This window comes from Rubripirellula lacrimiformis (assembly GCF_007741535.1).
Lineage (GTDB): Bacteria > Planctomycetota > Planctomycetia > Pirellulales > Pirellulaceae > Rubripirellula > Rubripirellula lacrimiformis.
In genome coordinates, this window is sequence record NZ_CP036525.1 from 5594122 (window position 1) to 5651792 (window position 57671).

43 protein-coding genes and 1 CRISPR repeat array (2 of these 44 only partly in view) are annotated in these 57671 nt (G+C 57.2%); of the genes, 12 read left to right on the forward strand and 31 right to left on the reverse strand.

What is annotated here, in order from left to right; genetic code table 11:
- Together K227x_RS19565 and K227x_RS19570 are read left to right on the forward strand one after the other, a co-directional pair.
- Positions 1-1316, forward strand: partial view of a tetratricopeptide repeat protein gene (locus tag K227x_RS19565; RefSeq protein WP_315854319.1) — the 3' portion only. It extends 217 nt beyond the left edge of the window; 1316 of the gene's 1533 nt are visible here — the last part of the coding sequence; the start codon falls outside the window, past its left edge; it ends in the stop codon at positions 1314-1316.
- A gap of 287 nt (positions 1317-1603) precedes the next feature.
- Positions 1604-3043 (forward strand): IS4 family transposase, encoded by a 1440-nt coding sequence (locus K227x_RS19570; protein WP_145167793.1) that lies wholly within the window; start codon positions 1604-1606, stop codon positions 3041-3043.
- 502 nt (positions 3044-3545) lie between these two features.
- Here the strand turns inward: K227x_RS19570 and K227x_RS19575 are convergent.
- The 3 genes from K227x_RS19575 to K227x_RS19585 all read right to left on the reverse strand — a co-directional run bounded on the left by K227x_RS19575 (position 3546) and on the right by K227x_RS19585 (position 6806).
- The gene (locus K227x_RS19575) at positions 3546-4055 is read right to left on the reverse strand and encodes a putative molybdenum carrier protein (protein ID WP_145172145.1); all 510 of its coding nucleotides are present in this window, start codon (positions 4053-4055) and stop codon (positions 3546-3548) included.
- A gap of 65 nt (positions 4056-4120) precedes the next feature.
- Entirely contained in the window at positions 4121-4918 is a 798-nt protein-coding gene (locus tag K227x_RS19580; protein ID WP_145172147.1) for an RluA family pseudouridine synthase, read from the reverse strand.
- 103 nt (positions 4919-5021) lie between these two features.
- Positions 5022-6806: a SulP family inorganic anion transporter gene (locus K227x_RS19585; protein WP_145172149.1), complete on the reverse strand. Its 1785-nt coding sequence runs from the start codon at positions 6804-6806 to the stop codon at positions 5022-5024.
- A gap of 11 nt (positions 6807-6817) precedes the next feature.
- On the opposite strand from K227x_RS19585, the gene K227x_RS30715 reads away from it, so the two are divergent.
- On the forward strand, positions 6818-6985 hold the full coding sequence (locus K227x_RS30715; RefSeq protein ID WP_218933388.1) for a hypothetical protein: 168 nt from the start codon (positions 6818-6820) through the stop codon (positions 6983-6985).
- Positions 6986-8012: 1027 nt separating this feature from the next.
- On the opposite strand, the gene K227x_RS19590 is transcribed toward K227x_RS30715, so the two are convergent.
- The 9 genes from K227x_RS19590 to yajC all read right to left on the reverse strand — a co-directional run bounded on the left by K227x_RS19590 (position 8013) and on the right by yajC (position 21446).
- A complete protein-coding gene (locus K227x_RS19590; protein WP_145169287.1) occupies positions 8013-9341 on the reverse strand; it encodes an IS1182 family transposase in 1329 nt (442 codons plus the stop codon).
- A gap of 410 nt (positions 9342-9751) precedes the next feature.
- Positions 9752-11065 carry a (Fe-S)-binding protein gene (locus K227x_RS19595; RefSeq protein WP_145172151.1) on the reverse strand — a complete coding sequence of 438 codons (1314 nt, stop codon included), beginning with the start codon at positions 11063-11065 and terminating at the stop codon, positions 9752-9754.
- A gap of 83 nt (positions 11066-11148) precedes the next feature.
- Complete coding sequence (locus K227x_RS19600) at positions 11149-12225, reverse strand: FAD-binding protein (RefSeq protein WP_218933389.1); 1077 nt, start codon at positions 12223-12225, stop codon at positions 11149-11151.
- Positions 12218-13660, reverse strand: a complete 1443-nt coding sequence (locus K227x_RS19605) for an FAD-binding oxidoreductase (RefSeq protein ID WP_145178148.1) — start codon at positions 13658-13660, stop codon at positions 12218-12220. Before K227x_RS19605 ends, K227x_RS19600 begins: the two co-directional genes overlap by 8 nt.
- An 11-nt stretch (positions 13661-13671) precedes the next feature.
- On the reverse strand, positions 13672-14805 hold the full coding sequence (locus tag K227x_RS19610) for a pyridoxal-phosphate-dependent aminotransferase family protein (RefSeq protein ID WP_145172155.1): 1134 nt from the start codon (positions 14803-14805) through the stop codon (positions 13672-13674).
- Between the two features lie 118 nt (positions 14806-14923).
- Complete coding sequence (locus K227x_RS19615) at positions 14924-16702, reverse strand: L-lactate permease (RefSeq protein WP_246145949.1); 1779 nt, start codon at positions 16700-16702, stop codon at positions 14924-14926.
- On the reverse strand, positions 16651-17631 hold the full coding sequence (locus K227x_RS19620) for a 2-hydroxyacid dehydrogenase (RefSeq protein ID WP_145172159.1): 981 nt from the start codon (positions 17629-17631) through the stop codon (positions 16651-16653). The genes K227x_RS19615 and K227x_RS19620 overlap by 52 nt, the downstream gene beginning before the upstream one ends.
- A gap of 32 nt (positions 17632-17663) precedes the next feature.
- Positions 17664-20906 (reverse strand): protein translocase subunit SecD, encoded by a 3243-nt coding sequence (secD, locus tag K227x_RS19625; RefSeq protein ID WP_246145951.1) that lies wholly within the window; start codon positions 20904-20906, stop codon positions 17664-17666.
- Positions 20907-20996: 90 nt separating this feature from the next.
- Positions 20997-21446 (reverse strand): preprotein translocase subunit YajC, encoded by a 450-nt coding sequence (gene yajC / locus K227x_RS19630; RefSeq protein ID WP_145172161.1) that lies wholly within the window; start codon positions 21444-21446, stop codon positions 20997-20999.
- 399 nt (positions 21447-21845) lie between these two features.
- On the opposite strand from yajC, the gene K227x_RS19635 reads away from it, so the two are divergent.
- The 6 genes from K227x_RS19635 to K227x_RS19660 all read left to right on the forward strand — a co-directional run bounded on the left by K227x_RS19635 (position 21846) and on the right by K227x_RS19660 (position 28358).
- Complete coding sequence (locus K227x_RS19635; protein ID WP_145172163.1) at positions 21846-22913, forward strand: DegT/DnrJ/EryC1/StrS family aminotransferase; 1068 nt, start codon at positions 21846-21848, stop codon at positions 22911-22913.
- 42 nt (positions 22914-22955) lie between these two features.
- A complete protein-coding gene (locus K227x_RS19640) occupies positions 22956-23639 on the forward strand; it encodes a hypothetical protein (RefSeq protein WP_145172165.1) in 684 nt (227 codons plus the stop codon).
- Positions 23640-23791: 152 nt separating this feature from the next.
- Complete coding sequence (locus K227x_RS19645) at positions 23792-24895, forward strand: lactonase family protein (protein ID WP_246145955.1); 1104 nt, start codon at positions 23792-23794, stop codon at positions 24893-24895.
- A gap of 361 nt (positions 24896-25256) precedes the next feature.
- Positions 25257-26672, forward strand: a complete 1416-nt coding sequence (rimO, locus tag K227x_RS19650) for a 30S ribosomal protein S12 methylthiotransferase RimO (RefSeq protein WP_145172169.1) — start codon at positions 25257-25259, stop codon at positions 26670-26672.
- A 195-nt stretch (positions 26673-26867) separates the two neighbouring features.
- Positions 26868-27461: a CDP-diacylglycerol--glycerol-3-phosphate 3-phosphatidyltransferase gene (pgsA, locus tag K227x_RS19655; RefSeq protein WP_246145957.1), complete on the forward strand. Its 594-nt coding sequence runs from the start codon at positions 26868-26870 to the stop codon at positions 27459-27461.
- 15 nt (positions 27462-27476) lie between these two features.
- Positions 27477-28358 carry a CPBP family intramembrane glutamic endopeptidase gene (locus K227x_RS19660; protein WP_145172172.1) on the forward strand — a complete coding sequence of 294 codons (882 nt, stop codon included), beginning with the start codon at positions 27477-27479 and terminating at the stop codon, positions 28356-28358.
- A 355-nt stretch (positions 28359-28713) separates the two neighbouring features.
- Here K227x_RS19660 and csb2 read toward each other — a convergent pair whose 3' ends face one another.
- From csb2 to cas3g, 4 genes are read right to left on the reverse strand one after another with little or no spacing between them, the layout of a single operon-like run.
- Complete coding sequence (gene csb2 / locus K227x_RS19665) at positions 28714-30339, reverse strand: type I-G CRISPR-associated protein Csb2 (protein WP_145172174.1); 1626 nt, start codon at positions 30337-30339, stop codon at positions 28714-28716.
- A gap of 2 nt (positions 30340-30341) precedes the next feature.
- The gene (gene cas7g, locus K227x_RS19670; RefSeq protein WP_145172176.1) at positions 30342-31346 is read right to left on the reverse strand and encodes a type I-G CRISPR-associated RAMP protein Csb1/Cas7g; all 1005 of its coding nucleotides are present in this window, start codon (positions 31344-31346) and stop codon (positions 30342-30344) included.
- Positions 31339-33525, reverse strand: coding sequence for a type I-G CRISPR-associated protein Cas8g1/Csx17 (gene cas8g1, locus K227x_RS19675; protein WP_145172178.1), 2187 nt, complete (start codon positions 33523-33525; stop codon positions 31339-31341). The genes cas7g and cas8g1 overlap by 8 nt, the downstream gene beginning before the upstream one ends.
- Positions 33522-36191, reverse strand: a complete 2670-nt coding sequence (gene cas3g, locus K227x_RS19680) for a type I-G CRISPR-associated helicase/endonuclease Cas3g (protein ID WP_145172180.1) — start codon at positions 36189-36191, stop codon at positions 33522-33524. Before cas3g ends, cas8g1 begins: the two co-directional genes overlap by 4 nt.
- Positions 36192-37032: 841 nt before the next feature.
- On the opposite strand from cas3g, the gene K227x_RS19685 reads away from it, so the two are divergent.
- From K227x_RS19685 to cas4g/cas1g, 3 genes are all read left to right on the forward strand, one after another.
- Positions 37033-38217 (forward strand): ATP-binding protein, encoded by a 1185-nt coding sequence (locus K227x_RS19685; protein ID WP_145172182.1) that lies wholly within the window; start codon positions 37033-37035, stop codon positions 38215-38217.
- 359 nt (positions 38218-38576) lie between these two features.
- Positions 38577-38867, forward strand: coding sequence for a CRISPR-associated endonuclease Cas2 (cas2, locus tag K227x_RS19690; RefSeq protein ID WP_145172184.1), 291 nt, complete (start codon positions 38577-38579; stop codon positions 38865-38867).
- Between the two features lie 39 nt (positions 38868-38906).
- The gene (gene cas4g/cas1g, locus K227x_RS19695; protein ID WP_145172186.1) at positions 38907-40916 is read left to right on the forward strand and encodes a CRISPR-associated endonuclease Cas4g/Cas1g; all 2010 of its coding nucleotides are present in this window, start codon (positions 38907-38909) and stop codon (positions 40914-40916) included.
- Positions 40917-41089: 173 nt separating this feature from the next.
- A CRISPR array of direct repeats spans positions 41090-43154; the repeat unit is 36 nt; unit sequence CTTTCCACGAGTTCAAACTCGTGGCCTCATTGAAGC.
- Between the two features lie 91 nt (positions 43155-43245).
- Here the strand turns inward: cas4g/cas1g and K227x_RS19700 are convergent.
- The 15 genes from K227x_RS19700 to K227x_RS19770 form a co-directional block, all read right to left on the reverse strand.
- On the reverse strand, positions 43246-45042 hold the full coding sequence (locus K227x_RS19700) for a prolipoprotein diacylglyceryl transferase (protein WP_145172188.1): 1797 nt from the start codon (positions 45040-45042) through the stop codon (positions 43246-43248).
- A gap of 31 nt (positions 45043-45073) precedes the next feature.
- Positions 45074-46558 carry an IMP dehydrogenase gene (gene guaB / locus K227x_RS19705; protein WP_145172190.1) on the reverse strand — a complete coding sequence of 495 codons (1485 nt, stop codon included), beginning with the start codon at positions 46556-46558 and terminating at the stop codon, positions 45074-45076.
- 358 nt (positions 46559-46916) lie between these two features.
- The gene (locus tag K227x_RS19710; protein WP_145172192.1) at positions 46917-48338 is read right to left on the reverse strand and encodes an oxidoreductase; all 1422 of its coding nucleotides are present in this window, start codon (positions 48336-48338) and stop codon (positions 46917-46919) included.
- A gap of 423 nt (positions 48339-48761) precedes the next feature.
- Entirely contained in the window at positions 48762-50471 is a 1710-nt protein-coding gene (locus K227x_RS19715) for a Na(+)/H(+) antiporter subunit D (protein WP_145172193.1), read from the reverse strand.
- Complete coding sequence (locus K227x_RS19720; protein WP_145172196.1) at positions 50455-50718, reverse strand: hypothetical protein; 264 nt, start codon at positions 50716-50718, stop codon at positions 50455-50457. The genes K227x_RS19715 and K227x_RS19720 overlap by 17 nt, the downstream gene beginning before the upstream one ends.
- On the reverse strand, positions 50715-50924 hold the full coding sequence (locus K227x_RS19725; RefSeq protein ID WP_145172198.1) for a hypothetical protein: 210 nt from the start codon (positions 50922-50924) through the stop codon (positions 50715-50717). The genes K227x_RS19720 and K227x_RS19725 overlap by 4 nt, the downstream gene beginning before the upstream one ends.
- The gene (locus K227x_RS19730) at positions 50921-52453 is read right to left on the reverse strand and encodes a proton-conducting transporter transmembrane domain-containing protein (RefSeq protein ID WP_145178154.1); all 1533 of its coding nucleotides are present in this window, start codon (positions 52451-52453) and stop codon (positions 50921-50923) included. The genes K227x_RS19725 and K227x_RS19730 overlap by 4 nt, the downstream gene beginning before the upstream one ends.
- Positions 52453-53931, reverse strand: coding sequence for a monovalent cation/H+ antiporter subunit D family protein (locus K227x_RS19735; protein WP_218934081.1), 1479 nt, complete (start codon positions 53929-53931; stop codon positions 52453-52455). The genes K227x_RS19730 and K227x_RS19735 overlap by 1 nt, the downstream gene beginning before the upstream one ends.
- Positions 53931-54458: a sodium:proton antiporter gene (locus tag K227x_RS19740; RefSeq protein ID WP_145172201.1), complete on the reverse strand. Its 528-nt coding sequence runs from the start codon at positions 54456-54458 to the stop codon at positions 53931-53933. Before K227x_RS19740 ends, K227x_RS19735 begins: the two co-directional genes overlap by 1 nt.
- Complete coding sequence (locus K227x_RS19745) at positions 54455-54895, reverse strand: Na(+)/H(+) antiporter subunit B (protein WP_145172203.1); 441 nt, start codon at positions 54893-54895, stop codon at positions 54455-54457. The genes K227x_RS19740 and K227x_RS19745 overlap by 4 nt, the downstream gene beginning before the upstream one ends.
- Complete coding sequence (locus tag K227x_RS19750; protein ID WP_145172204.1) at positions 54892-55500, reverse strand: DUF4040 domain-containing protein; 609 nt, start codon at positions 55498-55500, stop codon at positions 54892-54894. Before K227x_RS19750 ends, K227x_RS19745 begins: the two co-directional genes overlap by 4 nt.
- A complete protein-coding gene (mnhG, locus tag K227x_RS19755; RefSeq protein WP_246145965.1) occupies positions 55497-55868 on the reverse strand; it encodes a monovalent cation/H(+) antiporter subunit G in 372 nt (123 codons plus the stop codon). The genes K227x_RS19750 and mnhG overlap by 4 nt, the downstream gene beginning before the upstream one ends.
- A gap of 3 nt (positions 55869-55871) precedes the next feature.
- The gene (locus K227x_RS19760) at positions 55872-56150 is read right to left on the reverse strand and encodes a monovalent cation/H+ antiporter complex subunit F (protein WP_145172206.1); all 279 of its coding nucleotides are present in this window, start codon (positions 56148-56150) and stop codon (positions 55872-55874) included.
- Complete coding sequence (locus K227x_RS19765) at positions 56147-56629, reverse strand: Na+/H+ antiporter subunit E (protein WP_145172208.1); 483 nt, start codon at positions 56627-56629, stop codon at positions 56147-56149. Before K227x_RS19765 ends, K227x_RS19760 begins: the two co-directional genes overlap by 4 nt.
- A gap of 300 nt (positions 56630-56929) precedes the next feature.
- Positions 56930-57671, reverse strand: the 3' end of a protein-coding gene (locus K227x_RS19770) for an O-antigen ligase family protein (protein WP_145172209.1). Its footprint extends 2096 nt past the window's final position; 742 of the gene's 2838 nt are visible here — the last part of the coding sequence; its start codon lies beyond the right edge, outside the window; it ends in the stop codon at positions 56930-56932.

Consider the following 57671-nt stretch of genomic DNA (forward strand, 5'->3'; position numbering starts at 1 on the left):
ACAGCGATGCGGACGCCTCCGTCACGCTAGGACTGGTCGCCGACGCCGGATCGCCGGCCGATAGCGTTGCGGGGAAACGAGTCGCCCTGGTGGGTCGATTCGGTGGCATGAATCAGCGTGAGGCGACGAATGTGCTGCGGTCCTACGACGCGGCCGTCGTCGACCTAGACGCCAATGCGATCGACTGGGTCGTGGTCGGTGCGGACGAATCCCCGCTGGCCGAGGCCGAATTGATCGGTGACTCGATTCGCGAATTGGCTGCATCGGGGCAGTTAGAAATCCTGCACGAAACGGATCTGTGGCAACGTCTGGGACTGGTCGAAATCGAACAAGCGATCCGTCGCTATTACACGCCCGCCATGTTGGCTCATCTGTTGGGAGTTTCCGTCCGCGTGATCCGACGCTGGCAGCGGCGCGGCCTGATCACGCCAGTACAAACATTGCATCGGTTGCCGTATTTCGATTTCCAAGAGGTCGCCACAGCGCGGCGATTGGCGTCATGGATCGCGTCGGGTGCCAGCCCGCAAGCGATCGAACAGCGATTGGTCGAATGGGTCGAAGTGCTGCCCGATATCCAGCGACCGCTGGATCAGCTATCGATTTTGGTCGAAGGCAAACACGTCCTGATGCGGCAGGGCGAAGGCTTGCTGGAACCAGGCGGACAATTGCGTTTCGATTTTGATGCGTTGGACGATGATGATGACGAATCGACCAGCTTTGACGTCGATGCACTGGATCACGCCGATGATGACGACGACGACCTGACCTTTCCACCGGCGACGATATCGATCTTCACCGACGTGGCCGACATCCCCGACGAATACTCGCTCCGCCATTCGACCGAAGCGCTAAATGACCCGTTGTTGGCGGCAGCGTTTGTTGCCGAGGACGACGGAGACTTTGCGGCCGCCGTCGACTACTGTCACGCCATCATCGCCCGCGACGGGCCGCGTGCGGATATCAGTTTCCAGATTGGCGAACTGCTGTATCGGTTGGGCGAAGTGGTGGCGGCTCGCGAGCGTTATTACAGCGCGATCGAAGTCGATCCTGATTTCGTCGAAGCACGTGCCAGCCTAGGAAACGTGTTGTCCGAAACCGGTCAGTACGAGTTAGCGGTTGCGGCGTTCCGCGGTGCCCTGTCCCTGCATACCGACTATGCCGACGTGCACTACAACTTGGCCCAGGTACTGGATCAACTGGAACGATCGGTGGAATCCAAGCATCACTGGAAACGGTTCTTGGAACTGGCTCCCGATAGCCCCTGGGCGGGCGAGGCGCAGCAGCGGATCGTGGCGATCGAAAAGAACGACGGCTAGGAACCATTGGGGATCCCCCCCGGTTGAACGTGAGAACCGTGACGAGTGGCGAGTTGATTTCGTTCGTCGTTTAGCCGCAAGCGGCCGGGGATCCAAGCACCCGTCGTGGGATTCGCCAGAATTCCTTCACTTACCCGCCCAAGTATCGCCCCCCTCACCCAACGCCGTTAAGGAAATTTTTCGAGTGAATTAGGTAACCAGGATAGCTTTTGGAGGGCCATAAATGAAATAAGCCAGGCTCCCCCCAAAATCCTCGACTACATCGTCGAAAGAAAAGGAGCCTGGCTATGAGTAACAGTGGCAAGGATGCTGCTTCGAAACAGAAGCAATCAATGACTCAAGGTGAACAGCTGGCCAAAGCGATTCGCTGGATCGCCAACGACCAATTATTCGCAAAGGTTCGTGTTCACGGCAATGCCAATTGGGTGCCGACTCACTTGATGCAGGTCGCAATTCTATGGGTTTGGAGTAGTCAATCATTGCTCGTCGAATCCACCAAAGACGCGATCAAAAGTGTCGAGAGCTTATTCGGTACGACCGGGATTCATTCGTATCAGACGCTGATCACTGCACTGCAGAAGTACACCGAGCAAATCCTTCCGCCACTGGTCCAACGAATGCATCATTTGATGGAGAAGACAGATCAAGCAAGTTTTCGCATCGGGATTTGGTTGGTGTTGGCCGTCGACGGTTCCCGCTTGGATGCTTGCCGAACCCTGGCCAACGAGAAGCGGTTCTGCAAGCCAAAGAACAAAAGGGGATCGAAGAAGAACAAGAAGAAGAACAAGCGTGGTCGACACGCCAACAAACGAAAACCGGTGAGCAAAAAGAAGAACTACAATCCGCAGCCCGTCGGTCCTCAAGTCTGGCTCACGCTACTGTGGCATGTCGGACAGCGATTGCCATGGGCATGGAAAATCGGACCGAGTTATTCCAGCGAACGAGCCCATCTGTTGGAAATGCTGAATGCTTTAGACCTACCGAAAAACACGCTCATCTGCGGTGATGCTGGTTTCGTCGGCTACGACTTTTGGAACGCGATCGACAGCCACGGCCATCACTTCCTGACGCGTGTCGGAAGCAATTGTCGCTTCCTGAAGCAACTTGGACGGGTTCGCGAACGTGATGGCATCGTGTACTGCTGGCCGAAAGAAAAACAGCAACGCAAGCAGCCGCCGTTGGTCCTTCGGCTACTTCGCTTTCACGACGGACGTGGCGAAGTCTATCTCGTCACCAACGAATTGAACTTACGCAAGTTAAGTGATTCGCGTGCTGGGGAAATTTATCGAAAACGCTGGGGAATCGAAGTGCAATTCCGATCCTTAAAGCAAACTTACGGTCGTTCGAAACTGCTCGGGCGAACGCCGGATGTCGTCGAGCACGAGTTAACCTGGTCGCTTGTCGGTCTTTGGATGGCGCAGTTACTGGCGCTTCGCGAACAAATCGATCGGATCGAACCGGCGGCTCAAACGAGCGTCGCGATGGTGTTACGAATATTGCAAAACATCCTGCACTGCCCCAACGAGATACCCGCGCGGGGCGAATCGCTTCGGAGTCTCTTGGCCGGTGCGTTGACGGATACATACGACCGCGCAAGTAAAAAGAAAAGTCGCAACTACCCACGCCGAAAAGAGGAACCCCGGACCGGCCCACCCACAATTGAACTCGCCACCGCAGAGCAACAGAAGCTTGCCAAAGCTGCACTGGACCTCTCAAATGCAGCATGAAAAATTTCCTTAACGGCGTTGCCCCTCACCCCAACCCTCTCCCCCCATTCCATCCAAGTCGAACTTGGATGAAACCGGGGGAGAGGGGGCTAAAAAAGGGACCAGCGTGCGGAGCCGATGTAGGCCGGATCAAGGAGCGCAGCGACGCGGATCCGGCAATCCCCCACGCCATGCATCGCCCCCCTCACCCCAACCCTCTCCCCCAATCCCATCCAAGTCGAACTTGGATGAAATCGGGGGAGAGGGGGCTAAAAAAGGGACCAGCGTGCGGAGCCGATGTAGGCCGGATCAAGGAGCGCAGCGACGCGGATCCGGCAATCCCCCACACCAAGCATCCCCCCCCTCACCACCAATTCCATCCAAGTCGAACTTGGATGAAACCGGGGGAGAGGGGGCTGAATTGGCAACCGGCGAATCAACGGAAACACTTCTGCCTACCTGCTTTACTTCCTTTGCACACGATGGTGGCAAACAGGTGGGCATGGTCTGGTGGGATTTCGTTTCACGATCCGCTGTCCAACAATTCGAACAGCGCCTTCATCGCGCGGTCGTAGATACCGGGGGCCGTTGTGTCGCGAGAACCGGCGACGTTCAGCACATCGGGCCGCTGGTGCTGCAGCCATGCTTTGGCTGGGGCCAACGAATCGGCATCCAATCGGATCACAAAGTGAGGCTTGTGTTGCCGCTTGCAAATCCGCTGGGTCAGCAGAGTGCCGCCCTTGAGTCGACGTTCGTAGATGATCAACGTGGCGTCGCTGTCGATGACATTCTGGGCTGTCCGCGGCGGATAGCGGGACGATGTGTGTTCGACCAGATCGTATCGGCTGGGCACCGTCCCATCCTCGGCCACGCGTCCGCGAGGGCACCATCCGCCATGCTGGATCCCCAATGCAATCGCCACGTCCAAGCCAGCGCGGTCGACTCCGGTTTGCCCGCCCGAAACGATTCGACGCGGTAGATAACGCTGTGGATTCGTCGGATCTGCGGGCGGCTGGGCAGTCGAATCGTTCACGATCAATCGATTCCACAAAAAGGACGGCTGGGCAGCGGGTGTTGCTGCGGCACTCCGATTGGGTCTTACGAGGAACCGCCGGGCTTGATCATCGGCGGAATCTCAAATGCCCGTGCGACGCGTTTCCACGCCGACGATGGCTTTCCAATGATCGGTGCCCATTCGCTCCAAGACGAGGGAATGTCCGCAACGAACTCCATCGGATCACGGAGGGTCGGATGAACAATTTGAAGCCGCCAACTGTGCAGAGCAACCCCTTTGGGCTGACCGCGAACGAATGCACCGTCAAATTGCCGCCGCGAACCGTATTTATTGTCCCCGAGCACGGGGTGCCCGCGATCGGCAAATTGGACTCGAATTTGGTGTTTCCGGCCGCTAATCAATTGGACGGCGATCACCGTCGCGTTTTCCGTCCGGCCCAGGACAAGAAACTGCAAAGATGCTTCCAGCGCGTCGGGTCCACCGACGACCACTCGCATGCGTTTGGCCGCGTCGTCTTTGCGAACATGATCGACCAGAACGCCTTCGTCGGGCGATCCGGCTTCGGATCGAAAGTCGCCTTCGACGACCGCCAGATAGATTTTGACCGCACCCTGACCGACCTTGTCGGCGAATTGCGGGGTCAATCGCGACGCCGCTTTGCTGGTTCTAGCCAGCACCAGGGCGCCGGTGGTCATCGAATCCAGTCTGCTAACAACGCCGACAAACACCTTGCCGGGCTTCTTGTATTTGACTCGCAAATAGTCGCACGCCATTGCGTGGACCGTCGGCAGCCCCGCTTCGGCCCCCATCGTCGCGATCCCCGCTGGCTTATCCACCACCAGCAAGTGGTTGTCTTCGTAAAGTACGTTCAAGCGGGACATGCACGGTATCGCAGTAGGAAGACGGGGGGGGGCGTGATACGCGTGCGATCGTCGGAACCGGCCTTGATCGACCGAGCCCGCGTCATGCACGGATAGTCACATTCTAAGCCAAACGGTCGCTGGCGATGTGGTAGTGCGGGTCTTCGGAAACGTTGACCTCGACCAAGTCGCCGGCTTTGTCCAACAGGTCGCGACACTCTTTGCTGAGGTGCGTCAGGTGCAATCGCTTGCCGGCCGCCTCGTACTTTTCAGCCAATCCATTGACGGCTTCAAGACCCGATTGATCGTAGACACGCGTGTAATAGAAATCGATCACTACATCGTCGGGGTCGTTGGCGACATCAAACATGTCCTTGAACGACTGAACCGATGCAAAGAACAGAGGCCCGTGCAGTTGGTAGATCTTGCTGCCGAATTCGTTGTGCTTCACGTCGGCACCCATGTGAGTGGCGTGCTGCCAAGCAAAGACCAAGGCCGAAACGATGACACCCAAGATGACGGCCGAAGCCAAGTCGTGCATGACGACCGTGTAGCCGGCAACCAAGATCATCACCAACACGTCGCTGGTCGGCATCCGTCGGAACATCTTCAGCGAAGCCCATTCGAAGGTTCCGATCACGACCATGAACATCACGCCGACAAGTGCTGCCATCGGAATCTGTTCGATATACGGAGCCAGGAACAGCACGAACAGCAGCAAACAGACCGATGCGGTGATGCCAGAGAGCCGACCACGACCACCGGAGTTGACGTTGATCAAGGACTGGCCAATCATCGCACAGCCCCCCATCCCGCCGAACAGACCACACACCATATTGGCGACGCCCTGGCCGATGCACTCGCGATTGCCTTTACCACGAGTTTCGGTGATCTCGTCGATCAGCGTCAGCGTCATCAGGGATTCGATCAACCCGACTCCGCACAACACGATCGAGAATGGCAAAATGATTTTTAGTGTTTCGAATCGGAACGGGACCATTTCATAGTCATCCAAGAAGAATAACTTCGGCAGGCCACCACTGATTCCGCTTTCTTCGCCACCGGTCGCGGCGATCGTTTCGGCCACTTTGTTGGCGGCCGCTTTGATTTGGGCAGTCTCATCGACAGGCCGGATCTGCATGACGCTGACCAAACTAACGTCTACCGAATCGGTTGCCACCGATGCGCTGTCCTGCGGAATCTCGGTCAACGATGCCAGTTCGGCACGCGCGTCCGCGATCGTCTTTGCTTTGGTATTGGTGCGAAGCATGTCGCCCACCGTTGCCAACATATTCGGTTGGCCCGGTTCGACGCCTCGGTTGATCGCGATGGAGATAACGGTGATCGTCAAAATCGCGGCCAAGGACGACGGGACCGCTCGAGTCAGCTTTGGCAACCAAGCGATGATTGCCATCGTCAGCGCGACCAATGCCAACATGATTCCCAACCGGCTACCCGACAGGAACACGAGGTTGCCTTCGTCAGAGAGCGTCTTAAAACTGCCCAACTGGGCCATCCCGATCACAATCGCCAATCCGTTGACAAACCCCAGCATCACCGAGTGAGGCACCATCCGAATCAGCTTCCCGAGTCGTGCGATCCCGATCAGGATTTGAAAAATCCCACACAGGATCACAGTTGGGAAAAGGTATTCCACGCCGTGCATGGCGACCAATGCAACCACCACGACAGCCATCGCGCCGGTGGCCCCAGAAATCATTCCCGGCCGTCCACCCACCACGGCTGTGATCAGGCCGATGAAAAACGCTGAATACAATCCGATCAGCGGCGATACGCCAGCAACGAACGCGAACGCAATTGCTTCGGGAACCAATGCCAACGCGACGGTGATTCCAGAGAGGATATCGTTTTTAAAGGAGCCAGATTGTCGGCGAAAAAAGTTCAGCATTTCAGCATTCGATGAAGGAAGAGGTGCCACGTGGTGTGGAAGCATCGCGAGGGATCGACGCTACGCAGATTGCGCCGCGGATCACCTGGCTCAGTTGGCGAGTCGATCGTTCCATCCGAGTCGACGGCCAGGGCATCAGCCCGACGCGGCGAGGCGACACGATCGATGTCGAACTCTAGCACACGCGAAGCCGAAATATAGTTGACCGTTTGTAACGGTCAACGCTGAATTATCGGCCGCCCGGGTTAGGAGAACCCTGGCGAAAAAAGAAGCAAATACGGCCATCTGGCTTTGCGGGGCATGCTTTGCCTTTAACCAGCCTGGGGCGAAATGATCAGCACCGATACCCCGAAAACAGTGCGATACGATTGAACACAGTTGCTCGAGGCGACTTTTTCCCAACAACACCATTTTCCATCGCATCGCCCCGCCAACGGGTCCCCCAAATTAGAAAAACGTGGCAAAGCCAACGAAGTAGCGAAGTAGGCCGGAACAAGGAGCGGAGCGACGCAGATCCGGCAATCAAACATCCCAGGCAAAACCAAACGATCCCCAAACAGCGATTGGATCGATCCGGCCCACAGACTCAATGCCGAAACGCGCGGCCCGCCGCGCACGCGGTGAAACGACAAGCCGACGCACCGCCCACCCCATCGTTTAACCGCGTGGGCAACGCCCCGTGCGTCCACGCAACCAAACGCGCGACCCGCCGGGCACGCGCCTAAACGACAAGCCGACGCACCGCCCACGGGCAAATCGTTTAACCGCGTGGGCAACGCCCCGTGCGTAACCGCAACCAAACGCGCGGCCCGATGGGCACGCGCCTAAACGACAAGCCGACGCACCGCCCACGGGCAAATCGTTTAACCGCGTGGGCAACGCCCCGTGCGTCCACACAACCAAACGCGCGACCCGCCGGGCACGCGCGTAAACGACAAGCCGACGCACCGCCCAAGGCAAATCGTTTAACCGCGTGGGCAACGCCCCGTGCGTCCACACAACCAAACGCGCGGCCCGCCGAGACTGTGAATAATTGGCCGGTTGTGGCTTGACGCCGTGTTTTTGAAGTGGTTTTTCAAAAATTTTGGATTGCCGGTCGTCGTCAAAGTTTCAGGTTGAAGCTTCGGTGGTTCTTTTGTCTTGGTGGATCGCTTTGAAGCTTCGTTGGACGCGATGCGTCCAACGATTGGAGACCGGAGGCCAACCTCAAGGCGTCGCAGTACAGGATTGCCTCATCAGTGTTTGTAAAAATCCTAGGTTGTTCAATCGATTGAAGTTGTTCACCAGCACGTGCCAAAGCGTTTGGGCCATTGCTTTCTTCTGGCCACGAACCCGGAACTGATGAAGACCGCGATTACGACATTCCGCGTTGGGAAATTCAGCTATCGATGGACGTCGTCTCAACATCTCCTGCGCCTCGGGTGTCCCCATCCTCTTTCGATACCTCGCCATCGCGTCGCTATCGCCCGGCTTGCTCGCATGGGGATCCTTGCCGTTAGCGACTTGTCTTTTGATGTCCTTCAGTGGACCGTAAACCTCCGTCCCCGCAGCGTCCATCGCTTCGATATCGCTCGCTTTGGTGAACCCGCCGTCGACCAAGTAGTGTGCCGGCGTCACCCCATAGGTGCGGCAGATCGACTCGTACATCGGAAGCATCTCACCTTGATCGCTGCCCTGATTGTCAACGCTCACGCCGACGACAATTCGAGAGTCGCCGTCGCTGGCGAATTGGACGTTATAGGCGGGGCGAAAACCGCCGTCTCCCATCTTCATCCGCGCCGCTTCGGGGTCCGTTGTGGAGGCTCGTGGGGTCGACTTGCTTTTGCGTGATCGTTTCTCTTTACGACGTCGCTCAAGTTCTTTGAGGTTCTCTTGAGCCGCCTTGATACGCTCGAGTCGTTCGTCGGCAGCACGCTTGCGGGCGGCCTGTTCGGCCCGAGTTGCCGCGGCAGCTTCCTCGTCGGATCGCTCGGCGAGTTCCTTTACATAGTCTTCGGCAACCTCTTGCATCTGTTGGAGCGTCGATTCGGACCGAAACGAACTGCTGCCGGCCGAGGCACGCACCCGCATGCCATCCTGCCCGATGGTATCCAACGTGATCAGTTTTTCGCTCAGCAGCACGGCGATCGAGTCGCTAAGCAACTTCTCGAGATACTCGGCGTTGCCGCTGCGAAAGTCGCTCAGGGTGTGATGATTAACCGTGACATCGCCGCAGATCCACAGGTAGTGGAAGTCGCGGGTGGTCAAATCGCTCAAACGGCGGGCGCTACTGATCCCTTCGAGCGTTGCGTAGAACCACAGGGCGAAGAGGATTCGCGGATCGATCGGGGTGCGACCACGACCATCTACTTTCGATTTAATCTTCTCGTAAAGCGGTCCGAGGTCGAGCGATTCGCAGTACTGCCATACCAAACGAACGCGGTGCTCGCGGGCCACCATCTGGTCAAGCGAATAGAACCGCATCTCAACTTGGCTGCGTTCGGGGCGGTGGGTGCGAGCGGAACCACGCTGCTGAGCATCGGTTGGAATTTTCATGCAAATAATTTAGCCCCATGCAGAAATCCAACAAGCCAAAACTCAATTATTCACAGCCTCGCCGGGCACGCGCCTAAACGACAAGCCGACGCACCGCCCAAGGGCAAATCGTTTCACCGCGTGGGCAACGCCCCGTGCGTCCACGCAACCAAACGCGCGGCCCGATGGGCACGCGGTTAAACGAGCAAAACCGGCCCCATCCTCCACCCGCACGCCCCATCCTTTCACCGCGCGGGCAACGCCCCGTGCGTCCACACAACGCAACGATAAGCAGGCAATCACGCTGCCTTCGCGGATACCCGCCGGGCCGCTTGGGAGCAGATCGATAGCGAACGGGAATTGGTCGTGACCTGGCGCCGGGCGACTCACCATTGCCGTTGAAAGTCAGTAGGCCACTGGCAACCAACCGATCAGCGTGCTGACTGATAGGCGTCGCGCAGCACCTGCATCGTGTGTTTTACTTCGATCGATGATCCGGCCTGGCGTAGATGAATCGCCAACTGCGTCATGCATCCGATATTCCCGCTGGCCACCACCTGTGCCCCGGTTGCGATCACGTTGGCGGCCTTCTGTTGCCCCAACGAAGTCGCAATCTCGGGCTGTTCGATGTTGTAGGTCCCCGCCGATCCGCAACACAGATGCCCCTCGGCAATCTCGATCACTTCCACCCCAGGGATCATCTGCAACAGTTCACGAGGTTGCACTCGCACCCCTTGCGCATTGGCCAGGTGACATGCGTCGTGATAGGCAACCTTCAACGTCGCCGCTGATCCGGATTGCTGAGAATCGTTTGATTGCTGGGCGTTGCTCGTCCGCTGGTCGGCAATCGGCACCAAGTCGCCCAACTGGATTAGAAACGCTGATACATCGACGACGCGGTGACGGAACGATTCCGCCCGATCCTGATCCGGAGTTCCCTTCATGATCAGGTGGTATTCGTGCATCCCCGAACCGCATCCCGCGGCGTTGGTCACGATGGCATCCACATCATCGGGGAAGGCATCCAAATTCTTCTTCGCGAATGACTGAGCGGCATCTTGGTTGCCAACATGCCAACTGAGCGCACCGCAGCATCCTTGCGACGCAGGCACCACAACCTCGACACCGTTTCGCGTCAACACGTCGATCGTGGCCGTGTTGATATCCGGATCCAAAACAGATTGGGCGCACCCGGTCAGTAACGCCACGCGTGCCCGACGCGTCCCGACGGCCGGGTTCACCGCTGCCCAGGTTTGTTTCGGCGGCAGCGAATCGGGCAACAGGTCCAACATCACGCGCAGAGACGATGGGACCAGAAACGCAAACGGTTTGGCTAGTTTTCCGGACATCGCAGCTGCCCGAAATCGACCGGGATAGGGCAACGTGAACTGAGCCAGCGAGCGACGGAACCGATCCCCCCAACCTCGTTTGCGTTTGGGTTCGACCAATGCCCGAAAGGGACTGATCAGATCGCGGTAGGGAACGCCCGACGGACATGCCGGTTCGCAAGCCAAACATCCTAAACACGGGTCGATATGAGGCATCGCGTCGTCAATCGACAAATTATTTTCCAACACTTCCTTCATCATCACGATACGCCCACGCGGCGACGCAGTTTCCTGGCCGAGTTCCTGGTAGGTCGGGCAGGCAGCCAGGCAGAAACCACAGTGCACGCAGGTACTGACAGCCGACGCCATCTCTTCGCCAAGAGGTCCGTGTTGATCAGGATCAATCGAATGCAGCATCGTCAAACCAATAGGGATTCAGTCAGGGCGTTGTCCCCAATGACAACGCCCAATCTTTGTTGCGGAAACGTGTCAGAGGGACGTCAGAGTGGGAATTTCCCCAACGGGTCCATCGCGTGTTGAATTTTCGCGTGCAGCGCCGCCTTGGGTAGCGTGCCGATGAACGGCTGTGGCGTCTCGCCCTGAACGACCAACCCGGCCATCCCGCGCACTGTCAATTCGCCGGCCAGCACGTCAAGGTCATCGATCGCGATCCACATCACGTTGCCAGCCGCGCTGACGTGCGTTCGGTATCCAGGCTGGCCCGCCAACGACGCTTCCAAATCCAAGAAAGACGCGGCGGTGATCGGCACCTTGACCACAAAACGCGACTCCGGTGCAAACTTCAGTTCGTTCACGTCGAACCAAAACCGATCACTGTCATCACAGTCCGCGACATCTTGCCCCCAATGTTCCCTGATCGCGGCAGCGATGGCATCACAAAATGGGGGCGGACCAGCGATTCGAACGAACAGCGTCTTCAAGCCGGGCCGGTAATCGATGGCGTCTAGTTCCCAGTGACTAGCGGCCGCCTGGTTGGTCCGCTGCATCGCCTGCTGATCCGATTGGCAAGCGATCGCCAGACTGCGAGTCGCGATGGGACGGGGAAACACTTTAAAATTCAGCGAGGTGATCACGCCTAGCCTGCCAAGGCTGCCGACCATCATCTTGGGCAAATCAAAACCCGCGGCGTTCTTTACGACCTTGCCACCGGCTCGAATCAAATTACCTTCGCCGGAAACAAAGTTGACGCCAATCACAAAGTCTCGCAGCCCACCAAACCGGAACCGTCCGGGACCGGACAAGCCGGATGCCAGAGATCCGCCAATCGTGGCCCCGGCGGCCACCAACATGGGGTCGAAGGGCAAGTACTGGTTCCGCTGCGCCAAAACCGCCGCGATCTCGTCGACCCGCGTGCCAGCCAAGGCCGTGAACGTGTACTCCGACGGCTCGTACTCGACCACACCCGATACGGCTGCAAGTGAGACGATCGTGGCGTCACATTGATCAGCGGAAAGGGACGGCTTGGTCTGGCTGCCGATCGGCCGAACCAGTTGGCACGACTTCACCGCGTCGACAACTTCGGATTCACAGGTGGGCTGCAAAATGGAATTATTCACGATGGATGACCCCCGCTTTTTCCAGTGGATGCAATCCAGTCAGCGACAATGCTGGCGCTTCGGTACCGGGGAACATCTTGCCCGGGTTGGCGACCAATTTGGGGTCAAAGGCACGTCGCAATCGATCGAACATATCCACCGTTGGTTCATCAAACATTTGTGGCAAGAAATCCCGTTTCTCCATCCCGACACCATGTTCACCGGTGATCGAGCCGCCCATTTCGATGCACATTCGCGACAGTTCCGCGGCAACCTCTTCGGCGCGGTGCAGTTGGCCCGGCTGGTTCCCATCGAACATGATCAGCGGATGCAGATTACCATCCCCGGCATGGAACACGTTGGCCACTCGGATGCCGGATCGTTTACCAATTTCTTCGATCCGCACCAACGCTTCGCCCAAACGTTTGCGTGGCACGACACCGTCCTGGACCAAAAAATCCGGACTCAATCGACCGACCGCCGAAAACACACTCTTTCGCCCCTTCCAAATCCTTAGCCGTTCGGCGTCGTCCTTTGCGACCACTCGCACGATCGGCCCGGTAGCGGCGATCACCTGTTCGAGTTGATCGCGTTCAAAGGCCAGCCGCTCGCTTGGGCCTTCGAGTTCCACAATCAAAACGGCGGTTGCATCGTGCGGGTAGTTGCACTGGACCGCTGCTTCGGCCGCTTCGATCGATGTTGCGTCCATGATCTCCATCGCACCGGGCAGCAGCCCCGAATCGATCACAGCGGATACCGCGTCACCAGCGGCGCGAAGCGAATCGTAACCCACTAGAACGGTATGGAACTGTTCCGGTTGGGGCAGCAACCGCAACGTGATCTCCAACGCCACGCCGAACAATCCTTCGCTTCCACAAAACAGTCCAGTGTAGTCGGGCCCGATGGTTTCCACACTGGGGCCACCCATCGTCACCACTTCGCCATCGGCGGTGACCGCTTTGATCCCGATCACGTGATTCGAAGTCATGCCGTATTTCAAACAGTGTGCACCACCGGAATTGAACGCGACATTGCCACCAATCGTGCAGACCGTTTGGCTAGACGGATCGGGTGCGAAATACAGTCCATGCGGTGCCGCGGCTTGCGACACCTTGATATTGATCACTCCCGGTTCGACGACGGCTGTGCGTGCGTCGGGATCCAGATTTAGAATTCGATTCAATCGGTTCAGCGCGATCACGATCCCGTCAGCCACCGGCAGCGAACCGCCTGACAAACTGGTCCCTGACCCGCGTGCGACAAAGGGGACGTCGTTGTCGTGACACCAACGGACAGCCGCGATGACTTCGTCCGTCGTTTCCGGGATCACAACGCCAAGGGGCTTCGCACTGAACGCGGTCAATCCATCGGATTCGAAAGCTGCGCGAGATGCCGCATCAGCTACCAATCGATGGCCCGGAAACAGTTTGCGCAAGCCTTCAAGTCGGTCGTTCACTGCAGCGTTGCTCACGTCGTCTCCAAACAATCCTTCAATGCGGCCAGCAACGTTTGCACGTTGCGTTTGGTCGCACCGAATCCCATCAATCCAATCCGCCAAGCTTTCCCAGCGAACACACCCAAGCCGCCACCGATCTCGATATCGTACTCGGTCAGCAGACGCTGCCGTACTGCTGCTTCGTCAACCCCTTGGGGCGTCGCGACACAATTCAGCGTCGCCAACGAGCAATCGGGAATGTACTTCAGCCCCATCGCTTCCAAACCCGATCGCAATTCCAAATGGACAGCGTGATGACGGGCGACGCGTTGATCGACGCCTTCTTCCAGCACGATCATCAACGCTTCACGCAACGCGTAAATCATGTTGATCGGCGCGGTGTGGTGGTATGCACGAGCCCCCGACGACGCTCCGCCGCCGGTGTAATAGTTCCTTAGCATCGACACGTCCAGGTACCAACTTTGTACCGGCGTTTTGCGTGCGTCCATTTTCTCGACCGCTGCGGGCGAAAACGAAACCGGTGACAAACCGGGTGGGCAAGACAGGCATTTTTGCGTGCCCGAATAGATCGCGTCGATCTGCCAATCATCGACCTTCAACTCGTGTCCACCCATTGATGTCACGGCATCGACGGCGAACAGCATGCCCGCGTCGTGAACGACTTGGGAGATTTCAGGCAACGACTGCAGGGCACCGGTCGATGTTTCGGCGTGGACGATCCCAACCATCGTCGCCCGCGGGTGTTTGGCCACAGCCTCGGCGATCGCTTCCTCACTGATCGTTTTCCCCCACGGCACCTCGACCGTGTGCACCGTCGCGCCACAGCGCTGCATGTTGTCCTTCATCCTGCCCCCGAAAACACCGTTGATGCAAACGATCACCTCGTCACCGGGCTCGATCAGGTTGACCATCACAGCCTCCATCCCCGCCATGCCCGTGCCCGATACCGGAAACGTCAACGGATTGGTTGTCCCGAAGACGTCTCGCATCATTTGGCAGGTTTCATCCATGTAACCGATGTACTGGGGGTCCAAGTGGCCCAGCGTCGGTGATCCAAGCGCCCGCAGAATTCGGTTCGGCACGGTGCTGGGTCCAGGCCCCATCAAAATTCGTTGCCGAGGGTCAAGGGAAGCGTATGGAGTCATGGTTTCCTTCCGTCTACGTATGAAAACATCAATGGCCAGTGTGCAACGGGAATTCCGATGCTGGCCAAGCGATTGCCAATCCAGTCAGGGGGTTCGGCGAAGTGATCCACCAGCGGGGCTAGCCAACACCGACCACGAGCCACCCCAATAAGGCAGCCCCTGCAATGTAATACACGAACACCCTGGCCGTGGCACGGATCACTTCACCTTCGCGTCCGACCAAACCGACGACCGCGCAAGCCGCCACAACATTATGAACACAAATCACGTTCCCTGCGGCTCCGCCGACCGCTTGCAGTGCGACAATCCAGGTTGGATCGGCACCGATTTTTTCTGCAACCGAAAATTGAAATCCACTGAACATCATGTTCGAAATCGTGTTGCTGCCGGCAACGAAGGCTCCTAGTCCGCCGATCAATGATGCAAACAATGGCCATGCCGATCCGCTGAACGCTGCAACCCCCGCAGCCAGTTCATCCGGCATCGACGAAAGCCCCGCCGCGCCCCCGCTGGAATGGATGAACACTTGCACCATCGGCACCGTGAACACAAGCGCTGCCGAAGCCAGCAAAATCATCTTTGCAGAATCTTGCACCGCAACCTTCATCGCTGGCACTGTCATGCGATGCAAGATGGCGGCAAACAGACAAGCGATCAAAAACACGGTACCGGGCAAGTACAACGGTTGCACCGGAGCAACACTGACATTGCTGCCGAACAGGTTTGCCAACACCGTGGGATCCCCCGGAATGCCGAACGACTTTGTCCACGCCCCGATGCCCAGCGCGGGCAACCGCGACATCACCAACAGGGCGGCGATCACCCAATACGGTGCCCAAGCTTTGACCAGCGACAATCCGGCCGGCGGGTCGGACAACGTCATTTCCGTGGTCCCATGGAACGAAGCGTCCCACGTGGACGATTCCGCGAAATCCCAAGCTGGACCGTCCGGGATCAGAAAACCGCGCCGTGCCGCCGGGACCACGATGGCCAGCCCCACCAATGCACCGATCAATGACGGGAATTCGGGGCCCAACAAGTATGCGATCAAGGCGTACGGGATGGTCATCGAAAGGCCAGCAAAGATGGCAAACTTCCATAGCTGCAGCCCCTCGCGATAGCTTCGCCCCTTGCCAAACAAACCGGTCATCATGCTGACCAAAATCAACGGGATCAGGGTACCGATGATCGCGTGCAGCAGAGCGACTTTCCAACCGATGATCGGCAGCAGTTCGGCCCAATTGGCCAGCCCCCGCCCGCTGGCAAATTCCGCCACACCTGGGCTGCCATCGAGTCCCTTTGCGACGCCGACCAAAATCGGCGTCCCGACCGCACCGAACGACACCGGCGTGCACTGGATCATCATGCCCGAGACCACGGCGGCTTTGGGCGGAAACCCCAACCCCACCAACAACGGGACGCAGACGGCCGCCGGCGTTCCAAAGCCTGCCGAACCTTCGATGAACGACCCGAACAACCAAGCGATCAAAATCACTTGCACGCGGCGATCACAACTGATGTTGGTGAAGCCGCTGCGGATCACAGCCAACCCGCCGCTTTGCCGCATCGTGTTCAACAACAAGATGGCACCGAAGATGATGAACAGCAGCGTCGATGTGATCACCAAACCGTTCACGGTCGCAGCCGCAATCTGAGCCGCATCCACCCGCCAATAGAAATAGGCCACCGCGACCGAGGTAACGTAGGCCATCGGCATCGCACGCGCAGCCGACCAGCGCAACCCGACCAGGAATACACCGACGACGATGATCGGCAACAAAGAAAATAGTGATGGCAACGCATCCGACATAACGACTCGCCCCAACTGGACCAAGGGAACCGTCGTCAGTCTAAGCTTTCCGGATTGACCAGGTTGGGTGGCACCTGACCTCGACATGCCGCCAGACAATTTTCGGCGGCCATGTTGCCCATCTTGGTCCGCGTACCGATCGTCGCGCTGCCCAGGTGTGGCGCGATCACCACATTGGCCAGATCGTACAATTCGGGCTCTAGCTGCGGTTCGTTCTCGTAAACGTCCAGACCAGCCGATGCGATCGAACCATTCTTCAACGCGTCGACCATCGCGGCCTCGTCGATGATCGGTCCACGTGCCGTGTTGATGATCGATGCCGTCGACTTCATCAGCGACAATTCACGCGGCCCGATCAGATGACGGGTCTGGTCATTGAGCGCGACGTGAACCGAGACAAAATCCGACTTCGCCAACACGTCATCCATCGATGCGTACTGAACGCCCAACTTGGATTCTTCGTCGGCCGACAACCGGGTTCGATTCCAATACAGAATCTTCATGTCGAATCCGCGTGCCCGACGGGCCACCGCCTGTGCGATTCGGCCGAACCCGATCAACCCCAGTGTCGAACCGGTGACATCGCCGCCTAGAAACTGCAGCGGGCCCCAACCCTGCCATTGGCGCGACCGCACGAACCGGTCGCCTTCGACCACGCGTCGGCCGGCGGCAAGCAGCAGCGCCCAAGCCATGTCCGCGGTGGTGTCCGTCAACACGCCAGGCGTGTTGGTGACGGGAATGCCGCGAGCAGTGGCGGCGGCAACGTCGATGTTGTTGAAACCGACGGCGAAGTTGGCGACCACTTTCAGATCCGGGTTGGCCCCCAAAACATCATCATCGATCGTGTCCGTCAACAGACACAGCAGACCATCCACCCCTTGGATCTCGGCGATGATCTCTTCCTTGCTGAGGTAGCGATCATCGTGGTTGTAGGTCAGTTCGGACTGCGACTTTAACAGCTGCATCGACTCCGATGGAAGCTGACGCGTCAAAAAGATCTTTGGCCGACTCGACATGATGCTGCTCCCTGCCCCCCCAAGCCACCGAACTATGCGGCGGCGGCTTTTCGTTCACTTCGTTCCACCAACCACAACAGGATGGGGCTGGCAACAAACACGCTGCTGTAGGTACCGGCGATGACGCCGACCACCAACGAGAACGCGAAGGCGTGGATCCCATCGCCACCGAACCAGTACAGCAGGATGACCACGATGAACGTTGTCAACGAAGTCAGCAAAGTACGGCTAAGCGTTTGATTGATGCTGCTGTTGATCATGTCGCTGGTCAACCGAGGGGCTTTGCCCTTGGTTTCCCGAATCCGGTCAAAGACCACGATCGTATCGTTCAGCGAGTAACCAATGATGGTCAAGATCGCAGCGACCACGGTCAAGCTGATCTTGAACGGATCGATCAGCAAGAAACCCAATGCGTCGGCCAACCAGTAACTGATGGCGATCGCACCGAGCGTGATCAAAACATCGTGCAACAGAGCGGCGACGGCTGCGAAACCGTAAATCACTCGTTGGAATCGGAACCAGATGTATCCGACGATACACAACAGGCTGGCGAACAATGCACCCAACGCTCGTCCGATCATGTCGCCGGCCACGCGGGCACCCACACTGCTGCTACTGATCCAAACGGGATCTGCATCCAGAGTTGTTTTGAAGGATTCCATAATCTTGTCGGCGTCAGCGGCCCCGATCGGCAAATCGACTTGCCAGTCCTGGAACGTCAGCGACGAATCGGGTTTCCACTGATCGGCACCTTCGCCAAGCGGTTTCACCGAAACGGATCGTTCCGCAAGAGGAACGTTGACGGCCTTCGCAGCCGCCAGCAACGATTCGCGAAGCGTGGACGCGTTTAGCAATCCGCCTTCCTCGTCGCCTTCGACACCTAATTTGATAACCGCACTGCTATTGACCAAGTTTTCCGCATCATCTGCGGGTGCTTCACCGATCGCAGGTGCAGTTTCTTGAGCCTGAGCGACCGCCAACATCACGCCATTGGCGTCGGAGGGGGCGAACATGCTTTGGTCATCGGTCGACGGTCCATCCGCCGGGCTGATCGACACATTGTAAGTGACCATGTTGACTTCCTGAGAAGCCGCGAATGCCTTGGCAACAGCAGCCTTCAACTCTTCGACAGTTGCGAACGCCGAATCCACTTTGTAAACGGTCCGGTTTTCGATGCCGTCCATGGTCACACCGTTGACCGTGTAAGGAACGTCTTCGGTTCCGTTTTCGTTCGCTTGCACCATTTCTGGCTTCACGATATCCCGAACCTTCTGAGTTGGTGTCGGCGTATCCAAACGGAACTGAACCGACGATCCACCAGCGAAGTCGATGTCAAAAATACTCTTGCCCCGGGCGTACAACGATACCAATCCGATCGTCACCAGGACTGCGGAGATGGCCAAAGCGGCCTTGCCCTTGCCCATGAAATCAACGCCATTTTCGCCCGTGAAGGCGGTTCGCAGCGAGTTCACACCGTCGGACATCGACAGCGAAAGGAAACCGCGTCGTTCAGCCAGGTCGAACAAGGTCCGCGATACGTAAATCGCAGTGAACATCGAAAACACGATGCCCAAGATCAAAGTGACCGCGAAGCCACGAATCTGGTCGGTACCGATCGCGTACAAAACAATCGCGGTGATCAGCGTCGTCAAGTTTGCATCGATAATCGTGACCGTTGCTTTGGCGAAACCGTTCCGAATCGACATTCGTGCGGCAGCACCCTTTTTCAATTCTTCGCGGATCCGTTCAAAGACCAACACGTTGGCGTCGACCGACATACCGACCGTCAAAACCAAACCGGCCAAACCGGGCAGGGTCAACGGTTGGTTGATCAACACCATGGTTGCCAAGATCAGGCCCAAGTTCAGGACCAATGCGATGCAGGCGATGATGCCGGCGAAACGGTAGTAAACCAAGATAAACAGCAGAACCAACAACAGCGAAACCGTGATCGCCCACACACCCTTGGTGATGGTGTCCCGTCCCAAGGTTGCGTCGATCTGGTTTTCCGCGATCGGTTGTTTGGTCAGTGCGGCAGGCAGTTGCCCAGCCTTCAGGATCTGAACCAGCGATTCGACTTCTTGACGAGTGAATCGACCAGTGATCCGGCCTTCTTTTCGAATCGGCGACTGGATGCTAGGAGCCGACAACAGATTATCGTCCAACACGATCCCTAGTTGGCGGGTCCGTTGGCCGATCGGTGCGTTGTTGGTGGTCAGAACGAAGAACCGGTTCGATCCGGCGTCGGTCAGGTTGAAGGCGACGGCGGGCGAACCTTTTTCGTCGAACGTGCTGGCGGCAAACGCCAGGTCTTCGCCGGTGATATCGATCAATGGATCGATGATCATCAGAGCTTCGATGCCCGACATTCCCATTTGGTCGATGTAAGCAGCGATGGCTGCGGCACCGTTGGGGCCACGCAGTTCGGCTGGCAGAGTCAGGATTTCGCCGGTGTCGGGGTTACGCACGATCGCGTCACCGACATCGACTCGCAAAGCACCCAAGGTTTCGCCGTCTTTCTCGCGATCGACATTGGCCCACAGCCCGACAATGGAATTATCTTCGCTGCCTGGGTCGCGAACGACTTCGCTCAGGCGAGCGGCGCGGTCTTTGGATCCGGCTTGTTCGATGGCAAAGTTGATTTGTGGTTGGTGATCCGATTGGTTCGCCAAAATTGCAAAGCGAAGAATCCCGGCTTCTTCGACCAATCCCTTGATTCGATCGACTTCGCGTTGATCGACTTCGGGGACGATGATTTCGATTTGCGATTCGCCGTAGGGGCGAATCACGATTTCCTGGGTGCCCGATGGGTTGATCCGGCGAGTCAGCGGTTCGACCAAATCTTCCGACGTGATCTGCTGCATTTCGGAATCGCCGCCAGCATTCATTTTGCCGGGGTCCATTTCGTAGACCAGGATCGTGCCCCCGCGGAGGTCGACGCCAAGTCCCGGACGGCTTTTGGCCAGCACGACGCCACTGGCGATGATCGCCAACAGGATCCAGCCGAAACGAGTCCCGTAGGATGGCATTTTCAGCGACTTCGCCAGGAAGTTGCCAAGGAAGAACGGCAGGATCAGAACGGCCAGGGCGATTGCCACCGCACCGTACTGCTGCCAGGAAATGCCCTGCTCGCTAGCGTTCTTGACGGCCTCTTGAGCGGCCCCCGCAGCTGCGTTGGCGGCCGTGGCGGCGGCATCAGTCCCGGCTTGGCCGAGAATCGATTGGGCCAAGTTCATCAGAGGCTGTGCCGCATCGGCGAAGACCAGATTGGTCATGAAAGAGCAGTCCATCGTTTTCTTGAATCGGGATGTCGGTGGGGGTTGGGCTGGCCGGTCTCGCCACTCGAATGAATCGAGCGGCCAAAGCTACTTCTTCGCAGCGGAACCGTCGTCCTTGGATTTGTCTGAACTATTTTCTTTTCCGGACGTTTCTTTGTCCGTTACGATCCGCGAGATCGCCGATCGGTTGACTTTGATTCTCGTGTTTCCACTTTCGTCGATCCGCAAAGTCACCACATCGTTGTCCGCGGAGACCGCCGCAATCACGCCGTGAATCCCGCCGATCGTGACGACGCGGTCGTTCTTTTTCAAGGACGACATCAAGTTGGCTTCGGCCGCTTTCTTCTTGCGTTCGGGTGCGATCACAATGAAGTAAAACAGGAACAAAAGTCCGGCAGGGAGCAGAAAAGGCGATAGAAAATCGCCACTCGACCCCGTTCCGGGATCCGCCACAGCCGCATCTCCCGCAGCCGCATCAGCCTGTGCCAACAGCTGCAGATCGACCAAGAACAGGTTCAGTGCACCAACGAAAAACAAACGACAACGCCTTCATTTGAATGGTCACCGACCTCGGGCCGGCGAAAAGTGAATGCGGCATGATATGGATGTGGAAAAATCGTCACAAGCCCAGCACGGCACAGCGAATGCATGAAAGCGTGCTTTCGGGGGTATACCACAGCCGCCCGAATGGTGATTTGGGGGTTCCTGCGAAGATCGGCGAAGTCGGTGAGAGGTCAACGCAGGTGGTTAGGGGAGATTGGAGCCTTGGTGGGATTTGCGTGAATTTCGTTGGATGGCCCCGACCCGCCCCGTCCCGCCCCGTAGAGGCAGAGGGCAGAGGGCAGAGGGTGAGGGACTTCTGGCGAAGTCCACTACGTTGGATGAGGTTTTCCTTCGTGGGCGACATTGCGATGCGGCGGGCTACACTGGGCGGCAATGAACCTGACGCTACCAGCCTGGCCCCCTGATTGGCCCGAAATTCGAAGTGCCGCGGCCCAATGTGTCGCTAGCGGCGATTGGGGGCGATATGCATCGAAAACCGTTGCCCAAACGACCAAACGAATCGCAGAATTCACCGGTGCCGGCTCGGTCCGCATGTGCTGCAGCGGATCGGCGGCGGTCGAACTGGGGCTGCGTGCCGCGGGGGTTGGGCCTGGGGACGAGGTGATCACCGCTGCCCTGGATTACCCCGGAAATGTTCGAGCGATCGAGCTGCTGGGGGGCCGTCCCGTGCTGGTCGATCTGGCGGACCAGTCGCCCTGCATCGATGCAGACGGCGTCGAAAAAGCGGGATCGGACAGCGTGAAAGCCGTCATCGCATCCCACCTGTTTGGGGTGCCGGCCGACATCGTCCGACTAAAATCGATTTGCGACGACCGCGGATGGGTGCTGATCGAAGACGCGTGCCAGGTAGCCGGAATGACGATCGACGGCCGATCGGCCGGCACCATCGGACACGTTGGGGTCTGGTCATTGGGTGGCAGCAAACTGCTGTCCTGTGGTTCCGGCGGCGTCATTTTCGCAAACGACGACCGCACAGCCGCTCGCTTGGCGCCGGTCATGGACCGCCCCAGCGATGCGTTCGGGATCTCGCCGCTAGCGGCCGCTGTCCTGCATCCGCAACTGGATCGATTGGCGGAAATGAATACCCGCCGCAGCCAAACGGCCGTTGAACTGCGTGATCAGGTGTTCCCACACCTTGCAGGCGTCACCTGGTACAGCGGCCAACGCGACGAATCGGCGTTTTACAAAGTCGCCTTCACGGTCGGATCCGACCAGGAACGGTTGCGAGTGATCGATGCTGCCGAAGCGATGGGCTTGCCGCTTGGCGCAGGCTTCCGATCGCTGGCCCGCACCAGCCCGCGGCGATGCCGAAAACCGGTTTCGCTGGACCGGTCCGAAATGCTGGGCCAGCGCCTGGTCGTGCTGGACCACCGGGCATTGATGATCGATCCCGAGAGGCGGGATGAACTTGCGGCAGCAATCCGTTCCCTGCTTCAATAGCACAGCCCGAGAACCTGCGGAGCGTGCCACCAAGGACGTGCGATGGAAACGACACTGCACCAACAATTGAAACTCGTCTACGCCGACGATCCTTCGCAAACCGAAGTCGTGTTGGGCCGCTATCGCATCGACGCCATCCGCCAAGACGCCGATCGCGGTCCCGAATTGGTCGAGGTCCAGTGTGCGTCGTTGTCGGCGATCCGAGACAAGTGCCGACAACTGTTGAAGAGCCACACGTTGCGAGTGGTCAAACCGATCGTGATCCGCACCCGGATCATCAAATTGGCCAAACGGGGTGGTGCGGTCAAGTCGCGGAGGATGAGTCCGAAGCGGGGCAGCGTGCTAGACCTGTTCGACGAAATGATCTATTTCACCCGAGTGTTTCCGCACACCAATTTGACGATGGATGTTCCGCTGCTGCATGTCGAACAAGTGCGGGTGCCCAGCAAGACCAAACGGCGTCGCAGTTGGCACAAAGACTATCAAGTCGAAGATGTGCGTCTGGAATCGATCCAGGAAACGCTGGAAATCAATGAACCGGCGGACCTGCTATCGCTGTTGAATTTGCCCGACGGCATCCAGAACTTCAACACCGCCGACTTGGCCGCCGCGATCGACCGTCCCCGCTGGCACGCCCAGCAAATCGCGTACGTATTGCGAAAGACTGGCGCGATCGACCAGACCGGGCGCAACAAGGCCGGCGTCGTCTACAACCGAGTGGCCTAGTCGGCCCGGAAGTCGCGGCCAAATACGTCCGCTGCTTGCTTGCATCCGGCGTTCCGCTGGGCGATGATCTTGACTCCGCCCCCCAGCCCTTCATCACGAGCCTGCCACCGATGCGCCTTCTTATTCTTTCCCTATGTATGCTGGTGATTTCCATGAGTGTTTCAGGTTCGACGTCTGCCGAGTCGATTGACGTTTGGATCGGGACAAGCGCTCGCCAACCCAGCCAAGGCATCTATCACTGCACGCTGAACACTCACACTGGCAACCTGACCGATCCGACGCTGGCGGCCGAAATCCGTGGGCCCGGTTTCTTGGCGATGCACCCGAGCGGCAATGTGCTGTACGCGGTCGGCGATTTGAACAAGGAAGCGGTGGTTGCGGCGTACGCGATTGAATCCAGTGGCGATGGTGCCCCTCAACTGTCCTTGGTCAATTCGCTGCCGATCGGTGATGGCGGTGCGGCACACGTTGCTGTCGACCCGACGGGCAAAACCCTGCTGACGGCCCAATACGGTGGCGGCAGCGTCGCTGCGTTTTCATTGAACGCCGACGGGTCCCTGAACCAATCGACGGAACTGATCAAGCACGAAGGTGGATCCGGCGTCGTCCCCAAACGTCAAGATTCCTCGCACGCCCACTGGGTTGGATTTTCACCCGACAACCGGTTTGCTTTTGTTCCCGACCTGGGACTCGACAAAGTCGTCATCTACAGCCTGGATGCCGAAAACGCCAAGCTGACTCCGCATGGCTTTGGCAAAGTTCCAGCCGGCGGTGGACCGCGGCACATGAAGTTCCACACCTCGGGCAAGTTTGCATTCGTACTGAACGAACTATCCCTCAGCGTGACGGTTTTCGATTACGACGCGGAAACCGGCAAGATGACGGCCAAGCAAACGATCCCAACGGTGTCGAAACAGACCCTGGCGAAAGAGAAGTTCAAGAGCGCGTCGGAGATCCGGGTGCACCCGTCGGGCCAGTTCGTGTTCACGGCGAACCGTGGACATGATTCGATCACCGTTTTCCGCGTCAACCAATCGACCGGCGAACTGTCCGTCATCGAAGTCGAAAACGCTCGCGCCGTCACGCCACGTGGCATGAACCTGGACCCCAGCGGGAACTGGCTGCTGGTTGCCGGCCAAGACTCGCACACCTTGGCTTCGTTCAATGTGGACGGCTCGACGGGCGAACTGAAATACAATCAGTCGATCGTGACCGCCCCATCGGCAATCTGTGTTCTGTTCCAGCACGAGGACTGATCGCGGGAAATTCCGGCAAATCGCAATCCGTCCTTGATTCCATCGAACACGGCCTGCTGATTGAGTGAGCCGTTTAGGCAAACGCTGGGAAGCAGTTGGTAGCGGAAGTCGTCAAGACTTTCGGTGATCCCACCATCCAAGCCCGAAACTCTTGGCGAGTTGCGCTACGAAAAACCGCCGAAAACGCCGGCGATCGTGCTTCGAATGGCACCTTGTGAATCGATTCAGACGATCCTTTTCCCGCTGGAAACCTGTTTTGACTGGGTGGTCTCGGCAAATCGTTTGCGTGTTTTTCGTGCCTGTGGTTTAATTTGGGGCTCCTTTCGATTCCCGAAAACGCCGCTTGAAGCACCCCCCATCGATGCAGCTCCCCATCGTCTCTGAGTCGCAAACCCTTCCTGGCAAGGCTCCTGCTGCGTCGACCGATGGTGTTCGCGGCCGTTATGCCGTCATTTCCCTCGGTTGTCCCAAGAACTTGGTCGACACCGAACAAATGCTGGGCCGACTGGACGAAGACGGCTACGCGATGGTTGAATCCGTCGAAACGGCGGACTTCGTGGTCGTCAATACGTGCGGTTTCATCGATTCAGCCCGTGAAGAATCGTTGGGCGCGATCGACGAAATGCTGGCGCTGAAGAAATCGGGCAAAATCCGAAACGTCGTCGTTACAGGCTGTTTGGCCGAACGTCAGCAGGGAAAACTGCTGGAAGCTCGCCCCGAAATCGACGCGATGATCGGCGTTTTCGGTCGCAACGAAATTGTTTCGGTGATCGACCGCCTGCAATCGGGCGTCGAAGAACAAGAAAAGGTGTTCCGGCCTGCACCGATCAAGCCACTGTCGGACGCCGTCCGCCGTGCCGTCACACCACGCCACTTTGCGTATCTGAAGATCAGCGAAGGCTGCGATCGACTGTGCACCTTCTGTGCAATCCCCAAGATGCGCGGCAAGCACTACAGCAAGCCGATCGAACAGATCATCGACGAAGCGAAGCGTCTGGGCGACAGCGGTGTCCGCGAAGTCGTCATCGTTGCCCAGGACACAACCTATTACGGCAAAGATCTGTACGGCGAACCGCGACTAACCGAACTGCTAACCGAGCTGGATAAAATTGAATCGATCGATTGGATTCGGTTGATGTATTTTTACCCGATGTACATCGATGACGCGCTGGTCGATGTCTTGGCAAACGCCAAACGAATCGTGCCGTACATCGACATGCCGCTGCAACATGCATCCGACACGATGCTGAAACGGATGGCTCGCAAGACCACGCGCGGCCTGCAAGAAGAGATCCTTGCGAACCTGCGATCCAGAATCCCCAACCTGATCATGCGGACCACACTGATCACCGGTTTCCCCGGCGAAACCGAAGACGACATTGACCAACTTTGCGACTTTGTCGCCAAACAGAAATTTGAACACTTGGGCGTCTTCACTTACAGCGTCGAAGAAGACACGCCCGCGGCGAAACTGCCCAACCGTGTTCCAGCGGATGTCGCTCAGGCGCGATACGATCGAGTCATGGAAGTGCAACAGAAGGTTGCTTTCAAGTGGATCGAAAGCCGCATCGGCACCACCGAAACGGTGATCATCGACTCGCCGCTGCCGGATCAACCGGGCGTGTGGATCGGTCGGACCCGAGGCGAAGCACCGGATATCGACGGGATCGTTTACGTTTCAGGCATCGATCCAGACGATCCGTTGGAAGTCGGCGACATGATCGACTGCGAGATCGTTGCTTCGGACGGTTACGATTTGGTCGCCGCACCGCTGTAACGAACCATCAACGATGGATGCGTCCCCGCTGAAAGAGCGGATTCGCGACACTGGTTGGCCAGCCCCACGGGCCGCCAGCCGACAAACCAGGCAGAGACGCCCCGGCATGTATGGCCGCCGCGCATTGGCCCCACCTTGGCGGGCTCTGGTGATTCAGGGACAACTACCGTAGACCTTGGATGACCGATTATTCAAATGACCACGACAACCGTAATGAGCCCAAAGCCGGTATCGATCTACAACGTGCCCAACGCGCTGACAACAGCTCGCTTTGCGCTCGCGATCGCCGTCATGGCACTGATCCCGATGGGCAATCACATTGCCGCGTTGATCATTTTTTCCATCGCCGTGTCAACCGACTGGATGGACGGATACTGGGCTCGCAAGTACGGGCAAGTCACCAAACTGGGCCGCATCTTCGACCCGTTTGTCGACAAAATCATCATCTGCGGCACGTTCATCGCGTTGGTCGAAGTCGCCGGTTCTGGCGTCGCATCTTGGATGGCGACCATCGTGGTCGCACGTGAACTGCTGGTGACCAGCCTGCGGGCGATCATCGAAGGCAGTGGTGGCGACTTTTCAGCCAACCAGCTCGGCAAATGGAAAATGGTGCTGCAGTGTGCCGCGGTGATCTCGATCCTGCTGTCGCTGATCAACCCGAGCGTCGCGTGGCTAGGCTGGGCCGGACAAATCTTCTTGTGGTCATCGATCGCACTGACGCTGTATTCCGGGTATGTCTATGTCATCGCTGCGTCCAAAGTGATGCGTGACGCTCCGGCGGACCTGTAAAGCGAAAGCGATTCTTTGGAAAACCCGCCGGCTTTGTTGATCCTGCTGAACCTATTGCTGCTGTATGTGATGGTGGTCAGCTTTGTGAAGTGGATCCGATTGCTGATCGCGCATCGCAGCAACCTTGCGGGGATCCCCGAGTACTTGGTGCCTGCCCAGCCACGTGTGAAACCGTTCTGGAATCCGGGCGACGCGTTGGTGATGTTCGGCCTGATGCAAGTGATTGCGGGACTATCGATCGCGTCGATGATGGCCGCCGGATGGGTGACACGGGCGACAGCCGATGCCCCGGCCACCGGCACGACCTACCTGATCGTCGTCACCCTGGGTTCAGGAGTGGTGGCCGCCATCCTGGCGCTGGCATGGCTTCGCCTTCGCGAACGGCGTTTCGTCGATCTGCTTTCTCTGCGGCTCAGCGATGCCGATGGGCTGCTGGGGCTGAAGGCGTCGTTGATGATCCTGCCGCCAGTGCTATTGGTCGCCGCGGCGGCATCACTGTTGATCGACTATGAACACCCGGTGTTGGATTCGATGGCCGGCATGTCACCGATGAAGTTCGCGATGATCTTCATTGGCACCGCGATCATCACGCCGTTCACCGAAGAACTGCTGTTTCGTGTCCTGCTGCAAGGCGGCCTGGAACGGCTGGCCAACCCGATCACGGATCCCGACACGGGATGGCGATCCCGTTCATGGTGGCCGATCGTCGTGACCAGCATCGTGTTCGCGATGGCGCACCTGGGCCAGGGCGCTGCCCCCATCCCACTGTTCGTACTGTCCTTGGGACTCGGTTTCCTATATCGCCAAACCGGCAATATCACCGCCCCTATGATCGTCCACATGGTGCTGAACGGATCGACCATCGTGCTAGAGGGCATCAAGGCGATGTCGTCCTAAGTCGTCGCCCCGAACTTGTGCCTTCGTCTCTTCGCAAAAGTTCGAGTTCGAGTTCGAGTTCGAGTTCGAGTTCGAGTTGGAGTTGGAAATCAAAGTTCGGTCCGAAAACTTAAACTCGAACTTAAACTCGAACTCGAACTATTTCCCCGCAGCGATCTCCAAGCGACTTCGCACCCGCGCCTTCGCCTGATGCGATTCATTTCGCTTGCCTGGAGCGTTCGCTGGAGCTACGGGATCAACCGGAACACATAGGTGACAGCGAAGCAACCGGCTCAACGCCGGACACTCGCTTCAAGCCAGCCGGCGCCTAATCCCTAAAAGGCCGGCATGACAACGACGACGGTAGCGAACTCAATCATTCGTCCACTGCCGAAAATAGTCCCAGTCCAAAATGACTGCCATAGCCAAGCGTCAGAGGGCCAACAATGGGCGCGTCCAGTTCGATTCGCAGCGCAAAACCCGAATCGCTTGGTGGTGGTGTTCCACCGTGTTGCCGGGTGCGTTTGAAATGTCGAAGCTTCGGAACACTGGAAAACGGTAAGCCTGCGTCTGGTGGCAAGATTGCGATTTTGCTGGCAGTCGGAAGCTTGCGAGAAGCTAGCTCGGCCGCGACCTGGCCAACCAGGGTGTTCTTTCCATTTCGTTTGACGTACCGTGGAGCCACGAACGGGGTAACGCTGATCCAGGAACGACATCCATCGGGTGGACCGAGTAGCCGCTGAATTTGTGGCTGCAGAAATTCGGGCAGGTTGCGAAGTGACTCGAGGTCACCGCGACCGACAAGTGAGACTTGCAGTTCGCCGACGCCGCCTTTGGTGTAGGTACGCTTCATGGTTCGAATCGCAGTCTGGGCGGCGTCCCCTAGTCCCATGGAAGCATAGATCAAGATATGGTCGAGTTGTCCGTCAGCATCAAGGTCCAGTGGCAAGATGTGAGCGTGTCGATGCGATCCTTTTAGCGGCTCACCGTCGCCGTCCTTGCCCGTTAACTCAGGGCAGTGAACGTGATTTCCTTTTGCAACCCGCCCAACGATCGCACGGTGAAAAAGTTCGGCCTGAGGCAGTGTTCGGATCACCGATGGCAGAGCCGACTTGTTTCGACTGGCAGTGGAAATTGCCAGCAACATTGCTGATACCGGACGTGCTACAGACGGCCTTGGCAGGGCCGGCTTGGAAACAACCAACGCGTCCGTCCGCCGCCAATAAAGGACTCGTTGCGAGCCAGGTGGCTGACTCCAGTTGTGCTGTTTTTTCCACCACACGGTGTCTTTCTGTAAACACTCAATGAGGTCTTCTGGAAAAGGAAGCAGCGCCGCAGTTCGCTTCTTTAGCAAGGACTGCGTGGGCTTTTTCTTGCCGTCGGGTAGTGACAAATTCTCCAGCGCTTGTTCACCGCGTCTCTGACGCCAGACCTCATACGCGGAGGGAGACGTGGCTGCCATTACATGAAATTGCTCGTACTCCGGGCCGGGGTAATAGTCGGTACCATGCGGGCGAACCGTACGCTGTTCGTCAAATCGCTCCTCATCAAGAGTCACAGATGCTTCGACCCAGCTTTCACTTCGACCAACGTAACCCAAGCTTTCAACCAGCCTTGTGAAGAGTTCGCTTGCCTCGGCATCGAGATCACAATCCCAGCGGACCTTCAGTTCGCCGTCACCAACATTGGCCCAGGTATCGAATACTAGCGTGGTTTTTTCAATATTCTTATCCAGCTTTCCCATCGGCATGTAATGACGACTGTGGGCACTGCTAGCCGACGGGACTTCATACTGTGGAAGCACGTCGGCGAGTGATTCAAGCAGTCTGCGTCCGATAGGCGGAATCTCGGTCCAGCCCTGGGTTGCGTAGCCGGTTGCGATCAAGGCGCGCAGCAGTCGCCAGGGACTGGGCGGCCATTCAATTTGCCCTTCATTAACATGATGCCCCCAAGGAGTCGCATGGTAGCGACCTCCGGGAAAGGTCATTGAGATGGTCGGCATGGTTATGCCTCCGACTGAGAGTCGGCGTTGTCGTCCGTCGTTTCTTTCTTTTCTTTCGCCTTCTTCAGTTCGTCGTTGAACTCCACGGTTTCATGAACCATCTTGTCCTTGCACTTCTTGATTGCACCTGGAAGCGAGGCTTCCAGATCCGCAAGGCTTGGTAGTATGAAGTCCTTTGGTCGTTTGGCAGTGATATTGTCCCGCTCAATTGGTTCGAGATCGCAGGCGGTACGTAGCCGCAGGTCACTATCAAGTAATCGGCGGACGCGGTGCAACGTCAGCAGGACAATCAACTCGGTCGCATCGTCGCCTAGTCCGTAGCCACGAATCTGCGCCAAGTCGAGATTGATGAAACATGTAATTTCGCTGGCGGTGTATTCATCTCGCGCGAAAGGGACATTACCAAAACCCGATTTAGTTTCGCCCGATGGGTTGACGTGGTCGTTCTTCACTCCTCCCGACGCGGCGACCCGAACTTCATTGGCCTCGACAAAGGCGGAGACCGCGCGTGCGATGCGGAGACGTCCACCGGCGAGTTCGCTTTTGGCGAGAAACAGTCCATGGATGAGGCTACCGACATCATATTTGAAAACGATTTCTGCCAGCTTACGACGATCGATCGGGCCTTCCGCCAAACCGCCAAGGTCTGCCTTCAGTTTATTGATAAAAGACGTATCAGTTCCTGCAAGCAGGTAAGGGCTGTTCAACCGATGCGCTTCCAGCATCGTATCTGTCATAAACTGGCCTTTGCGATTGACCGTGACGTGACTGATGCCATCGAGAGCGTCGATTGGTTTTTGAGACGCTGCATCCCAGCAGACAGTTTCCAGACGGTTGGCCATGCTTTGCGCACTTTCCACCAAAAGCTTTTGCCCGACGCTGGTTTGATAAGTGGCAGCACCTAGGTTGGGAAATCCGGTCGGTTGAAAACGGTCACCCTGAATCGGCTGTAACGCCACATTGAACAGGACTCGGTTTTCTTGCGCAAGTGCAGACAAATCAGGCATTGTTTTCTCCAAAGTAGTCAGGAACGAGAATGTTGGCAGCACGACGAGCGCTGGCTTGGGAAACCGGGAACACCAGGGCGGCGGCCCAAAGTCGAGCGGTGTCGGCATCGGCAATCGCACCGGAAAACGGCAACCGTAGCCCGCAAGCACCAAGACGTCTGCTGGCAGCCTGAACAGCGGACGCTGCATCGCCCGCAATCAACCGACGCACAATGCTTGGTTCGACCGGGATATCGAGACCTTTAGCAATCGGGCACGGTAGACACGCCAATTTCACGGCAAGCCAGGCTTCATCAGGGTGGTTTTCGTACACGCTTTCTGGCGGTTGAGCGGGCAACAGCTCTCGGTAATCACGTCGCCATGCAGGCCAATCCAATGCCATCAAGGCACGGGCGAGTTTGACGACCCGTTCGAGATCCACATGCCCGTCGATGAGTTCGGCAATGTCCGTCAGTCGGGCATGGCAACCGATTGCAGATTTCAGTGGCAACCTGCGTTGATTGTCTTGTTCCGCATCAATCAAGCGGCGTTCGACCACAGCAGCACAATCAGCGACCGCATCACGGCCTTTCGCGACGACACGTGGATCGTTCGCCAGTCTCTTGTCGGAAACCTGAAACCGATTGGCCCAGGGAGATTCCAGTGGCAGCCAGTGATGACGTACGGGATCGTGACCACTGGATTGGGCGGCGGCCCCGGCGAGTGACCGTGCCAGTCGAACTTCACAAGAGCCATCGTGAATCGCAGCCACCCAGTCCGGCCTTAATTTCGGAATCGGCCCGGCAGTGATGGCCGTTCCTCCAGCCTGAAGCACTTCGACATCAACAGCAGCGTCTAGTACTGCTCGCCAACGCTGTGGCGTGTCATCGTGAGTCAGAGCGGCGAAGACTGCATCTGCCAATCGGCGTTCGACTTGAACCAACCGCGCCGGAGCGTGATTGTCACGTGCCAGTCGTTGCAGCTTGTTCATCCATCCGGCCAGATCATCCACGAGATTGGATCGCGGATTTTCACGCACCCGAACACTACCAAGTGGGACGGCGAAGTGAGTGGCGAGATTGTTCCGCTGAAAGTACCCGTATCGCAAAAATTCTGTGATACCTAGAGTCACGCCGAGGCGTGTCACGGCTCTAGCAGCGTCAATGGGGTCTTGTGCAGAACGCCTGCTGTTTGAACACCGTCCTTCAAGGAAGAGTGACTCGACTTCAAGGTAACGAGTTGGTCGGTGCCAAATTGGAAACCACTGCTCCCCACGTCCAGGCAGCCGTTTCCCTTTGTTCATTACAAATTCATCGGAATCACAGCTTGTAGGCGTGCCAACACCGTGAGGTTCAAAATAGAACGGAGAGCTAACTTTCGCCCGAGTGATGGTCGATCGCCGAACTACGCTCGATTGGATCACGAGGGCACCTTCGAATGCGAGGAGCAATCCCCATGCGGTGCCATCACCTTCAGGCAGAAACTGCCGGAAAGGGCCGTTTACACTCTTCTTAACTGTCTTTTCGCTTCCTGGCTTTGTTGCAGCACCAAATCCGCCATCCCACGTTATCGTCGGACAAAATGAAAGGTCGTATAGAGCCGCGTCCAGTTGGGAGTCCGCTTCTCTACGAACGATGCACTCTGTCACGGCAGCCAAGTAGGCGGAAGCATATCCACCGCTTCCCTCGTTGCCACCAGAACCAAATATCGGTGGCTTAAGACACTGGTCACCGATACTAACCATGACAGTGCCTAGCCATTTTTCACTCCCGTCTCTAACCTTTCGTCGAATTGCTTGCACAAATTCGTATTCATCTTTTTTGTCCGGTTTCTCACCACCGAATCGTTCAACTTCTTGGCGAATTATGGCAATCGTCTTTCTGAATCCAGACAATCGCGTTGAGTCAGAATTCTCGATCATCTGCAACGCGAGCCGAGCGGTGGACTCGCTTCCGCCCGCATAGAATCCCGATCGTGCGCCCCACGGATTAAAAATCGGGGTTGGTGAATAATCGTTGAGAAAAAACTGTCGCAACTCGTTTTCATCAAGGTTGCAAAGCAAGCAAAAGCGTTCATCTTGCCACCATCCACGAGCGTTGGGATCATGTTTTGAAACGATTCGCAGGATGCCAAGGGCTTTCAAATAGAGGGCCAGCGGAGTCGGGGCACAGCCTGTCAGTCGGTGAAGTGTCGTGTTCATACGGTAACCTCGTCCATGATCGCTGCATCTTCTGCGTTTAGTCGCGACGCTTCCACGTCGGCCGCACGTAGAATGGCCTCCAACATGGCCAGCCGCGCTGGGCCATGCGTCGTCAGTAACGACTGACAACGTTCACGCCAGCTCGCCCCCGTTTCGTGGGACAAACCCATTGCGGCCGGAGCCAGACTGAGCGGCAACTCAGGCAACTGTTGGCCGCCCACCGAAATTGTGATGGATGGCAAGATGTCCCCATTTCGAACTCCACGTATTGGCAGCCCACGATCGTCATTGGCCCGAGCATGAAAATCCTGATCGGCTGGCGACGCATGTAGCGATACACGCACCTTGCCGTGATGACTGGCAACTAAGTAAACGAGCAGGTCGAATTCTTCCGACGTACAGTCTAGAACCGCTTGGATTTCGTCGGGCGGATTCTCACGCGTTGGCAGGCATTCGAGTGACTGACCCATTTCCTTGAAAATTTCTCTCCACGGACCGAGCAGCCCAGGATGGTCCGGCTGATAAATTTTCGCGACTGTAAACAATGCCATTGCGCTGGCAAGTTCATGCCGAAATGAACGTCGGTATTCTCGACGATTTCCATCATCCGTCATTCTGTACGTGCCGGGTGGCTGTACCCAAGCCGATGGTGGACCTTTCGCCAGGTCGCATCGCACCGGCCGGCTTTCATCCGTTGCATCAACAATGGCACCTTGAAACGCAGGATGCGATTTACCAACGTCGTGCCAACGTGCTGCTAGTTTCAGAATACGAGTGAGATTCGGCGGAAACTGCAATTGCTCCGCCATGCGGGCCACCGCTTCGATGACCTCATCACTATGACATGCAATCGTTTTCCACTCGCTGAAACTCAACGCTTCGCCATCGTGCTCGTTGTCTGCTTCGTCAACTGCATCTAACTCGGTACCGTTGTGTTCGACAACTGGAACGGCATCGCTTGCATTGGGGGTAAAACCTTGCACGGTTGTGTACCCACCAGCGGAGGCAGCAACGCAAACGATTCGACCGGGCAGCAACGATTCCCGTCGAGCGACGACCCACTCGCCGTCGAGCCAATCCCAAACCCAAGCGAGCATTCCGCCACGCAGTCCTGGCTTGCGATTGGTCTGTGTTTCCTTGCCGCAAAGCCAGTCTCGCGACTTCATAAACGGGACGGAGCACAGCTCCGCTCGTTGCGGTTGTCGTTTTTGGTCGGGCGTTTTGGCTTTCGCAATTTGGATCCAAAACACTTTGACGTCGCGTTCCTCTCCGGACCGAATGAAGCGGCTGATGTCCAAGTCCGCACCGGTGAGATCAGGCGTTGTGTCGAACAACTCGTCAAACTCATTCCGCATCAGCAAATGCGCCGGTTCATAGGGATACAGCAAAGCTCTCGCATCATCTTCGAGTTGCTCCTCGTATTCCTCGAGACGCTTGATACCAACGTCTGACAGCGACTGCACCGCTGCCCAGGCACTTGTGAGTGAGTCAGCGGAGTAGGGTGGCGACGATTTTTCGTCCTGGCCACGATCAATCACAATCACTCGTCCGGCGTCACCGTAGCGAGCACAACGTCCGAATCGCTGAACAAGATTTGGCCACGGCGCAAGTTCCGTGACCAAACAGCCAGACGAAATGTCGACCCCCGCTTCTACAACCTGTGTCGCGACGATGATTCGATCCGCGTCTGGCGTGCATGCCGAGCGACTCAAAAACTTGTCACGCCACGGCTTGCGTTCCCATGGACGAAAACGACCATGGACTAGATGCACTTCGGTTTCTGGCGATTCTTTCTTCAGTGCGTCGAAGGTATCGCAGGCGCGATCAACAGTGTTGCATACAACCAGCGTAACACGCCCGAACTCACTCGGCTCAGTCTGCTCATGCTCGACTAAAACACGTTCCGCGAAAACTCGACTATCAGTTGAAGCGATCGCATCGGTAGAGATCGACTTAGAGGTTTCCCAAAGCCCTCCGTGGCGATCTTCCGGCGGCACGACGCAAGGCGTAGTCGCCCATTGATCAAACGATGATGCTGAGTCGACGCTATGCAGCCAATCCGGTTGCAGTGTCGCGCTCATCCACCATGTATAGCACGGTCGCAGACTCTTACCCGCATCCTGATCACGATACGACTGGAGTTGAGCGGAGGTCGCCAAACCGACATCCATCAACTGAATCTCGTCCATCACCCACAACGAGTCCTGGTTCAGAAGACCAAACTCCATCGGCCATCGGGCGCGACCGCTAGCGTATCCACGATTTAATGCGCGAGACAGCAGCATATCCTGCGTGCCAATCAAAATCCAAGGCTGCTCCGGCTGTAGAAACCATTCTTCCATGTCCTCGCCGCCCATTAGCACCCCGACACTCGGCCCATTTTTCACACGCTTGGCAATTGCCTCCGCCACCGCCACGGTTTGTTCCACAAGTACCCGCATTGGCAAGCACCACACCAACCGCCTCGGCCAGCTTTCATCCTTGCGAACGATTCGATGATACAGCCACGCCGACAACACACCTTCCGTCTTGCCCATCCCAGTTGGAATACGCAACAACTTGCTCCGGCACTGATTCTGCTGGAGCAGATCTAACTGCCATGGCCGTGGTGAGTCATGTCCGGTCAGTTCATTGAACCATGATTGCATTTCTGATCCTGCGGTCATTTCAAACTCATCCAGTTGTACGCAGTGGAAAACGCAACGTCCTGCTGCCGAACGCAGAAGCAGGAGAAGCTTCAAGTTGCCTTCTCAATCACGCTAACAAGATCGTGGCGAAATGGCTCGTCGATCACAGAAGTCGTAACCTATTCGATCCCGGTGACACGTTTGGTCACCGGTGGTCCCTGTCTCAAAATACTTTTCTACGTTCCTTTCACTTTCGCGATCTCAGTGCTCACATCATCTGTTTTTTTAAGAAGGCAAAGCTGTGGTCGAATCAAGTGACTCAAGAAACGCCAGGCGAAGTTTTAGCTCATCGAGCATGCGGCGGACAGAAATGTCATGATTCCGTCAAAAATGGCTTGGCCCTCGAAGACGGGCGTGACAACTCATTGCGTACGCTTGTAAATCACTACCGAAGCTGACACCAAGTTTCGGGGTTATCCTATCTGCAGCCAATCGACATCAACCGTTTCGTTGCTCTCGCGACTGGGGCACTGATGCAACAGGATTGCATTTGCATCGTGCGATGTCATCTCTTTAAGCAAGGAGCATGCGACGTACTTCAGACCATCGTTGCCAACCACTTTGGCAGGTAACCTTATGCTTGAAACCGGCGCTACCCGTGACACGATTTCCGAATGAGAAGTATGTTTCTGATTGGGCATCGCAACGCTCGCGACGATAGAGCCCACTCGTCGCGGCCCTCGGCTGCTGACACCGATGGAATCGGCCATCCACTATTTTGCATTCAGCCAAAGGAGCGGCCTCATTGATGAATTTGACGCGTATACGGAAGTAAGCTAAGTTTATGTAATTCCGATAAACCATGGATACTTTGTTAGTTATGGACCCGCGCACGAACCCGTTTGCACCTGGAGCCGGCACGCCTCCGCCCGAATTGGCAGGACGTGAGCATCTGCTCGAAGCGGCATCCATCGCCGTCGATCGGCTGGCCGGGCAGCTCAATAGCCGGGGAATGGTGTTCTACGGTTTACGTGGGGTCGGAAAAACGGTGCTGCTGCAGCAGATGCGACTCAATGCTTCCGCCGCCGGCTATGTGACCGTTCCGATCGAAGCACCCGAGAATCGCTCGCTGCCGTCGATCCTGTTGCCGGCTCTGCGCGCGACCATCATCAAAAACTCGACCGGGGCAGCTGCGAAGGCAAAGTTCCGCGACCTGTTGGGCGTGCTGGCTTCGTTCGCCAAAGCGGTCAAGGTCAAGTACGACGATGTCGAAGTCGTTCTGGACGTCGCTCCGACCTTGGGGATCGCCGATAGCGGAGACCTGGAGAGTGACCTGTGCAGCCTGTTCCTAGAGCTGGGCAAAGTTGCGGCAGATCAGTCGACCATGGTCGCCATTTACATCGACGAATTGCAGTTCGTTTCCGAGCTAGAACTGGCTGCACTGATTTCGGCGTTGCATCAAATCAGTCAGCAGCGGCTACCTGTAACCCTGTTCGCGGCTGGCTTGCCTCAACTGCTTGGCCAACTTGGCAAAGCAAAGTCATACGCAGAACGACTTTTTGATTTTCAAGAAATCGGTTCACTCGACCGGCCCGCGGCCGCCAATGCGTTGACCATCCCCGCCGGTCAGCAAGCGGTTGAGTTTGATGCTCCGGCTCTGGAGCACATCCTTGATGAAACGAAGTGCTACCCCTATTTCATCCAAGAATGGGGACAGCACGCATGGCAGATTGCGCCCACATCGCCGATTACGCTGAGCGATGCGAAGGCGACCACGGAATCAGCCATCGCGCATTTGGACAGCAGCTTTTTTCGAGTTCGCTTTGATCGCTTGACTCCGCAGGAGAAACGATACATGCGAGCGATGGCGGAACTTGGCCCCGGCGCTCATCGCAGTGGTGACGTGGCAGAGGTGCTGTCCAGATCCGTGCAAAGTCTGGGGCCGTGTCGCAGTTCGCTGATCAAGAAAGGGATGGCTTACAGTGCGTCGCACGGCGACATTGCATTCACCGTTCCCTTGTTCGAAGGGTTCATGAAACGCACGATGGATTTAGTGATCGATTGATCCATTCTGATCGCTCGGTATCGGAGTTCGCTACCATGACGATGGTGGAATTCGCTCGGAGAAAACTCTGGCCTCTCGCTGGCTGGCCAACGGACGTGACGCCCCCAACGATCCATCAACATTGGCTCGTCTGATCTTTCTCAATTGGGTTGTACTTGCGACCGGCTTTTTCGTGGTCATTGCCACTTTCGCGGCCGCACCGACAGTTCCAACTCGGACAACCGGCACAGACTGTCGTTGAGGATGAGTTTTCGGGCGTGGATTGTGCCGCATTTTCTGCCGGCACCCCAGCATCAGGACTAGGGTGGGGTACATGCCAGACCCCCTGGCATTGACCATGTTCGTGGTGGCTGAAAACGATGCGACGAATCTACCTGATCACTTACGACGTTTGTGATGCCAAACGACTGCGGCAGATTTTCAAATGTCTGCGTGGTTGGGGCGACCATCTGCAGTACAGCGTATTTGAATGCCAGCTGACCGACGCCGACTTGCTGCGTTGCAAGGCCCAGATGGCGGACATTTTGCACCACGGCGAGGACCAAGCCCTGGTGATCGATCTCGGCCCCGCGGCGTCTCGCAGCGAAACGCTTGTCCAAGCGATCGGCAAACCTTATTCGGCCATGGCGGCCCCCTGTTTCGTCGTCTAAGCCACTTCTTGATTCACTGCACTTGCCATACGTAACGTCATGATCCAACCCATTGATGATGCCGATTCGATCGATCCGTCGGCTGACCAGGATCCCGAGGAATTATTACCAGCACGGATGATCAATGAACTAGTGTACTGCCCAAGACTGTTTTACCTGATGCATGTCGAAGGCCAGTTCGCGGAATCGATCGATACGATCGGTGGCACGATTTTGCACCGGCGGGTCGACAATGGGACGGGTGGATTGGCGCCTGCCGAACCCTGTGCGACGCAGTCCTTCATTCCCAGCAGCGACGAGGAGCCCGTGGTCGCTGCTCCCGAACCGACCAAGCCCAAAAAACGCCCCAAGTCGAAACACCTACAACCTGCGACGTTGTTCGGCGATGATGAAAACACCGAACCGGGAAACGACCAGACGGATCCGGACAATACGATGCCGGATGCCGAAACGGAATCGGACGACGACACCAACGACCCGCCCCGCACCATCCATGCCCGCACCATCCATGCCCGCACCATCCATGCCCGCACCATCCATGCCCGCAGTGTGACTCTTAGCAGTGAATCGCTGGGTGTGATCGCCAAACTGGATCTCGCCGAAGCCAGCGGAAACGTCGTGACCCCGGTGGATTACAAACGGGGTCGTCCCAAGCGGATGGCGGATGGGACGCTGGCCGCCTGGGATCCTGAACGAGTCCAAATTGCCTTGCAGGTACTTGTCCTACGAGACAACGGATACCAGTCCGACGAGGGTGTGCTGTATTTCAACGAAACTCGGCAACGTGTCCGTGTTCCCGTCGACGATGAACTGCTAGCGCTCACTCGCAGCTCGATTGCCGCGGCGCGGCGGCACCGCGAATCGGGACAGATCCCACCGCCACTGATCTCCAGCCCCAAGTGCCCTCGATGCTCCTTGGTCGGAATATGCTTGCCCGAAGAAACCCGCCGTCTCGCGACCGCCGGACAACCAATCCCCCAGGTGCGTCCGCTGGTCACGGCCCGCGACGAGCGTCGTCCGGCTTACTTCAGTACCCAAGGGATGTGGATCGGCAAGCAAGGTGATCTGCTGCAAGCGAAAGTGGAGGGCAAAGTCGTTCAAGAGATTCGCATGAACGATATCAATCAGATCAATCTATTTGGAAACATTCAACTATCGACGCAGACAATCCAAACGGCCCTCGGACGCGACGTACCGATTGGTTACTTCACTCAAAAGGGATACTTCTATGGTGTCAGCGGTGGACTGGGCGTCAAGAATATCCTGGTGCGTCGTCAGCAATTTCGGCTTGCCGATGATCGCGAATTTTGTCTTGATATCGCTCGCGCCCTGGTCCACGGTAAAATCCGCAACCAGCGCACACTGTTGATGCGGAATCACCGCGAACCTGACGCCACGTCACTGCGTGATTTGAAACGTTATGCCAACCGGGCATTGAAAGCCGAGTCGCTCGCCTCGCTGTTGGGAATCGAAGGTATCGCGGCTCGCGTTTACTTTGGCGACTTTGCGGGCATGCTGAAAGTTGACTGCGGCGTCTCGACAGGCGGCGAAGGATTCGCCACCGCGGAGAAACAACCTGCCTTCCAGTTCCGATCACGCAACCGGCGCCCGCCCCGAGATCCAGTCAATGCGATGCTGTCACTGGCCTACAGTTTGCTGACGAAAGATTGCCTGGTCGCCGCGACGATGGTCGGCCTGGACCCTCATTTGGGTTTTTACCATCAAGTCAAACCGGGCAAGCCGGCGCTTGCGTTGGATCTGATGGAGCCGTTTCGTCCGCTGATCGCCGAATCGGTGGTCCTCTCAGCGATCAATACGAAAATGGTCACTCCCGATCATTTCATCTGTGCCGGCAAATCGGTTGTGATGAGCGATACTGGGCGGAAGCATTTCTTGTTGGCCTACGAGAAACGAATGGATTCACTTGTCACTCATCCGCTGTTCGACTACCGAGTGAGTTATCGGCGTTTGCTAGAAATCCAAACGCGCCTGCTGGCTCGTCGCCTGAGCGGTGAAATTGAGGACTATCCGGTTTTCCAGACGCGTTGAGGATGCGAGCGGCGAGGCGGTGAGCCGAACCCGGCCCCCGCTCGCAAACCTGCAAAATGCAGTAAAAGAAGTCCTCTGCACGAATTCTCCCGATGCAAGAATCCATGGAATCCAGCGACCGCTCGCAAAGCTCCTCAAAAACAACCATAATCGTGCACTCAGAAAGAAGAGCTCTTTCCACGAGTTCAAACTCGTGGCCTCATTGAAGCGTCCCGGCCAGGTTGGCCCCGGACAGGTCCGCCCCGCTTTCCACGAGTTCAAACTCGTGGCCTCATTGAAGCTGCACTCACGACGCATATAGGAATAATCGTCTCTTTCTTTCCACGAGTTCAAACTCGTGGCCTCATTGAAGCCGTGTACTGACGCTTGCCATTGGCATCCAAAACCGGCTTTCCACGAGTTCAAACTCGTGGCCTCATTGAAGCTTAAGCACCTGCATCGACTCGCCGGTGCGCTTCGACTTTCCACGAGTTCAAACTCGTGGCCTCATTGAAGCTAGTTTTCAAAACAACTTTCCTTGTGCGTTTCCACTTTCCACGAGTTCAAACTCGTGGCCTCATTGAAGCCAAAACACCTCGCGTCCATTTCGGGGCGTGTATGTCTTTCCACGAGTTCAAACTCGTGGCCTCATTGAAGCGTGTGGTGCGTTGTCGGATGCACTTTCGGCGATCATCTTTCCACGAGTTCAAACTCGTGGCCTCATTGAAGCGAGTTACTAGAAATCGGACCAGTCTCAATGCCAGCCATGACTTTCCACGAGTTCAAACTCGTGGCCTCATTGAAGCTTCTTTCTTAAGCACTCTGAACTAATAATTCCTATTCTTTCCACGAGTTCAAACTCGTGGCCTCATTGAAGCCGGTTTCGCGTTCCCGTTCTTCGACCGCGGCAATCACTTTCCACGAGTTCAAACTCGTGGCCTCATTGAAGCCGATTTGAGTTCATTGAAGACGGTGGTGGGGCTCTCGCTTTCCACGAGTTCAAACTCGTGGCCTCATTGAAGCTCGACAAGAAAATGGGGCAATACATCCAGAAACCCCGCTTTCCACGAGTTCAAACTCGTGGCCTCATTGAAGCCCGCGATGGAAGGCGGCCGTCGTTTTGTCGGTTGCGCTTTCCACGAGTTCAAACTCGTGGCCTCATTGAAGCACCTAGGAGATCGAAGCCTTTAAGAGCAGCGCCGATCTTTCCACGAGTTCAAACTCGTGGCCTCATTGAAGCGAATCGTCGTGCAGCGTGCCAGGCACGTAGCTAGCCGTCTTTCCACGAGTTCAAACTCGTGGCCTCATTGAAGCCTTGGATGCTTGTGGGGATCCGCGAACAACCAGACCCTTTCCACGAGTTCAAACTCGTGGCCTCATTGAAGCAACGGCGAAGCTGGCGTCGAACACACCGTCAGGCACGCTTTCCACGAGTTCAAACTCGTGGCCTCATTGAAGCCCATCATTGCTGTTTATCAATTCACGGACCCAACCGCCTTTCCACGAGTTCAAACTCGTGGCCTCATTGAAGCTCGATCAGTGACGAACCGGACGCGTTGCCCACCGCGACTTTCCACGAGTTCAAACTCGTGGCCTCATTGAAGCCTGGAGCAGGTTTCCGCGAGGCTGCTGCTGGAAACTGACTTTCCACGAGTTCAAACTCGTGGCCTCATTGAAGCCTGACACCCCCCACAGATCGACGTCGCCAGATCAACACTTTCCACGAGTTCAAACTCGTGGCCTCATTGAAGCCCGTTTTCCTACCGCGGGCGTCACTGACTGGTCATCGCTTTCCACGAGTTCAAACTCGTGGCCTCATTGAAGCATCGACAGTTTGCCGCTGATGATGTGGTACGTCTGCGCTTTCCACGAGTTCAAACTCGTGGCCTCATTGAAGCATCGCGGCGCTGTTCGACTGTTACCGGGCCCAGCGTCTTTCCACGAGTTCAAACTCGTGGCCTCATTGAAGCTCGGGGATGCACTCCGAACGAACGATCTACTATTTCCTTTCCACGAGTTCAAACTCGTGGCCTCATTGAAGCGGATCAACCGAATCCAGGACAGACCGCACGATTGCTCTTTCCACGAGTTCAAACTCGTGGCCTCATTGAAGCGCGTCGTTGTCGTTGCACCACTCGATGATGCGAGCACCTTTCCACGAGTTCAAACTCGTGGCCTCATTGAAGCTTGCCTTCGTAACTGTCCGCGAAATAGTTTGCCATGCTTTCCACGAGTTCAAACTCGTGGCCTTATTGAAGTCGGTGACGGGCGATGGTCGTGCAACACCCGGCCCCTCACCCAACACGCTGGCGGGGGCTCGCTGGGGCGATTCAGGCGATCTCCGCCTCGCTTACGGGATCAGCCAGAATGCACCGGTGACGGCGGCTGTTTGATACAACGCACCTCGCAGGCTGATCGGTACCGGTGGTTTGATCCACGGTGCACAATTGCCTGGTCGGTAGTAGCCAAGCGAATAGGTGCATTCGTTCGGTGCGTGCACTCCCATCTTGTACGGCAGCACGGCGATGTTGCCAAAGAAGTGTGCAGTCTGAACGATAGGCTCTAGCACAGGCCCGCGAGTGTGACCGTATCTTTCTAGGTTGACATCTTCGAAGTACAACGGTGTGTGGCACAGATTCGAAGCCTTGTAGGTCATCGTCATCGGTGTCCAAGCACGCGGCGTGTAGGCCACTTGTTCGATCAGACATTCCGTAGGCAGTCGCCAGTTTTCGGAGATGTACGCCAAGTCGGCTTCGCTGAGTTTGTTGACGGGCAATTCTTCGGTCGTTCCGAATTCCGTTTCGACTAGCACGTTTTCGTAGGCGATGTCACGCATGCGCCCGACCGCCAAAGGCGTGCCATCGACAGTCCGCCACTGGCGAATGGATTGCTTTTCGTCAAAGTCGGACTTCAGCCGATCGTAACGCTTTTGGTCCATTTCGTCGGGACGATAGGGTGGGCTGATGTCGAGCGAAATTTTGTCGATCGTTTGAAAGGCCATGCGTTGACGGAAGTCGCTGCACGAGATGCCTTGTGGCTGATCGATGTCGTCGTCGAGTCCGCCGAAACCATCGTCGTAGTTGCTGCCCGATCCGTTGCGAGGATCGTTCAAACGGTCGCGATCCAAGGCATCCAAGTTCGCCTCGTCCGATCCACGACGTCGTGGGAAAGGATCTTCGAACTTGCCGTCGTCGGCGGAACGCTTGGGTGGAAGTTCTTGAGCACCTTGCAAATCACGATCGGAATTCGAACGTGGCGAAACATCCGGTGCTTCTTCGCGGAGCATTTCGCCCAACGATGGCCCATCGCTAGCACCGGACTTCGGCGCCGCTTGGGCTGGTGCCGAATCGGGCTGTTGTGGGAACCCGAACGAATCTCGAAGATCGTTCATCGGTTTGGCTTCGGCAGTCGGTGCCGGCACACTTTGGGGAGCAGCGGCGCCGGCCTTGGCAGCGCCTGCAGATGATGGTGGGAACAAAAACCCATCGTCAACGTTCTGGTCGGCGATCGAAGGCGGAGTCTGTAGCGCATTGGCGGCCGACTGGCCCGCGGCACCCGTGGTGGGGCCTGATCGATTCGCGGCACCATCACCGAATGGATCGGCGAAGAAGTCATTGGACTGTCCCGACGTCGACGGTGTGTTTTGTGCGATGCGATCCGAGGGACGACCGGCGTGGTATCCGTTGGACGCGTGGCCATCTTGGGCGTACCCGAGTTGGGCCTGACCATTTTGCGGCGAAGCAACCAACATGTCGTCGACGCGGGTTGGCTGAGTCATCCATGCGGTTTGGGAAACCGGCTGCAACTGCGGCGTTTGGCTGACCGGTTGCAGTTGACCGCTTTGCGTTGCACTGACTTGAGCGACACCGGTGGCAGGAATGGACCCCGCGGTGGTGGTGGCAGGCTTGGCCACTTCGATGGGCTGTGCAGCCACGACCTGGGCACTGCGACGCCACTGCAAATTCCAGCCTTCGCGGGTGGGATTGGCGTCGGCCGGTGCGGCCGTCATGCGAGTGCCCTCGCGGGGCACCGGCTGCAGGTTCCGGTAGGCCGTCCCCTGCGGCTGAGCGGCCGCTGCCTGACCGAGATACTGGCCCGGCTGCTGGGCCGACGCCCAAGGGGTTGCCACCCAGGGGCCGGGGGTCATCAGCAACAGGCCAAGCGCGAAGCGAACCGTATTAGTTCGTTTCGCCCGACTGGACGTCTGGGCTGTAGTTGGGTGCTTCTTGCGTGATCGCGATGTCATGCGGATGGTTCTCCCTAACCGTCGCTGCTGAGACGCGGATGAAACGTGCATCCGTTCTCAGTTCTTGGATCGTCCGTGTTCCGATGTAACCCATGCCCGCTCGCAACCCGCCGACCAATTGGTAGACGTAATCGCTAAGTGGACCCTTGAACGGTACGCGGCCTTCGACACCTTCGGGGACCAACTTGCCCGCCTCGGTGCCACTTTGCCGATACCGATCACTGCTTCCTTTCACCATCGCGCCCATCGACCCCATCCCTCGGTACGACTTGAAAGTTCGTCCTTGGTACAGAATCATCTTGCCGGGACTTTCGGTCAGTCCTGCGAACAGGCTGCCGATCATCACCGTGCTAGCACCGGCCGCGATCGCTTTACTGATGTCACCGCTGAAACGAATCCCTCCGTCGGCGATGACAGGCTTCCCTCTCTTCTCGGCCACTTTGACCGCATTCAAAATTGCAGAAATCTGAGGCACTCCGACGCCGCTGATGACGCGTGTTGTGCAGATCGACCCAGGTCCAATTCCGACCTTGATCGCATCCGCACCCGCCTTCAGCAGGGCTTCGGCACCTTCGCCCGTCGCGATGTTTCCCGCGATGACGTCGATGTCCCAGTTTCGTTGACTCTTAATTTCCCGAACGGTCTCGATCACATTCTTGCTGTGCCCGTGAGCCGAATCGACGGTCAGCACGTCAACGCCTTGTCGAATGAGCTTTTCTGCTCGTTCAAAGTCGCCGACGCCGATCGCCGCTCCAACCCGCAGTCGACCCTTCTCGTCTTTGCAGGCACGGGGGAACCGTTTCATCATGTCGATGTCGCGGATCGTAATAAGTCCCGTTAGTTTTCTATCTTCGTCAACCAGCAGAAGTTTCTCGACTCTTTTTCCCGTTAAAATCCTCTCAGCTTCCTCAAGCGTTACATTCCCTACAGCCGTCACTAAGTTCTCACGGGTCATGACCTCGCTAACTGGGAGGTTTGGGTCCTCTAGGAAGCGTAGATCTCGCCGAGTCAAAATGCCCACCAATGTCTGATCTGCGTGGACAATCGGGATCCCGGACACGTTGGCGGTGTCCATCAGTTCGGCGGCGCGACGAACCGGGACATCGGGCGAAAGCGTGACGGGGTCGACGATGATCCCGTTGGCCGAACGCTTGACCTTGGTCACTTCTTCGACCTGGTCTTCGGTGGTCAGGTTCTTGTGGATAACCCCCAAACCACCTTCCTTGGCCAACGCGATCGCCATATGGGCTTCGGTGACGGTGTCCATCGGGGACGAGATCAGAGGGATCTTCAGCTTGATCCGCTCGGTCAAGAAGGTGCTGACATCCACCTCGCTGGGGACCACCTCGCTATACCGCGGCAGCAAAAGCACGTCGTCGAAGGTGACACCGAGGGGTCCAATTTTGTCGTCCGACATGGCTGCGTTTCCGAGTATGAATGGTCAGGGAAAGGCGCCGAATTATGGCGTATCAGCGAGAAATCGCCTAGTAGCCCAAACAAGTCGGTCGCCCGGAATGGAATGCTGGGCGAATGTTTCACGCAAATTCGACATTCGGGATCCCTGATCGCCGACGACGCCAGCGATTCAATGCAATTCGCCGCCCCGTTCCGGGCTGGGGCCCGTGGCGGCCCCCAGCGGAGGTCGTGCAGCGAGCAAACGGAGCCCCGGATGTTGCCCTGTTGATCCACCGAATCAGGCCCTGTTGAGGCCACGGCGATCTGCTGCGAGCGGCCAGACAGGCGAACCGAAACGCCAGGGGATGCCTCGGGCGGGCCTATTTCAGTGCTTTAAGCGCTTCACGCTCGGGCATCGCCTTGTAGAAGCCATCCAGCGGGAAACATCCGCTGATCATTCCATTCCTCGGCGCGGTGGTGCAATCGCTGAACGTTCGGCAAACCTTTTTCCGCTGGGTCGTGGTCCCCGCGATCACGTCGGCCGGCATCTCGGGATAAGACAGCACCATCCGCCCCAACCCGATGGAATCGACCCAGCCCTGGGCAACCGCCGCCTGGGCGACGTTGGGCAACCAATCCTGTAGGTAGGTGTACCCCGACCCGACGAACGTGATGCCGGGGTGCTTTCGTTTCAGTTCGGCCGTTGCATGCAATTGGCGAGCGACACCGACCAAGGGATCTTCGGGCGGCCGATAGCCGTCGCTGGGCGGAAAATAGGCGGGCCGTTGGACGTGTGGGGTCGAATAAGGGCTTCCGGCCGTCGTGCATACCATCTTCACGCCGATCTGCTCCAACAGCTGCAGGAACCGCGACGGCTCGCTTAAATCGACTTCTAGCCCGGTTGGACCGCAGCCCCACGATAGCCGCGGGTCGGCCCCCGGCACGGGAACGCCAATCCGTTCATCATCGCCGGGATGGAACGGCATGAAATCGTAGATGCTAAGACGTACGCCCATCTTCAACGATGGAGCGGCTGCGGCGATCCCGGCCACGATTTCGCGAACAAACCGAGTTCGATTTTCGAAGCTGCCGCCAAAGTCGCCGGCCCGATCGACACCGCTAAGCAATTCATGTCCCAAATAGCCGTGGCAATGTTTCACATCGACAAACGTGAAACCCGCTTTTTCAGCACGCACGGCGGCAACGATAAAATCATCGATCAGCCTGCGCAGTTCGTCGTCCGAGATGACGGCCGAGTCGTCCGTCACTTTCACGCGGGCGTCCAAGACCGAGTTCCGCTGGGCGGTGCGAGGTTCGGGAGTCATCTTTTCGTTCGGCTTGGCCCAACGGCCCGAGTGGGTCAGTTGCAGACCAACGAACAAATCATCCGTCGTCCCAAATCGCTCGGCATGGGCCCGGACCAATTCTTCACGCAATCCAGCGATCGCGGACAGGTTCTCTTCGGTCATCAACAATTGGTTGGGATTGGCCCGCCCGTCGTGACGCACCGCGACCGCCTCGCCTCCCCACATCCATTTCGCACCGCTGATGCCAAAATTACGCCACCGGCGCCGTGTCAGGTCGGTCGGTGCCCCGTCGGTCGTGCCGTCCCAACCTTCCATCGGCAGGATGCAAAATCGATTGCCGACTTTGACACCGTCGACGTCCATCGGTGCGGCCAAAGGCGAGTCGGGCCCCGACTGCATCTGAACATCAAACGGTAGCTCTGCCTGGATGCTGGCCAAGTGGTCGGTAAAGTCGGTGTGCGACTTAAAGCTGGCCATGCGGGGGTAAACGGTCATCAATCGACTCGGGCTATTCGGGCTAGGAGATTCAGTATCCGGGCAGAGGCGGTTTGGGCAAAGCCCGCGGAACATCCCACGGCCCCCCCATTGCCTACGGCGCTATAGATCAGCCCCCCATTAGACTCCAATCGACTGCACCCGTCATGGCGATTCGGGTACAGGGCAATGGCAAATTGGGCACCAGCGATCTGGCCGCAGCACCCGCCCCCCCGGTTTCCGGATCCGCATCCGCGATCGTTTCACCGCGTGCCCAGCGGGCCGCGCGTTGCAGCACGTCAACAGTAAGCCCCGGACAAGCGATGCGTCGTATCGGATTATGTCCGTGACGCCTCCAATGCGTGATTGCCGGATCCGCGTCGCTACGCTCCTTGATCCGGCCTACTTCACTGTCGTCCACTTGCCTGGGTCACCCAACGGGCGCTACAGGTAGTAGATCACCAGACAGATCGCCAACAGGACGGTGGCCCAAAAAGTCATCGTGCTACTGGACCACGTCCGCCCCAGGATTCCGTTCTCGTTGAACGTCCGACAGGCGGTGTGGTAGACGCTGCGAAGCACGACGGTGGTGTCGCGTCGCACCGCACCATCGACGACATCGATCGTCCCTCGCAGACCACGCACCAGTTGAGGCAGCGCCCGGCGATAGACCCAATCGACATCCAATACGGTCGCACGCTTCTCTTCCGGATACAGCCCGGTTTTCATCAAAAACACGAACGCCAATGCTGCGAACATCAACAACTGCAACTGCGTGACCACGTGCGTCACCGTGTAGGGATGGTAGTCCACGTCGAACGGCAGCATCCGATACAGCAGCGGATAGGCCACGCCCAAACCGATGCACATGATGGACGCCAATCCCATCGCCACCAACATGTTTAGCGGCGCTTCTTTCACTCGTATGCCACTGTCGTGTGCAAAGAAAGCGAAAAATGGAATTTTGATACCCGAGTGTTCCATCACGCCAGCCGACGCGATCAACAACACGATCCAAACCCACAGCTGATGTTCCTCCGCTGCCGCCGAGATGATCATGGACTTGCTGATGAATCCGCTTAGCAGTGGAAAGCCCGAAATCGAAGCCGCTCCGATCACGCAGAACAACGTCGTCCAGGGCATCGATTTATGCAGCCCCCCCAACTCGGTCGCCTTGGTGGTCCCGACGCGGAACAGCACCGCGCCCATCGACATGAACAACAACGACTTGTAGACGATGTGACAAAACGCGTGCGCCACCGTACCGTTCAACGCCAATTCGCTACCGATGCCGATGCCGACCACCATGAACCCCAACTGGTTGTTCAGGCTGTACGCCAACACGCGACGCAGGTCATTTTCGATCACCGCAAAAACGATGGGGAACAACGTCATCACGCAGCCGACCGTAATCAATGGGTCATAGCCGGCAAAACCACGGATCAGCGAATACACCGCAAGCTTGGTCGTAAACGCACTCAGGAAAACCGTTCCCGTGGGCGTCGCCTTCGGATACGAATCTTGCAGCCAATTGTGCAATAGCGGAAACGCGCACTTGATCCCGAACGCCAACAACACCAACGTCCCGGCCGGCGAGAGCGATTCTCCTGGGACGACGAAATTTCCGAACATCACCGAACCGGTCTGCACGAACTGAAAGATCGCACCGGAGAGCAGCAAGACGCCCGAGGCGACCTGAATGACCAGGTAACGCATTCCCGCTCGGTACGAAGTTTCGGTACCGGTCGCCCACACCAGCACGACACTGGAAATCGCTGTCAATTCCCAATAGACGAACAGCGTCACCAAGTCGCCGGCGCATGCGGCGCCGATCGCCGCACCGGCATAGATCATGGCCGCGACATGCTGCTTGGCGTCGCGAACATGCAATGCATAAATCGACGCCAAGATCGCAGCAAAGTGAAAGACGATGCCAAAGATGCGGCTGTACTTGTCGATGCGAACGACGTTCAACGAGACGCCAAACATTTCGAAGTTGCCAAAATCCTGTTCCGGCAACATCCAAAAGCTGATCAAGCTGAGGACCGAAATCACCAACGCACCGACGCTCTGAAACCGCCGCGGTACGGCGATCAACAGCAACCCGCCGACGATCATCAACAGCCCGGGCGGAATACTAGCGACGACGTTCATAGTAGTCCTCCGGCTTGCTGATCAACAAACGCAAGATGCGGCCAAGAAACACGACGACGACAAACGCCACGAACCCGAACCAAGCCTGAAAACCAAAGAACGTTTCCAACTTGCCAAAATGCGGATGTGGATTTTCGTAAAACAAATCGGCCAGCACCAATGCGACACACACCAGCACCAACCCACGAATCATCCACCGGATGTTCGCTGGTCGTTCAAACCAAGACGGATCGTCGTGTTGTGTCATTTGCCTCGGAATCCTGTGCGTGCCACCGCGATTCCCATCGCGATCGTTCGACAACGTAACCGTCGCCGTTTCAAATTCATCGATACGTCACTCACTCGCGTCACAGGCCCCAACGTCACAGGCCCCAACATCACCGGCCCCAACATTGCCAGCCTCAACATCGCAGGCTGGCCTGTTCGCACCGTCACCCAACTCCACTGGTTCATTCCACAATCGGTAACAGGGCTTCGTAAATCCACGGCGCGGCAAAAAACAACAACACGCTACCCACTGCAGTGATGCACAGCGGGACCACGCACATCATGGGTGCCTCTTGCCATTGAACGCTATTTTCGCTGCCCCGATCCAGTGACACGTCCTGCCCCAGTCGCGAATTCTGTTCGGATTCCAAGTCTTGGTCGATCGGCTTCATGAACCCCAAAATGGGAATCGGAACCAAGTAGGCGATGTTCAACAGCGAACTGATCATCAACGCCGCCGTCAACGCATACTGATGCGCCTCGACCGTTCCAACCGCCAAGAACCACTTGCTCCACGCTCCGCCGCCCGGCGGCAGTCCGATGATGCTGATTGACGCGATGGCGAATGCCCCAAACGTCAGCGGCATCTTTCGGCCCAATCCGCGCATGTCGCTAATGTTCTTTTTATGGGCCGCCACATAGATCGCCCCGGCACAGAAAAACAACGTGATCTTGCCGACCGCGTGCATCGCGATGTGCATCCCGCCACCGATCACGCCTGATGGATTGGCAAGCGCCGCCCCTAACGTGATGTACGCCAACTGACCGATCGTCGAGTAAGCCAAGCGAGCCTTCAAATTGTCTTTGGTCATCGCCACTAAGGAAGCGACCACCAACGTGTATCCGGCAACGTAGGCAAGCCAAACATTGACACCAGTCGCCCCCAGCAGGTCGATCCCAAAGATGTAGACGACGACTTTCATCACCGAAAACACGCCCACCTTGACCACCGCGACAGCATGCAACAGTGCGCTGACAGGCGTTGGCGCCACCATGGCCGCGGGCAACCAACGGTGGAACGGCATCAAGGCAGCTTTGCCAATTCCAAATGCGAACAGTCCCAAGAGGATGCCCAAACCGGTGTCGGAAATCCGGTGGTCATCATAGGCGTCCTGCAAAATCCCACCGACGCGGAAATCCAATGTCCCGGCCAAGAACCATGTCCAAGCGATCGCCAACATAAAAAAGGCGATCGATGTCGATAACAGGATGCCCAGGTAGATACGTCCACCGTTTCGAGCCTCTTCGTCGCCGTGGTGTGTCACCAACGGGTAGGTCGAGATCGTCATCAATTCATAGGCGACAAACAGCGTGAACAGGTTGGACGAAAACGCAGCGGCCAAGGCGGCAAAGATGGCAACGGCAAAGCAGCCAAAGAACCGCGTCTGATGTTTCTCGTGATGCCCCCGCATGTACCCGACGGCATACACCGTGGTCAGAATCCACAATCCGGATGCGACCAGAGCGAACAACATCCCCAATGGTTCAACCTGGAACGAGATCGAAAACCCTGGCAACAGGTCGCCGATCACCCATTCGGGCCGGCCACCCGAAAAAACGTCCCGTGACAGCATCGCGATCACGCCAAACAGGACACAGCCAATGATCAGCGTGCTGGCTTCGCGCAGATTCGGAATCTTGCCAAACACAAAATTCAAAACGAACGCCAACAAGGGCAACGCAAGCGACCAAACGATCATCGATTCAGGGGTCATCATGGCGTGCCTCCCAACAACATGGACGCTGCGTTGGCGGCTAAGCCAGCCGAATAGGTTGTCCAAACCCCAAACAGGATCGTTGCTCCGGCCAACAGGTAGGTCGGAACCAGCATTCGCAGCGGCGCCTCGACAGCCTTCTTCGCCGCCCCGGTGGGCTCTTGGAAATACAATGTTTCCAACACTCGCCAAACGTAGATCACCGCCAGCAGCGAACTGAACAACATCAGAACCGCCACCGGCCACAATTCGGATTCCATCGCTGCGGTCAACAATAACCATTTGCTAACGAACCCAGCCGTCAACGGCACGCCGATCAACCCCAGTCCGCCGACCGCCCATGCGAACGCTGTCCACGGCATGGTCCGACCGGCCCCCTTCCAATCACTCAACTGGACAGATCCGATTCGATAGGCGAAACAGCCCACGACCATGAACAGCCCGCCTTTGATGATCGCGTGATTGAACATGTGAACAATTCCTGCGGTCAGTCCGGTCGAACTGTTCATGCTGATGCCAAGCAACATGTAGCCAATCTGGGCCACGCTGCTGTAGGCCAGCAATCGCTTGACGTTGTCTTGAAAGATCGCGGCCAGCGAAGCGGCAAAAATGCCCACCAACGCCAAGATCCGCAGCGCCAAGTCAAGCGGCAGCATGTCGAACGCAAACTCGGGCGTGATGATCCCATAGATCAATCGCAAAAAGGCGTACACCGACACCTTCGTTGCTGTCGCTGCGACAAACACGGTGACCACCGACGGGGCGTAGGTGTACGCGTTGGGCAACCAGGTGTGCAGCGGGTAAACCGCCATCTTGATGTACAACCCGATCGTCAAAAACGCCAACGCCACGACCATCGTGCGAGGCCCGTGGACGGTGTCGATGCGGGCGGCGATGTCCGCCATATTCAACGTCCCGGTCATCTGATACAGCAGCCCGATGCCGATCAGAATGAACGTCGCGCCGACGCTTCCCAGTATCAAATACTGTAGCGCCGCCAAGGGAGCACGACGTGTACGGCCCAGCGAAATCAACGCATAGGACGACAACGACGAAATCTCTAGAAACACAAACACGTTGAACAGGTCGCCGGTGACACACATCCCCAACAAGCCGGTCATGCACAACATGAATGTCGCGTAGAACAGATAGTGTTTCGATTCGGGAATTTCTTTCTTCACGCTGGGCGGCGCGTAGATCAACGTCAATAATCCGATCGCCGACACGAACAGGATCACGAAGGCGCTTAGCGAATCGACAACGTATTCGATGCCGTACGGTGGTTCCCAACCACCGATGTCGTACCGAATCGTCCCCGTTTGCATGACTTTTTGCATCATCCAAACGGCGTTTGCGAAGGTCGCCCCGGTCGCCAACAGCGCCATCACGTAGGCCGCCCGACGACTGCCTAGCAACACGCAAATCGGCGCCGTCATCATCGGCACGACGATCAACCAGATGGGAAGGTGAGCTTCAATCACGAGGCACGGTCCAGTTCAAGAATCTCATCCTCTTCGATCGTCCCGTATTCCTCGCGAATCCGCACGATCAAGGCCAGCGCCGTCGCCGTGGTGGCAATGCCCACCACGATCGCCGTCAACATCAACACGCTTGGCAGCGGATTGGAATAAATGATTTCGGCAACCTGATCCGCACCGTGGCCCACATCGGCGCCCTGAACCAAATCAGCGCCGTGAACCAGATCGACGGCATCCGCAACCTGTTCGCTATGCCCCGATCCGCTGGCACCGTGCACGGCGTGACCACCATGTTCCGCATTTTGTGCAGCGATCGCGGGGGGCACGATCGGTGCGGTCGCGCCATCGATTTTCCCCATCGTGATGTACAGCAGGAACACCGAGTTTTGAAAGATATTCAGCCCAATGATCGTTTTGATCAAATTGCCGCGTGCGATGACGATGTAAAACCCGGTCATCATCAAAAACACGACAACCCAATAGTTGAACAGGCCAAAGAACTGTTCGGCGCTGATTCCAATATTCATATTGCACGCTGCCTTCCCGCGAATGCGTAGAAGATCATCGTCATCACTGCCGTTACCGTGATCCCGACACCGCACTCGACCATAAAAATGCCCAAGTGCTGGCCGCTAGGAACGTGATAGTCGGTCAGAAAATGATGTTCTAAAACGTCGTAGTCCAGAAAATTGCCACCCAAGTAGACCGTCAACACGCCGGTGCCCGCATAGACCAAAACTCCTGCTGCCATCAATCGCTCGATGACTGCCGGCGGCGCAACCTTCTGAACCGCTTCGAGCCCAAAGACCAAACCGTACAGGATCAAAGCAGAGGCGAAGATTACGCCGGCCTGGAACCCGCCACCGGGACCGTAGTCCCCGTGGAACTGCACGTAGAAAGCGAACAACAGGATGTAGGGGATCAGCAGTTTGCTGACGACGCGGATGATCGGAAAATCTTTCATCGCTTTGCTCCACGCTTGCCGCTGGCCCGAGCATCGCCCAGTGAACCTTTGCGGCTATCGCCACCGCGATTTTGACTGCTTCCCCACTCGTCTCGACGCAGGATCAACAACACCGCCATGCCCGCGGTCAGCACCACCGTGGTTTCCCCCAGCGTGTCGTAGCCCCGATAGCTGGCCAAGACGGCCGTCACGACATTCGGCAATCCGTGCATGTCGATCTGCGATCGTTCGACAAATCCGGGGTTGGGATGCAAGTGAATGGGGTCATTGGGATCGCCCAGATACGGCATATCCAAGGTTCCATAGATCAACGCACAACCGGTGATGGTGACTGTGATCAAGGGCACGATCGCGACCCGCTTGGTCGGTTTTTCGCCCTTTCCGGTCAGCGCCAACGTGCTCAACATCAGCACCGTCGATATCCCAGCCCCCACGGCCGCTTCGGTAAACGAAACGTCGGGCGCGTCCAGAACCACCATCCAACTGGCCGACAGGAAACTAAAGATGCCGGTGAACATGACCGCGGCCCACAGATCGCGAATGCGAGCGATCGTGACGGCGGTGACAGCCAACAGCGCCAAAATGGCAATGTCGATAAAATTCATGACTTGCCCAACGTATCATCGGATTCGGCGGCCTCTGGCTGCCGCGGCTGTCGGACATCCAACACAGGCTTCATTCCCTGGGCCAGGGCCGAGTGGGCCAACGCATGACAGGAACTGGGACTGGTGACGGTCAGAAAGAACAAGATGGCCAGCAGCTTGACCACCACCAAGGGCGTATCCGCTTGGAACATCAGCCCTACCAGAATCATGCCAGCGCCCATCGTGTCCGTGATCCCAGCACCGTGCATACGCGAGAAGAACTCGGGCAATCGCACAATCCCAATCCCGCCGATCACGGCAAAGACCGAGCCCACGACCAAAAAGAACCAACTGATAGCGTCCATCGCCAACGGAACCATGGTTTCCATTGCTTATACGCTCTCTTCGTTGAAATTGCCGGTGGTGGTGAACCGTAACAACGCCACCATGCCAATGAAGTTCATCAAGCTGTACAGCAGCGCCAGATCCAAGAAATCGGTTCGACCGCCCATGAAGCTGACCACACAGATCAGCAACACGGTCTTGGTGCCAAACATATTCAACGCCAACACGCGATCAAAGACCGTCGGTCCCAGCATCGCACGCGTCAACGCAAGCAGCATCGTGACCAAGACTGCCGCGCTGGCGACCATGAACATACTTGGGATCATGATCGTCGCTCCAACCGGCAAACTCGTTGGTCCATGTCACCGGACATGTCCTCGGCGGCGTCTTCCAGCGAAAGTGCGTGGACATGAATTCGATCATCCAGCACGTCGACCGAGACGGTCCCCGGGGTCAACGTGATCGAGTTGGCCATGATGACGCGGCCTAGCGAACTCTTCTGATTTGCTTTGACGACGACCAGGTTGCGTCGCAACCGCATGACTGGCGAAATGATGATCTTCGCGACGTCGATGTTCGCGACGACGATCTCTTTGATCAGCCAGGGTGCGTAATGGGTGAAGGGCCGAAACCCCAACTGGGCCGGTGCACCTTCCTCGTCCACGATGTTCATCCGTGCGGACAACCACAAACAGAAAGCGCACGACGCCACTCCCAATCCGATTAAAAACGGATTCTCGAAGTGCCCTGACCACAACAGCCAGTTCACGAACAGGGCGACGCCAAGGGTAAGCGTATATTTCACGTCGGATGGTTAACCGATTTGGGTCCAAACGTCCAATCACCAGCCGCGGGATCATCCTGTCCAGCCACTCGCTTGTCGAAATATAGCCATCGTCGCACGATGTCCCAAGACCACGCACGAATCAGCAACGTGCGGGCGGCCCTTCCAGATGACCAATCGGACACCAACCCGTGGAACGGTCAGGGCACGACTCGCGCCAGCGCTCGTGCGCAGCGAAGCGTCCCGAACGCTAGGTCTTGCGAACAGATGATCGCCGCCGGCGGCAGCGGGCCGAGCAACCAATGGCTGCCGTGACGCCGTTCACAACCGCGCACGGGCAGCTTCGGCGAGCCTATCGAAACGCGGATCGTCCGAAAACAAACGCTGCCCCAAGACGGCTTGGTCCACCGCTTCGCTGCAGCGATCCATCTTCAACAGCAGTTCGATGTACCCAATTCGGTAGGCCGGCTTCCCCAAATTCTGCAGCACCAAACGTTTCCACAGCAGCGAAGATTCGTCCAATTCACCGAGGTGCTCGTACAAACGAGCCGAAACAGCCAGTCGCCCCTCGGCGGAAAAACGATCGGTCGTGTCCAAAAACCGGATGATCTTTCGAATTTCCAACTGACTCCGCTGGGACGGCAATCCGGAATCCTGGAGGTCGAATTCTCCGTCCCGCTTGACCAGATCGAAGATTCGATCGGGCCGATTCTCCGGCACCAGACGCTCGGTAACCACTTGGATCGAGACGCGTGTCGCCGCCAAATCCAAGGCCGTTTGCAGATGATCATGGTTGATCGCGATCGATCTGGACCATTGATCAAGCATCCTTTCATCATCGCCCACATAGAACGCCATCAACCCAACGTTGAACAACAGATCGGTCGAATTGTTGCTCAGCCGAGCGGCGTTTTCCAACCAGGGACGGGGAGACTTGCCGAGCAACGGCGCCAGCATGGCCAGTTTCAAATGAGACTTTGGCAGATAGGGATTCAACCTCAGCGACTTGGCCAAATCGTCCACCCCATCGGCAAGTGGGCTGCGAAGTTCTTCCGTCCCAACC

Excerpts from the sequence above, each read along its gene's own strand:
- cas4g/cas1g (WP_145172186.1), top strand. The coding sequence starts at position 38,907 with ATGATCCAACCCATTGATGATGCCGATTCGATCGATCCGTCGGCTGAC.
- K227x_RS19685 (WP_145172182.1), top strand. The coding sequence starts at position 37,033 with ATGGACCCGCGCACGAACCCGTTTGCACCTGGAGCCGGCACGCCTCCG.
- csb2 (WP_145172174.1), bottom strand. The coding sequence starts at position 30,339 with ATGCCGACCATCTCAATGACCTTTCCCGGAGGTCGCTACCATGCGACT.
- K227x_RS19745 (WP_145172203.1), bottom strand. The coding sequence starts at position 54,895 with ATGAAAGATTTTCCGATCATCCGCGTCGTCAGCAAACTGCTGATCCCC.
- K227x_RS19645 (WP_246145955.1), top strand. The coding sequence starts at position 23,792 with ATGAGTGTTTCAGGTTCGACGTCTGCCGAGTCGATTGACGTTTGGATC.
- K227x_RS19740 (WP_145172201.1), bottom strand. The coding sequence starts at position 54,458 with ATGAATATTGGAATCAGCGCCGAACAGTTCTTTGGCCTGTTCAACTAT.
- K227x_RS19750 (WP_145172204.1), bottom strand. The coding sequence starts at position 55,500 with ATGAATTTTATCGACATTGCCATTTTGGCGCTGTTGGCTGTCACCGCC.
- guaB (WP_145172190.1), bottom strand. The coding sequence starts at position 46,558 with ATGTCGGACGACAAAATTGGACCCCTCGGTGTCACCTTCGACGACGTG.
- K227x_RS19715 (WP_145172193.1), bottom strand. The coding sequence starts at position 50,471 with ATGAACGTCGTCGCTAGTATTCCGCCCGGGCTGTTGATGATCGTCGGC.
- K227x_RS19760 (WP_145172206.1), bottom strand. The coding sequence starts at position 56,150 with ATGATCCCAAGTATGTTCATGGTCGCCAGCGCGGCAGTCTTGGTCACG.
- cas3g (WP_145172180.1), bottom strand. The coding sequence starts at position 36,191 with ATGACCGCAGGATCAGAAATGCAATCATGGTTCAATGAACTGACCGGA.
- K227x_RS19595 (WP_145172151.1), bottom strand. The coding sequence starts at position 11,065 with ATGCTGCATTCGATTGATCCTGATCAACACGGACCTCTTGGCGAAGAG.
- K227x_RS19570 (WP_145167793.1), top strand. The coding sequence starts at position 1,604 with ATGAGTAACAGTGGCAAGGATGCTGCTTCGAAACAGAAGCAATCAATG.
- cas2 (WP_145172184.1), top strand. The coding sequence starts at position 38,577 with ATGCGACGAATCTACCTGATCACTTACGACGTTTGTGATGCCAAACGA.
- K227x_RS19635 (WP_145172163.1), top strand. The coding sequence starts at position 21,846 with ATGAACCTGACGCTACCAGCCTGGCCCCCTGATTGGCCCGAAATTCGA.
- mnhG (WP_246145965.1), bottom strand. The coding sequence starts at position 55,868 with ATGGAAACCATGGTTCCGTTGGCGATGGACGCTATCAGTTGGTTCTTT.
- cas8g1 (WP_145172178.1), bottom strand. The coding sequence starts at position 33,525 with ATGAACACGACACTTCACCGACTGACAGGCTGTGCCCCGACTCCGCTG.
- rimO (WP_145172169.1), top strand. The coding sequence starts at position 25,257 with ATGCAGCTCCCCATCGTCTCTGAGTCGCAAACCCTTCCTGGCAAGGCT.
- K227x_RS19585 (WP_145172149.1), bottom strand. The coding sequence starts at position 6,806 with ATGCTGAACTTTTTTCGCCGACAATCTGGCTCCTTTAAAAACGATATC.
- K227x_RS19590 (WP_145169287.1), bottom strand. The coding sequence starts at position 9,341 with ATGAAAATTCCAACCGATGCTCAGCAGCGTGGTTCCGCTCGCACCCAC.
- pgsA (WP_246145957.1), top strand. The coding sequence starts at position 26,868 with ATGACCACGACAACCGTAATGAGCCCAAAGCCGGTATCGATCTACAAC.
- K227x_RS19640 (WP_145172165.1), top strand. The coding sequence starts at position 22,956 with ATGGAAACGACACTGCACCAACAATTGAAACTCGTCTACGCCGACGAT.
- K227x_RS19710 (WP_145172192.1), bottom strand. The coding sequence starts at position 48,338 with ATGACCGTTTACCCCCGCATGGCCAGCTTTAAGTCGCACACCGACTTT.
- K227x_RS19720 (WP_145172196.1), bottom strand. The coding sequence starts at position 50,718 with ATGACACAACACGACGATCCGTCTTGGTTTGAACGACCAGCGAACATC.
- K227x_RS19700 (WP_145172188.1), bottom strand. The coding sequence starts at position 45,042 with ATGACCCCCGGCCCCTGGGTGGCAACCCCTTGGGCGTCGGCCCAGCAG.
- K227x_RS19725 (WP_145172198.1), bottom strand. The coding sequence starts at position 50,924 with ATGAACCAGTGGAGTTGGGTGACGGTGCGAACAGGCCAGCCTGCGATG.
- secD (WP_246145951.1), bottom strand. The coding sequence starts at position 20,906 with ATGACCAATCTGGTCTTCGCCGATGCGGCACAGCCTCTGATGAACTTG.
- K227x_RS19580 (WP_145172147.1), bottom strand. The coding sequence starts at position 4,918 with ATGTCCCGCTTGAACGTACTTTACGAAGACAACCACTTGCTGGTGGTG.
- K227x_RS19620 (WP_145172159.1), bottom strand. The coding sequence starts at position 17,631 with ATGTCGAGTCGGCCAAAGATCTTTTTGACGCGTCAGCTTCCATCGGAG.
- K227x_RS19610 (WP_145172155.1), bottom strand. The coding sequence starts at position 14,805 with ATGACTCCATACGCTTCCCTTGACCCTCGGCAACGAATTTTGATGGGG.
- K227x_RS19615 (WP_246145949.1), bottom strand. The coding sequence starts at position 16,702 with ATGTCGAGGTCAGGTGCCACCCAACCTGGTCAATCCGGAAAGCTTAGA.
- K227x_RS19730 (WP_145178154.1), bottom strand. The coding sequence starts at position 52,453 with ATGACCCCTGAATCGATGATCGTTTGGTCGCTTGCGTTGCCCTTGTTG.
- cas7g (WP_145172176.1), bottom strand. The coding sequence starts at position 31,346 with ATGCCTGATTTGTCTGCACTTGCGCAAGAAAACCGAGTCCTGTTCAAT.
- K227x_RS30715 (WP_218933388.1), top strand. The coding sequence starts at position 6,818 with ATGAAGGAAGAGGTGCCACGTGGTGTGGAAGCATCGCGAGGGATCGAC.